55 protein-coding genes (2 of these 55 cut by a window edge) are annotated in these 57,671 nt (G+C 31.2%); 33 read left to right on the forward strand and 22 right to left on the reverse strand.

Annotated features, from left to right (window positions below):
- From DG508_RS07275 to DG508_RS07315, 9 genes are all read right to left on the reverse strand, one after another.
- Positions 1 to 105, reverse strand: the start of a protein-coding gene (locus DG508_RS07275; RefSeq protein WP_108867506.1) for a hypothetical protein. The gene continues 657 nt to the left of window position 1, outside the view; only the first 105 of its 762 coding nucleotides appear in the window; the start codon lies at positions 103 to 105; its stop codon lies beyond the left edge, outside the window.
- Positions 106 to 116: 11 nt separating this feature from the next.
- Positions 117 to 665 (reverse strand): conjugal transfer protein TraO, encoded by a 549-nt coding sequence (locus tag DG508_RS07280; RefSeq protein ID WP_159090737.1) that lies wholly within the window; start codon positions 663 to 665, stop codon positions 117 to 119.
- A gap of 4 nt (positions 666 to 669) precedes the next feature.
- Positions 670 to 960, reverse strand: coding sequence for a hypothetical protein (locus tag DG508_RS07285; protein ID WP_159090739.1), 291 nt, complete (start codon positions 958 to 960; stop codon positions 670 to 672).
- Between the two features lie 11 nt (positions 961 to 971).
- Positions 972 to 2,642 (reverse strand): type IV secretory system conjugative DNA transfer family protein, encoded by a 1,671-nt coding sequence (locus DG508_RS07290; RefSeq protein ID WP_108867509.1) that lies wholly within the window; start codon positions 2,640 to 2,642, stop codon positions 972 to 974.
- On the reverse strand, positions 2,639 to 3,481 hold the full coding sequence (locus DG508_RS07295; protein WP_108867510.1) for a DUF5712 family protein: 843 nt from the start codon (positions 3,479 to 3,481) through the stop codon (positions 2,639 to 2,641). Before DG508_RS07295 ends, DG508_RS07290 begins: the two co-directional genes overlap by 4 nt.
- A complete protein-coding gene (locus tag DG508_RS07300) occupies positions 3,481 to 3,882 on the reverse strand; it encodes a BfmA/BtgA family mobilization protein (protein ID WP_108867511.1) in 402 nt (133 codons plus the stop codon). The genes DG508_RS07295 and DG508_RS07300 overlap by 1 nt, the downstream gene beginning before the upstream one ends.
- 217 nt (positions 3,883 to 4,099) lie before the next feature.
- Positions 4,100 to 4,897, reverse strand: a complete 798-nt coding sequence (locus DG508_RS07305; protein WP_108867512.1) for a P-loop NTPase family protein — start codon at positions 4,895 to 4,897, stop codon at positions 4,100 to 4,102.
- The gene (locus tag DG508_RS07310) at positions 4,894 to 5,340 is read right to left on the reverse strand and encodes a helix-turn-helix domain-containing protein (RefSeq protein WP_108867513.1); all 447 of its coding nucleotides are present in this window, start codon (positions 5,338 to 5,340) and stop codon (positions 4,894 to 4,896) included. The genes DG508_RS07305 and DG508_RS07310 overlap by 4 nt, the downstream gene beginning before the upstream one ends.
- A complete protein-coding gene (locus DG508_RS07315; protein ID WP_108867514.1) occupies positions 5,340 to 5,639 on the reverse strand; it encodes a helix-turn-helix domain-containing protein in 300 nt (99 codons plus the stop codon). Before DG508_RS07315 ends, DG508_RS07310 begins: the two co-directional genes overlap by 1 nt.
- Positions 5,640 to 6,038: 399 nt before the next feature.
- Between DG508_RS07315 and DG508_RS07320 the strand changes: the two genes are divergently transcribed.
- Genes DG508_RS07320 through DG508_RS07335 form a run of 4 tightly spaced genes read left to right on the forward strand, consistent with a single transcriptional unit; the run spans position 6,039 to position 9,199 of the window.
- On the forward strand, positions 6,039 to 6,797 hold the full coding sequence (locus DG508_RS07320; RefSeq protein WP_108867515.1) for a CBS domain-containing protein: 759 nt from the start codon (positions 6,039 to 6,041) through the stop codon (positions 6,795 to 6,797).
- A 17-nt stretch (positions 6,798 to 6,814) separates the two neighbouring features.
- Entirely contained in the window at positions 6,815 to 8,239 is a 1,425-nt protein-coding gene (locus DG508_RS07325; protein WP_108867516.1) for a hypothetical protein, read from the forward strand.
- Between the two features lie 2 nt (positions 8,240 to 8,241).
- Positions 8,242 to 8,961: a hypothetical protein gene (locus DG508_RS07330; protein ID WP_108867517.1), complete on the forward strand. Its 720-nt coding sequence runs from the start codon at positions 8,242 to 8,244 to the stop codon at positions 8,959 to 8,961.
- A 4-nt stretch (positions 8,962 to 8,965) separates the two neighbouring features.
- Positions 8,966 to 9,199, forward strand: a complete 234-nt coding sequence (locus DG508_RS07335) for a hypothetical protein (RefSeq protein WP_108867518.1) — start codon at positions 8,966 to 8,968, stop codon at positions 9,197 to 9,199.
- 37 nt (positions 9,200 to 9,236) lie between these two features.
- Here the strand turns inward: DG508_RS07335 and DG508_RS07340 are convergent, their stop codons facing one another.
- Positions 9,237 to 11,015, reverse strand: a complete 1,779-nt coding sequence (locus tag DG508_RS07340) for a hypothetical protein (RefSeq protein WP_108867519.1) — start codon at positions 11,013 to 11,015, stop codon at positions 9,237 to 9,239.
- Positions 11,012 to 12,250, reverse strand: a complete 1,239-nt coding sequence (locus DG508_RS07345) for a site-specific integrase (protein ID WP_108867520.1) — start codon at positions 12,248 to 12,250, stop codon at positions 11,012 to 11,014. The genes DG508_RS07340 and DG508_RS07345 overlap by 4 nt, the downstream gene beginning before the upstream one ends.
- A gap of 597 nt (positions 12,251 to 12,847) precedes the next feature.
- On the opposite strand from DG508_RS07345, the gene DG508_RS07350 reads away from it, so the two are divergent.
- The 8 genes from DG508_RS07350 to DG508_RS07385 all read left to right on the forward strand — a co-directional run bounded on the left by DG508_RS07350 (position 12,848) and on the right by DG508_RS07385 (position 23,530).
- Positions 12,848 to 13,813 (forward strand): FHA domain-containing protein, encoded by a 966-nt coding sequence (locus DG508_RS07350; RefSeq protein WP_108867521.1) that lies wholly within the window; start codon positions 12,848 to 12,850, stop codon positions 13,811 to 13,813.
- A 36-nt stretch (positions 13,814 to 13,849) separates the two neighbouring features.
- Positions 13,850 to 17,860 carry a TOMM system kinase/cyclase fusion protein gene (locus DG508_RS07355; protein ID WP_108867522.1) on the forward strand — a complete coding sequence of 1,337 codons (4,011 nt, stop codon included), beginning with the start codon at positions 13,850 to 13,852 and terminating at the stop codon, positions 17,858 to 17,860.
- Between the two features lie 32 nt (positions 17,861 to 17,892).
- Complete coding sequence (locus DG508_RS07360; RefSeq protein ID WP_159090741.1) at positions 17,893 to 18,723, forward strand: arylamine N-acetyltransferase; 831 nt, start codon at positions 17,893 to 17,895, stop codon at positions 18,721 to 18,723.
- 24 nt (positions 18,724 to 18,747) lie between these two features.
- Positions 18,748 to 19,392, forward strand: a complete 645-nt coding sequence (locus DG508_RS07365; protein WP_108867524.1) for a hypothetical protein — start codon at positions 18,748 to 18,750, stop codon at positions 19,390 to 19,392.
- Positions 19,386 to 20,363, forward strand: a complete 978-nt coding sequence (locus DG508_RS07370) for a hypothetical protein (protein WP_108867525.1) — start codon at positions 19,386 to 19,388, stop codon at positions 20,361 to 20,363. The genes DG508_RS07365 and DG508_RS07370 overlap by 7 nt, the downstream gene beginning before the upstream one ends.
- A 387-nt stretch (positions 20,364 to 20,750) precedes the next feature.
- On the forward strand, positions 20,751 to 20,936 hold the full coding sequence (locus tag DG508_RS07375; RefSeq protein WP_108867526.1) for a hypothetical protein: 186 nt from the start codon (positions 20,751 to 20,753) through the stop codon (positions 20,934 to 20,936).
- 167 nt (positions 20,937 to 21,103) lie between these two features.
- Positions 21,104 to 23,128 (forward strand): FAD-dependent oxidoreductase, encoded by a 2,025-nt coding sequence (locus DG508_RS07380; protein ID WP_108867527.1) that lies wholly within the window; start codon positions 21,104 to 21,106, stop codon positions 23,126 to 23,128.
- 105 nt (positions 23,129 to 23,233) lie between these two features.
- Positions 23,234 to 23,530 (forward strand): hypothetical protein, encoded by a 297-nt coding sequence (locus DG508_RS07385; protein ID WP_108867528.1) that lies wholly within the window; start codon positions 23,234 to 23,236, stop codon positions 23,528 to 23,530.
- A gap of 143 nt (positions 23,531 to 23,673) precedes the next feature.
- Here the strand turns inward: DG508_RS07385 and DG508_RS07390 are convergent, their stop codons facing one another.
- The 5 genes from DG508_RS07390 to DG508_RS07405 all read right to left on the reverse strand — a co-directional run bounded on the left by DG508_RS07390 (position 23,674) and on the right by DG508_RS07405 (position 28,119).
- Positions 23,674 to 24,243, reverse strand: coding sequence for an RNA polymerase sigma factor (locus DG508_RS07390; protein ID WP_108867529.1), 570 nt, complete (start codon positions 24,241 to 24,243; stop codon positions 23,674 to 23,676).
- Between the two features lie 237 nt (positions 24,244 to 24,480).
- Positions 24,481 to 25,149 carry a response regulator gene (locus DG508_RS07395; protein WP_108867530.1) on the reverse strand — a complete coding sequence of 223 codons (669 nt, stop codon included), beginning with the start codon at positions 25,147 to 25,149 and terminating at the stop codon, positions 24,481 to 24,483.
- 12 nt (positions 25,150 to 25,161) lie between these two features.
- A complete protein-coding gene (locus DG508_RS07400) occupies positions 25,162 to 27,138 on the reverse strand; it encodes a tetratricopeptide repeat-containing sensor histidine kinase (RefSeq protein WP_108867531.1) in 1,977 nt (658 codons plus the stop codon).
- A gap of 32 nt (positions 27,139 to 27,170) precedes the next feature.
- Positions 27,171 to 27,329 (reverse strand): hypothetical protein, encoded by a 159-nt coding sequence (locus tag DG508_RS20975; protein WP_158250460.1) that lies wholly within the window; start codon positions 27,327 to 27,329, stop codon positions 27,171 to 27,173.
- Positions 27,330 to 27,882: 553 nt separating this feature from the next.
- A complete protein-coding gene (locus DG508_RS07405) occupies positions 27,883 to 28,119 on the reverse strand; it encodes a hypothetical protein (RefSeq protein ID WP_159090743.1) in 237 nt (78 codons plus the stop codon).
- Positions 28,120 to 29,494: 1,375 nt separating this feature from the next.
- On the opposite strand from DG508_RS07405, the gene DG508_RS07410 reads away from it, so the two are divergent.
- From DG508_RS07410 to DG508_RS07445, 7 genes are all read left to right on the forward strand, one after another.
- Entirely contained in the window at positions 29,495 to 30,079 is a 585-nt protein-coding gene (locus tag DG508_RS07410) for a Crp/Fnr family transcriptional regulator (protein ID WP_108867533.1), read from the forward strand.
- A gap of 494 nt (positions 30,080 to 30,573) precedes the next feature.
- The gene (locus DG508_RS07420) at positions 30,574 to 31,017 is read left to right on the forward strand and encodes a DoxX family protein (protein ID WP_108867535.1); all 444 of its coding nucleotides are present in this window, start codon (positions 30,574 to 30,576) and stop codon (positions 31,015 to 31,017) included.
- Between the two features lie 343 nt (positions 31,018 to 31,360).
- Positions 31,361 to 32,707, forward strand: a complete 1,347-nt coding sequence (locus tag DG508_RS07425) for a cytochrome P450 (protein ID WP_108867536.1) — start codon at positions 31,361 to 31,363, stop codon at positions 32,705 to 32,707.
- A gap of 30 nt (positions 32,708 to 32,737) precedes the next feature.
- Positions 32,738 to 33,379 carry an FMN-dependent NADH-azoreductase gene (locus DG508_RS07430; protein WP_108867537.1) on the forward strand — a complete coding sequence of 214 codons (642 nt, stop codon included), beginning with the start codon at positions 32,738 to 32,740 and terminating at the stop codon, positions 33,377 to 33,379.
- A gap of 5 nt (positions 33,380 to 33,384) precedes the next feature.
- Positions 33,385 to 36,264 (forward strand): FAD-dependent oxidoreductase, encoded by a 2,880-nt coding sequence (locus DG508_RS07435; protein WP_108867538.1) that lies wholly within the window; start codon positions 33,385 to 33,387, stop codon positions 36,262 to 36,264.
- A gap of 478 nt (positions 36,265 to 36,742) precedes the next feature.
- Complete coding sequence (locus tag DG508_RS07440) at positions 36,743 to 37,726, forward strand: helix-turn-helix domain-containing protein (RefSeq protein WP_108867539.1); 984 nt, start codon at positions 36,743 to 36,745, stop codon at positions 37,724 to 37,726.
- 198 nt (positions 37,727 to 37,924) lie between these two features.
- A complete protein-coding gene (locus tag DG508_RS07445; RefSeq protein WP_108867540.1) occupies positions 37,925 to 38,263 on the forward strand; it encodes a cupin domain-containing protein in 339 nt (112 codons plus the stop codon).
- A 52-nt stretch (positions 38,264 to 38,315) separates the two neighbouring features.
- Here the strand turns inward: DG508_RS07445 and DG508_RS07450 are convergent, their stop codons facing one another.
- Positions 38,316 to 38,762 (reverse strand): MerC domain-containing protein, encoded by a 447-nt coding sequence (locus tag DG508_RS07450; RefSeq protein WP_108867541.1) that lies wholly within the window; start codon positions 38,760 to 38,762, stop codon positions 38,316 to 38,318.
- A gap of 160 nt (positions 38,763 to 38,922) precedes the next feature.
- Between DG508_RS07450 and DG508_RS07455 the strand changes: the two genes are divergently transcribed.
- From DG508_RS07455 to DG508_RS07485, 7 genes are all read left to right on the forward strand, one after another.
- Positions 38,923 to 39,303: a Fur family transcriptional regulator gene (locus tag DG508_RS07455; protein WP_108867542.1), complete on the forward strand. Its 381-nt coding sequence runs from the start codon at positions 38,923 to 38,925 to the stop codon at positions 39,301 to 39,303.
- Between the two features lie 65 nt (positions 39,304 to 39,368).
- On the forward strand, positions 39,369 to 40,574 hold the full coding sequence (locus DG508_RS07460) for a hypothetical protein (RefSeq protein WP_108867543.1): 1,206 nt from the start codon (positions 39,369 to 39,371) through the stop codon (positions 40,572 to 40,574).
- A 254-nt stretch (positions 40,575 to 40,828) separates the two neighbouring features.
- On the forward strand, positions 40,829 to 42,079 hold the full coding sequence (locus DG508_RS07465) for an outer membrane beta-barrel protein (RefSeq protein WP_108867544.1): 1,251 nt from the start codon (positions 40,829 to 40,831) through the stop codon (positions 42,077 to 42,079).
- 236 nt (positions 42,080 to 42,315) lie between these two features.
- Positions 42,316 to 42,900, forward strand: coding sequence for a HupE/UreJ family protein (locus tag DG508_RS07470; protein WP_108867545.1), 585 nt, complete (start codon positions 42,316 to 42,318; stop codon positions 42,898 to 42,900).
- 86 nt (positions 42,901 to 42,986) lie between these two features.
- Positions 42,987 to 43,418 (forward strand): deoxycytidylate deaminase, encoded by a 432-nt coding sequence (locus tag DG508_RS07475; protein ID WP_108867546.1) that lies wholly within the window; start codon positions 42,987 to 42,989, stop codon positions 43,416 to 43,418.
- Positions 43,418 to 45,001 carry a S41 family peptidase gene (locus tag DG508_RS07480; protein ID WP_108867547.1) on the forward strand — a complete coding sequence of 528 codons (1,584 nt, stop codon included), beginning with the start codon at positions 43,418 to 43,420 and terminating at the stop codon, positions 44,999 to 45,001. The genes DG508_RS07475 and DG508_RS07480 overlap by 1 nt, the downstream gene beginning before the upstream one ends.
- A 14-nt stretch (positions 45,002 to 45,015) precedes the next feature.
- Complete coding sequence (locus DG508_RS07485) at positions 45,016 to 45,321, forward strand: hypothetical protein (protein WP_108867548.1); 306 nt, start codon at positions 45,016 to 45,018, stop codon at positions 45,319 to 45,321.
- 8 nt (positions 45,322 to 45,329) lie between these two features.
- On the opposite strand, the gene DG508_RS07490 is transcribed toward DG508_RS07485, so the two are convergent.
- Together DG508_RS07490 and DG508_RS07495 are read right to left on the reverse strand one after the other, a co-directional pair.
- A complete protein-coding gene (locus DG508_RS07490) occupies positions 45,330 to 45,533 on the reverse strand; it encodes a hypothetical protein (RefSeq protein ID WP_108867549.1) in 204 nt (67 codons plus the stop codon).
- Between the two features lie 4 nt (positions 45,534 to 45,537).
- Positions 45,538 to 46,119 (reverse strand): MarC family protein, encoded by a 582-nt coding sequence (locus DG508_RS07495; RefSeq protein WP_108867550.1) that lies wholly within the window; start codon positions 46,117 to 46,119, stop codon positions 45,538 to 45,540.
- 114 nt (positions 46,120 to 46,233) lie between these two features.
- On the opposite strand from DG508_RS07495, the gene DG508_RS07500 reads away from it, so the two are divergent.
- The 4 genes from DG508_RS07500 (at position 46,234) to dgt (ending at position 52,499) form a co-directional block, all read left to right on the forward strand.
- Positions 46,234 to 46,803 (forward strand): DUF3109 family protein, encoded by a 570-nt coding sequence (locus DG508_RS07500; RefSeq protein WP_108867551.1) that lies wholly within the window; start codon positions 46,234 to 46,236, stop codon positions 46,801 to 46,803.
- Positions 46,804 to 47,198: 395 nt separating this feature from the next.
- On the forward strand, positions 47,199 to 48,176 hold the full coding sequence (locus tag DG508_RS07505; protein ID WP_108867552.1) for a ribonucleotide-diphosphate reductase subunit beta: 978 nt from the start codon (positions 47,199 to 47,201) through the stop codon (positions 48,174 to 48,176).
- A 327-nt stretch (positions 48,177 to 48,503) separates the two neighbouring features.
- Positions 48,504 to 50,969, forward strand: coding sequence for a ribonucleoside-diphosphate reductase subunit alpha (locus DG508_RS07510; protein ID WP_108867553.1), 2,466 nt, complete (start codon positions 48,504 to 48,506; stop codon positions 50,967 to 50,969).
- Between the two features lie 186 nt (positions 50,970 to 51,155).
- Positions 51,156 to 52,499: a dGTP triphosphohydrolase gene (dgt, locus tag DG508_RS07515; RefSeq protein ID WP_108867554.1), complete on the forward strand. Its 1,344-nt coding sequence runs from the start codon at positions 51,156 to 51,158 to the stop codon at positions 52,497 to 52,499.
- Positions 52,500 to 52,555: 56 nt separating this feature from the next.
- On the opposite strand, the gene DG508_RS07520 is transcribed toward dgt, so the two are convergent.
- Positions 52,556 to 53,425, reverse strand: a complete 870-nt coding sequence (locus DG508_RS07520; RefSeq protein WP_108867555.1) for a lipocalin-like domain-containing protein — start codon at positions 53,423 to 53,425, stop codon at positions 52,556 to 52,558.
- Positions 53,426 to 53,602: 177 nt separating this feature from the next.
- Between DG508_RS07520 and DG508_RS07525 the strand changes: the two genes are divergently transcribed.
- From DG508_RS07525 to DG508_RS07535, 3 genes are all read left to right on the forward strand, one after another.
- Positions 53,603 to 54,436, forward strand: coding sequence for a helix-turn-helix domain-containing protein (locus DG508_RS07525; RefSeq protein ID WP_108867556.1), 834 nt, complete (start codon positions 53,603 to 53,605; stop codon positions 54,434 to 54,436).
- Positions 54,437 to 54,576: 140 nt separating this feature from the next.
- Positions 54,577 to 54,975, forward strand: coding sequence for a GlcG/HbpS family heme-binding protein (locus tag DG508_RS07530; RefSeq protein ID WP_108867557.1), 399 nt, complete (start codon positions 54,577 to 54,579; stop codon positions 54,973 to 54,975).
- 84 nt (positions 54,976 to 55,059) lie between these two features.
- Positions 55,060 to 55,704, forward strand: a complete 645-nt coding sequence (locus tag DG508_RS07535; RefSeq protein ID WP_108867558.1) for an MIP/aquaporin family protein — start codon at positions 55,060 to 55,062, stop codon at positions 55,702 to 55,704.
- 108 nt (positions 55,705 to 55,812) lie between these two features.
- Here DG508_RS07535 and DG508_RS07540 read toward each other — a convergent pair whose 3' ends face one another.
- Together DG508_RS07540 and DG508_RS07545 are read right to left on the reverse strand one after the other, a co-directional pair.
- Positions 55,813 to 57,039 (reverse strand): lipocalin-like domain-containing protein, encoded by a 1,227-nt coding sequence (locus DG508_RS07540; protein WP_108867559.1) that lies wholly within the window; start codon positions 57,037 to 57,039, stop codon positions 55,813 to 55,815.
- 154 nt (positions 57,040 to 57,193) lie between these two features.
- Positions 57,194 to 57,671: the 3' end of a 1-deoxy-D-xylulose-5-phosphate synthase gene (locus DG508_RS07545; RefSeq protein WP_108867560.1), read on the reverse strand. 1,289 nt of this gene lie beyond the right edge of the window; the window shows 478 of its 1,767 coding nt (coding positions 1,290-1,767); its start codon lies off the right edge, out of view; it ends in the stop codon at positions 57,194 to 57,196.

Here is a 57,671-nt window from a genome sequence, read left to right on the forward strand (position 1 = left end):
TGTTTGTTCGATGGTAGTTGATTCAGTTTCTTGTATTTCGATGTCCAACTCTTCACAGGATAGAATTGATACTATTGCACTAATAAAGATGATTATTTTTTTCATTGTTTTAATGTTTAGAATTTAAAAGCTAGACCTAGCCCTATCATGAATTTATTTTCTCCTATTTCGCTATTAATATGATAAAAGTGAGTGTACCTTCCTATGGCAGAAAAGTGATCGTTAATTCTTACATCAGCTTCTATAGCTCCATAACCTCCATAGATTATACCGTCTCGTGTTACTATAGATTCTCGATCGAACAATTGTATCTCTGAATTATCAATAGATTCATCTCCTACAACTCCGCCAATTCCTATTGAAAATAAACCTGACTTATTTCTATTATTAGAGATAAAAGGGATTTTGATAAAATATCCAACGTTCAAGGTGTATATTTTGATTGGAATTCTATATTCTGTTTTCTTTTCTTTTAAAAAACTGGCGTAACCACCAATCTCGAAATATTTACCAATATTTTTATCAGGGTAGTAATGAAAATTACCCATAGCAGAATAGCCATTTTTGGAATAGCCGATCAAACCGCTTACTCCATTTGAATATTGACTTTTTACAGTACAAAAAACCAATAACATGATGAGTAGAGTTATATGCTGTTTTTTCATATTCTTAATTTTGTTTGTTGCTTGTAATTTCATAATGTTTTAATAATAGATTGGTCTTAACCATTTGATTTTCCAGTAGCTTTATTTGAGTTTTTAAATGTTCGTTTTCTTGCTCAATAAGATTAACAACATTCTTGTCTTTAAAAATTAGCGTTCTTCCTCTTAGCTTCTCTATTGACAGGTATACTAGTACTATTGTCAGTAATACCATTATTGAGATAAATGATCGGTAGATCTTATCACTCAAAAACCAGTTTTCGGTTTTGTACCACAAATTGTTTGTACTTGTTTCCATAATATTGATTTTTAGAAATTAATTAGATTGTCGTTTCCTTTTTGTTTGTTACCAGTAATACTCAAAACTTCATTGATGATATTGTCATAATTACGTTTGAAATATTCTTCGGGAGTTTTGATGTTATAAGTATGTTTTATTTCAGGTTGTTCAGAAATCAAAAACTTAGTCTTTAAAAATTCTCGGGGTGTACCTTCTGCTACAATTCCATAGAATTCCCCTTTATCCAAATTCATAATATCAGTAACCTTAACACGATCTCTTTCCTGAATCGATTCGTTTTGTCCTTTGCTCTTACTTCTTCCTAATTGCCAAGCTAACCCTCCAGATTTCCCATCATTCTGTGAAGCGGTTACAAAAGTTCTATCTTGTTTGCTGAAAATAGATTTTATCATTTCTGCAGTTTTTACATTTGCGGTTCGCCCATAAATTTGCGTACCTAAATTTGAAAGAATAGATTGAGCAGCCTCTTTTCCATTTTGAGCTTCGATTTGACCATAATCCTGTGCAGCATAGATTGTAGAAATTTTATTGGATCTTGCTGTGGCTAAAAATTCTGTTAGTCTAGGAATGAAAATTGTAGGAGCTTCATCAATTATAATTGTACTCTTATATTTATCTTCTTGATTCATTAACCGCAGTGTAGAAGATAGAATAAGGGAAATGACTGGGGCATATGTAGCTGATAAAGTACTGTCATTACCAATGCACATAAACTTTGGGTCGCTGGGATCATTAAGGTCTAATGAAAAATCATTCCCAGATAGAATCCAAAATATTTCAGGGTTATTAAGTGTTGATAAAGCATTTTGAAGTGTTGACATTACACTGGCTACTAGTCTATTAGCTTTACGATCCATTGCTTGCCTCAAACTAGAAATCATTCCAGAAGCTTCGGTATCTGTTCCTACCATTTCTATAATTTTCTCTGTATCGACATGTAAAAACATGCTAATGATATGTGGTATGGTGCAATACTCTGGGTGATTATTTCTCATATACCACATCACACCTGTTAGAATACTTTGAGCTTCCCTATCAAAATACTCTCTCTGTTTTATAGTTTCTGGCAGAAGGTTTTGAATAAGGGTTTGGCTTAATTCAAAAGCATGGGCAGATTTGAGAAGGTATTTTGGGGAAATCGGATTAACTCTATTACTTCTAGAAGGATCTTTAAAATCTACAAAAAATGTACTTACCTTAGTTGAATCTTTATATTCGTATAATAGTTTTTCACTCATGGAAGGTGCTTTAAAATCGTAAAAAACACCAGCCATTTCATTTTTTGCGGATTGAATGATTGTTGGTTCGATTACGCTTTTCGATTTTCCTGCACCAGCTCCACCTTGTACATATATATTTCTATAGATGTTATCAATTGTTATGATTCCTTTTTCTGTCTTAAAACTTAAACTTTCTGAGCTATCACTATTTTGAGGATCAACAACTTCTATGGCATTAATTTTATCGAGACTCTTTTTAATAAACAACTTATTGATCCAGTAGTAAAAAGGAAAAACTGTGACCAATAAGTTAACTAATGGGAAAAAGTAGATCAGTACTCCAAAAGCATAATGAATCTTAAAATGCTTACAGAATAGATAACAGCCATATACTGTCCAGATTTTTATTATAAAAAATAAAGTGTGTCCTAATACTTCAATTAAATTAATGTCTTTCATAATTCTAGTTCTTTTGATTTATCTATATTCTTTTCTTGTATTAGGTTTTTATATTTTATATTTTCTTCAGGAGCTCCATTCTTTAAAGCATATTGCACTTCAAACTTCTCATTCAGGCTTCTTTTATATTTGAACTGTTCGTCAAAGGATTGTTCATTTTTGATAACCCATTGCATTCGGTCAAAACTTGCATTAGGTATATTCCTACCCCTCAGTTTATGATTATTAGTGTTTCTGGCACTTCTATGCGGACTTAATCGGATTCGTTTTTCTTTATGGGATCTACTAACTACAATATGCACATGACTTTGTAGCCCAGGTTTTAACTCTCCACTTTTAACTTTACCCGTGATAACTTCTTTTTCTGTGCCTTTATACTTTCGTTTGTGTTCAGTTTTACCGAAATACACAATGTTATTTTTGGATAGATTAATCCCGAAATTCGAAGCATAGTTTTCCATTGCATTTCTGGCATACTCACGGATGTTAGTATTGTATTTTTCAAACTCTTTTTTACTCATTTGGTTCACATCATCAATCCCTTTTCTACCAGTTGCTTTTTCTGCCAAATAGCTCAATTCCTTTTCACTAAAATTCAATGTTACAGTGAAGTATTTATCTTCTTTTTTGGTTAGTCCTTTTCCTTTTGTATTCTGATCAATCTTTTGCATTGCGGTTGCTGTTGATAATTTGTTTTGTTGCTGATCAAAAAAGAATTGTTGGCGATCATACTTTTTATCTGCTATCAATTCTTGATTTTCTTTATTTAGGTAAAAAGTATATTTGGAACAACTCCCTTTACTGTCAGCGGTAGTTTTATGTATAATACAAACTGGCATTATCTTAATTTTGAGTTCAATTGTTTTAATGATTCACTAATCTTTAATAGATCATTTTTTAACTCAGTATCTTTTTCTTTTACTCTCCCGAAAATGGAATTCAGATTCTGAATTAAATCTTTGAAAAAAGTGGTGTTCTGTTCAATAGATTCTGATAATGACACTTGCAACGGATAGAGAATTTCAGATTCTTGTGTTTTGAAAAAACCGACAATTCTACGATCAATAACCTTTATCATTTGAGAGGGAGTTTTGTCATTTATTAGAGCTGGGTCTTGTCCTGTTTTTTTGAAAAACAGTATCATACCTTCTGTGAATTTTCCGATAGGACGGTTAAATTCTTCTGAAAGATTCCTCAAATCCTTATGGGATTTTTCATTAATCACAATACTCTTTTTCATCTGTTTTATAATTTTTAATGTTGAAAATCAGATCATTACATAGATGTTATAAGAATCTTATAAACCGTTATAAATTTTAACTTGTTCTAATTGATTGATTTCCCTTTGGTTAGCCTCGCAGAGCAAGTTAAGTTCACTGCGTTAGCATGAGCTCAACTTGCTGTTCTTAAAATAAGAACACGCTCACCGTTTCTTAGAATTGGGTATCAAAGGGAAATTAAAATCTACGACTCTCGCCATTAAGAGGAATCACATTAAACATGTGGTAGATACGATCATCGATGCGTTTATGATTTTCTTTAGCATCCCCATCATATTTTTTTACGAGTTCTTTAATAGTAAGATTAGTAGAGCAAAAAGTCTTTGTACCGATAGCTTTAAAGCGATTATATCGCATTTCTAAAATCTCTCTCATGAGTTCCTTTCTAATACCAAAGTCGTTCACGATTCTTTCACTGCCCAGATCATCAAAGTATACTTTGCCTTTTGAGTAATTTTCAATTACACTTTCACCACCTCCGGAGGAATTATTTTTCTTATTTTCTTTATTGAATTTTGTTGTGATGGTAAGGCAAGAAACATTGGTAAACCATAGTTGCGGAATGTTATGTGCTTTTCCGATACTTTGCATGATTTCAAAAAATGAAGTTTTGCCAACTCCACAATTTCCAGCAAGCATGATACCTTTTTGTAATTGCCCATTTTCTACTATTTCTTCAAATGAGGGATCATTTGCAAAATAGCGACAAAGGATATCGAGTATGTGTCGATTTTCATCATCTACAATGAATGCTCTGCGTTCTTTCAAGTAATATGCTTTTGCAGCCTTATAGAACTCTTTTTTAAGCCACTCTAGGGGTAAGGTCATATTTTTAATTTTAATAGGTTCTGGTGTGTTATGAAGATTTTCGAAGTATTCTATAGTTTTTCTTTGTCGCGCAATTCTTTCTTTTTTTTCTTCGGGAGTTTCCAACCCAAACTTTTCTTTTACTCTTTGTCCTAATGAATTTTTCATTTTTTTCTTGGATTTGCGTTGATCATTTTTGATTTTTTCTTTTTAAAAGAAGATGTATTATTACTATGTATTATTATACTTCCAGTTTCCCCACTTCGGGAATCCTGTATCTGCGAAGTGCGGACTGCCAGACTATGGGAGTGCGCAATAGCTGCTTTCAGGTAGTGCGAAATTTTCAAATATCGTTTTGATCCATTTTGTGTTCTGATTACTTTTCTAGTGATCATTTTTTTATGCACTAGAGTTTTAATTATTTCAGATACTCTACTTTCTGATAATCCAAAAAAATCTGCGAAATACTTATTTCCTGCATAGCAGCAATCTTGTTCATCAGGGTTTTCAAGGCTTTCAATCTCAATTATGAAAACCTTTTCCTGTAAAGACAGCTCTTTGCTCAGCCATATTTCTTTAGGAATCCAGACTCCTTTGAACGCTCTATTCATTATCTTCTACTTGATTGTGCTAGTCCTGGATTTTTACGTGCAAGTTTCAATAACTCAGATTTCGAGAAGAAAATCGATCTGCCAATTTGGTAATATGGTACCTTTCCTTTTTTCTTCCAGCTTATCAAGCTTGTTACTGATATACCTAAGAAAGCTGCTGTTTCTTTTTGTGATAGTCGATCTTCTGTTAGGTTGATAGGAGTTTGTTGTATAAATTCTGTTTTACGTAATCTATTGATTACTAAATCTATCATTCTTTCGAGATCCTTTTCTGTGTGTGTAATTAACTTGAAACTCATATGGCTCTGTTTTAAATTAAACCACTTTTAATAGTTGTGGTGTTTGAACAGGTCAAATTTGGTTATAAGTTATACGTGGAGTATTTGCACCACCCCAAAAAAATATTTTAGTGCAATTGCAAAAATCATAAGAATTAGCTATTAATAACTATGTTTATTCTTAAAAAAGGATAAATTCTATAATTAGATAACATAAGAATATATTGATAATAATTTATTGTAAATCAATATTTTACGTATATTTATTGAATTAACTACCCTATATTTTCAACCCCACCTTTTAAGTGTGCATATTCTCCACCTTTGGAAAACCTATGCATATAAATTACCCTGTATTGGGTATTTTAATAGGTGTGATTAAGAATTAATTTTAAGCAACTTTTATAAAACTATTTAGTGATGAAGGAAAAAAAAGCAATTCTGGGAACTCTAATTTTTATGATAATTTCAATTGGAGTTTATTGGGTTCTAAAAAAAATTGGAGTAGAAGGAAATGTTTCATATGCAACAATTTTATTGTTACCCATACTAGTTTATGTTATTCTTGCAGATAAAATCACTTCATTTAAAGCGGGAAATATTGAAGCTACATTTAAGGAAGTAGCCAATCAAAAAATTTCTACAGGTGATGACTCCATAGAACAACTTTCTAATGATGATAACTTAGAAATTATTGCTAAAGGACCAACAAGTATCCTATCCGAAAGGGTTATTAATCTCAAAAAGAAAACTGATGGCAATAAGATTATATTAACTCTTAAAATGGGAATAGGCGGTTATTATACTCGAGAGGCAGTTGCTCGATATATAAAAGATTTATTTATGTTCACCAAATTCAGATTTATCGTTCTCTTAGATAGTAATCAAAAAGTCGTGGCATTCATAAGTAAAGAAAAACTTTCTGCAATACTTGAAAATAAAAACCTTGGACGTGAATTCATTAGAATTGTTAATGACGGTGTAACGCAAGAGTTAAATATTTTTCCAGGGATAATTTTAAATAAGATTATGGACTCAACAAGAAATATTGAAGCTTTGAAAGAAATGGATAGTAATGGGCTTGATGAACTAATTGTTGTTGATAAGAAAGGAAGATTAAAAGGTGTTATTCAACGTGAAGATATCTTGAGCAAACTAATGATTGCTCTTGCAAATTAAACTATAATACTCCACCAATGTATAAAAAACTATTTTCATCAATAATACTTTTTCCTTTTTTTGTTTTTTCTCAGGATAAACCAGAAGAAAAAAATATTCATTTAGATAATGTTGTTGTATTTGGAAAATATATTGAAAAAGAAATTATACTTCCGAATGAAAGGAATCTTATTCTTGATGTAATTCTTAAAAGACTCCCTAAAAAATATTCTAAAAGGTTTTATAACTCTAATGACAGTTCGAGATTTGATAAACTTTTCGATACTATCATTGATAAAAAAGTTACTTGGAAACAAAAGGAGAAGGATAAAAACAAACATGTTTTGATAATACCTCCTTTAAAGCCAAATTACTTTTATCAGGTTTGTGTTAAATATTCTGATGCTGATAATATTTATGGTGTTTTCACTATGATACATAATGAAGGCAAATATGTTATATCTAGTGACGAATCCGAGAAAAAAAAGTGGATGAAATTAGTAGATAGACTTAGTAAAAAGTATTACCCGTATAGTATAACTTATAATCCTACTTTGAATGAATTAAACTCATACAAAACATTAATAAAAGATATTTCTTTAGATACAATGTCATCAGAAGATTCCACAAATCTAGAAAACATTACTTTTAAGAGCTTCGAAATAATGAATTTTAGGCACCCGAGCTTTTCCAAAATACACACATTTAGCAAAGTAGTACAAGCTAAAAAATCAAATTTTGTAGAAAATGAACAAATAATATTCAGTCAATATTTTTCACCTTTTTATGATTATATCAAAATATATAATTTCTATGAAAACTACTTAATTTCTGTAATGCAGAACCGAAAATTAAACGGAAGTGAGATAATAAATTTAATTGAAGACGCAATTAAACAAAAAAGGTCGACATATAGAGATAATCAATTCGTTCCAAACTTTCTAAGTACTGCAGAATATTCTATATATTATGAAAAATCAATTGCATCTTCATATACGAGTTCATATTCGACTTCCTATAGACGAACTTTAGTTCCTGATTTTGGATATGTGGGTTATGTAAATGTTTCCTCATCTACTTCTTTAAAGGGAGGTAGCCCATTTGTAGGTGTAAATATTAGTCTTTCACCAGTTAATAAGAACATTCCATATAACTTATCTGATTTGACAATGGCTCAAAGATTTTCTATTCATACTGGGGTTGTTTTGGAATCTGTAAAAGAAACTAATGTTAGAGATGATTTTTTTAGTGACTTTTCATTAATGCTCGGTGGGAGTTACAAAATGATCACACAATCTACAAGGATAAATTTTGGAGGTATTCTTTATAATAAAATAGATCCTATTTCTGGTAGTAAAGAGTTAGCCATTCAACCTTATATAGGTTTATCAATTGATATTGAGATTAGAAAATGGCTTTCAGAATTTATACCATCGCTAACTGAAAATTTTAAAAAACCTTGAAAATGAAATTTTTGAAATATCTTTTTTTAATCTTCTTGATTACATCATGTGAAGATCAAGATGAATTTAACCCATCAAATTTAGGTAAAAATTTCACTCTTAATATTGAAAATAATGAAGCTCCGAGTGATGGAATATCGAAAATAAAAGTAATTGCAGAATTTCCTTCGGATTTCAGCACAGAAACTGACAACAAAGTTGATTTTACAGTTTTTAAACAAGAAAATGAAAACTCTACGGCTGAAATTATTCTAATTGAAGTTGGAGGAACCGATAAAAAAATTGCTGAGTTATTGGTTTCGTACAATATTGAGGACACTATTCAGGTAAAGGCTACTATTCAAATAAATAGTTCAAGTTTATCAAAAGAAGTGAATATCAATTTCAAAAAGGCTTTCTTAGACTCTATTAATGTATTTTCTTCGTCCTTAACAATAAAACCTAATTCTTTTGATGAAATAGACTTTACTACTGAGTTAATCCGGAACAAAGGCATTGTAAGTCTTAATTCTATTGCAGAAACCAGAGTAGAAGATACCTTAGGAGCTTCAAGAGGGATTTTTAACGATTATAAAAATAGATCTAATAAAGAAGGTAAGATTACAAATAAATTCACATTAGGAAATGATAATTACACCGGTAAATTATTTGTGATTTCTTCATCTAAAAATATTCTAAATCAGATTGAAACAGATTCATTAATTATATACTCTCAAAACTAAGATTATGAGCGACCGTAAGAAAGAATTTAAGAAAAAACTAAAAAATGTACCTCCAGAAATTTTCGATGAAATAAAACAACTATTTGCAAAATATGGAGTAGAAAACATTGATATTAAAGATTTGAAGATCATACCAAGGGATAATCCTACTCAAGAAGAATGTGAACAACAAGGAAAAATTCTTGAATGCACTTATAAAGGTGATGGTTCTAGTTATTGTTGGTGCAGGAAAAAATGAATCATATAAAGCCTATACTGTCGACAAGCAAATATTATTACTTGAGAAAATGACCATTTCTAATCCAAAAACCTTTTAACTGGGAAGACTCAAACTTTTTATCCTTAATTCTAACTAATGTGGATCTAGAAAAAGTATCTCCTTTTTTTGCTTGAAGAGATTGAGAGAGGACACGGATGATACTATTTTTACTATTCTTAAAAAAACCTTTTTCACTTGAAAGCTTCCATAAGAATCGGAAAAAATCTTGTGGATACGGCTTTTCTTTCTTTAAAAAAGAATACTCTTTAAGATTTTCAACTGGAGATAAGATCTTTGATGGATGAACATTATTACCTTCAACTACTGAGTAGTTGAAAATAAAAGACTCTATTTCCTTTTCTACTTCGTTTGTGAAAGATGATTGGGAAGATTTTAGATAATTCGTAATCAGTTTCTTCAATGTTGGTTGACTAAATTTTTGACTAATTATTAAAATATCCTTTTGCTTACTTCTATCAATATTATTCCTTGAGAGAATCGACTTAATTTTATTTTTGTTGATGTTTCTGACATACTGCTCTGTTATACCGTCTAGCCAATCAAGAATCTCAATTTTGTCAAAATCTTTGGAAGAATAAAAATACTTATCTGACGGCACAAGAATAGTTTCCTGAAGGTGCTCTGCGAATCTTGCTTTAGAATGTTCAAAAAATTCAATACTAACATATAAATCCGAAATGATATAATTCTTAACCTCTTCACCAAAGACAAGAGTAGCAACACCAATCAAGGTTGTGTCATCTAAAAGAAAAGTGTTTTTAAAAATACTTTGAGAAATATTATACTTTCTTTTTAAATCGTATTTTAATTCTATACAATTTTCAAAAAGATCATGTCTTAAATCTCTTAAAAGTTCAGGAATCGACATGGGTAGGTCGAATAAATGTTCTGGATTTTCAGTGTCTCTTGTGCCGAATTCTAGGATATGATCTTCAATCAGTACTTTTAAAAAATCACATCCAATCTTATCTTTTTTATTAGAATAATATTGGTAGCTCCTTAATCTATTAAATATTAACTTATAGAAATCATAAAATTTATCATAACTATCTTTCAAAAAGAGTAATCGATCGATTTCATTATTTATATCTTCTATGTCGTAAGTTTTTCTTGAATTCTTTACAAATGGCTCAAGTGCAATAGAAAAATCATTACCCAAACGAAAAAAATTACCTCCATCCGATATCCTGTAATTCATATAACCGAGAGTTGACACTACATATTCTGTTTCCGGGGCTTTGGGGTCAAAAAACTTAACATCAAAACCAGAATTTGTGCCATTTTCGATTAGCTTATTCTTATATTTCTCATCAATATTCGAAAAAGCGACATACACCTCATTCTCTTCATCAAGAAAATAAAAAGGTATTGTTTTATCAAAATATTCTGTTCCAATGTCAAGAAAAATTCGATATATGTTGTGCTTTTCCAAACATCTATACGAAACATCCTTTTCTATATAATACTTACATTCTTCTAATGAAGTATCATTTGACATAATCATTTCTATCACTTTAGGATGGAAAAGCACCGAATTACCTAAGTTCATTGCATATTCCCCATAGGCATAAAGAAACTTAGATAATCTACAATCTTTTTTAATGTTGTAAGACAACAATATTTCACTTAGAAAAAACAAAAATTGATATAATGTTAGATTACTGAGCTTATAAGAATAATCATAATAAAAATCACTATCATTCTCAAAACGCTCATAGTTATCTATTAAAAATGATAGTTCATATGTGTTGGTGTCAAAATCTTTTGAAATCATAGTTTGTCCCAAGTATTATCCATTTCACTACGTTTTAGATCCTCAGCAATCTTCACATAACGTCTAAACGATTCTTCTTTCTTATGACCCGTAATATTGCGTACTACCATTTCCTTCATTCCTAGCACCAGACTATTGGTTACAAAAGTCTTACGAGCCGTATGGCTCGTTATTAGATCATGCTTTGGAACTGTTTTGTCAATTCGTTTTTGTCCAATATATCTTGTGATAGTAATAGGGGTGTTGATTTCAGCCTCCTCACAACATTCTTTGATGTACTTATTGAATTTTTGTTGTGAAATAATAGGCAAGGGCTCGTAAATTGTATCTTTATATTTCTCAAGAATGGCTTTAGAAAACCGATTTAAAGGAATTCTAGTATTGTTAGCCCTTGTTTTTTGAATTGTTAGTGTAATTGCATCATCCGAAATATTAGAAGGTTTAAGTGAGCTAGTATCACTTATTCGTAATCCTGTAAAGCAATTAAAACAATATACGTCTCTTACCTGGCTTAATCTATTTGATTCGAACTCATGATTGTAGAGTGTCATTAGTTCATTCATCGTTAGGTAGATGATCTCTGTTTCATCAATCCTAACTTTAAACTTTTTGAACTTCAGGTTATCATGATATTCTTTATCATATGACCATCTCATAAAAGTGTTTAAGACTTTAATAATAAAAGCTAGGTAACTATTCTTGTTTTTTCGATCAAGAAAGGTGTAATCCTGTATTTTTTCAAAGAAATTATTGTCAATCGATTCAAAGGTTAATTTATAACCAGTGGATGTTTCAAAATCCTGTAAAAAATTGCGAGTAGTAACATAAGATTTAATAGTCCTGGGAACTTTTACTGATTTGTTTGTTTCTATAAATTCTTCAAAAGAAGGGAAGAAGAAATGTGCGAGTTCAACCTTCTCGATACCAGATGCAAGTTTTTCCAAAATGTATTCCTTTGTGGGAACTATATTATTCAGAAGGATATATCTGCCAAGCTTCTTTACATTAGCTTCTAGCTCATCAATAATTTTGTTGTATTCTATATAGTTATTGTATTCTTCTTTTTTCTTTTGAGCTTTAATTCTTTCTTTTCTAGTATCCCAATTACTTTCAGAACATTTTACTCCTTTTACCGCTTTGAAGATTTTAAATCCATTGGTGGCGATAATCATTCTTATAGGGGCAAGTCCTGCTTTACCGATTTTGTCTTTCCTTAAATGAAATGAAACTTGCATTCGTATTTAGTTTGATATAAATATACTAAATAGGGCAACAAAAAGGGCAACTTTTTTGAATAAAAATAGATTTAATTATATTTTGTTTTATTTAAAAAAAACCATATATGGTAGTATTTAAGAATTTAAATGGATTTAAGTTTGATTAAAAATAGTGGTACTCCCACCTCGAGTACAAGAAACCCTGATAAACATTTGTTTATCAGGGTTTCTTTTTTTTGTCCTTAAGTTATTTGTTGTTAAGGAAATAAAGGTATGGTCAATTGTTGTGTTTATGCAAAAATTGTGATTAATCTATAAAGGAAGGATTCTACATTTTCGACCTCTCTTAACGATACTCTAATAGGTTTTGGTTTTTACATTAGATATTTCTTGCGATATAACGGGTTTTAGTTAATTTATTAATGTGAAACCAATATTTTTTTTAATAATAATTTGATTACAAGATTGTTATATGTCTTTTTTTTTTGAAGTAAGACCTACTGCGTTTGTAGTGTAAAACAACAAAAAAACGGTAGAGAAACCCCCGCAAAAACACAAGTAAAAACTTTAACTTTACGTAAGTGTGATTCGCACTACACAAAAAAAAGAGGAAGAATGGCCATAATAAAGAACAATTTACTTGGGAAAAGTATTATGTTAAATGTGCAACATACGTTTGGCAGAAATAAATATAATGTGTGCACGTATATTCCAGATAATGACGTATCTAGTTCTCATGCAACTATATTTTGGAAAAATGATTGTTGGTTTATACATGACCACAGTAGAAATGGTACTTTGATCAATGGTAAACAGGTTGTACATACTACGATTCCGCTTAATGAGGGGGATACAATACAATACGGGCAAAATCAAACTACAAAATGGAAGTTTATAGATAGTGATATTCCTACAGGGTATTTGCAATCAGTTGCTGACAAAGATAAAACCTTAACCTTACCCTTTACTGATGATGTTTTTATAAGTAATGATACTGAGATGACCTTTTATTGTACCAAAGAAAGGCAATGGAAAGCAGAAAAAGGAGGTAAGACGATTGATCTAATTCATGGGGTAACGCTTTATCTTAATAATGAAAAGTGGGTGTTTATAGAAAATTCAAAAATTGATGAAACGTTGGATTATGGTTTTATTATAGATCAGGCGTATTTTTTAATAACTCTTAGTGCAGACGAAGAACATATTCAGATAAGTATTATTATAAATGAATTAGAGCTTAATCTTGGAGAACGAGTACATAATTACCTTGTACTTGCTTTAGTCAGAAAAAAAATAGAAGATATAACATTAGGGAGAAGTGATAAAGATAAAGGATGGTTTTCTATAGAGGAATTATGTGCAAATATTTCCAAAGAATTTAATAAGGAAGTAGATGAATATGCTTTAAATGTACAAGTTTGTAGATTACGGCAACAGTTGGTTAAGCTAGAACCATACGGGTATTTGTTTTCTGATATTATTGAGCGTAGGAGTAAGGAGATTCGTTTTGCACACCCATATTTTAGAATACAAAAGGAAGAGAAGCTAATCAGTGAGGTGTTAGCTAATACGGTACAGTGACTAAAATAAGAATAAATAAAACATCCCCCAATTATAATGAAAAACGTTTTAGTAGGGCATAAGTTTAATTCGATTCCAAGTTTAATTAACTATACACTTTTAGATAAAATTGGTGAAGGAGGTCATGGTTATGTTTATAAAGCAAAACAAAATAGTACAGGGCAAGTAGTGGCAATAAAAATGCTAAAGTTTAAGGAGAATATTGATGAACAAATCAGGAAGCGTCAGGTTGTGCGTTTTGAAAGAGAAACCCAGCTTTGTGCAGAAATTAATCATCCCAATATTGTTAAACTTATAGATAAGGGGTATACAGAGAACAAGGAAGTATATGCGGTGTATGAGTATATATGTGGAGAGACATTAGATGAGTTTATTTTTAAAAAAAAGGAACTAACACCAGTAGCAATTTCAGAATTAATGGGACAGATACTAGAAGGGTTAATCTGTGCACATACAAAAGGGATTGTACATCGGGATCTCAAACCACAAAATATTATGGTTAATACAAACGGATCTCGATATTATATAAAAATACTGGATTTTGGAATAGGAACATTTACTAGCGATTCTCAAGCACAAAACAGTGAAAAACTAACTCTTACTAGAGAGATTGTGGGTACACCTGCTTATAGTGCTCCCGAACAATTACGAGGGGAGCCAGTTACTGTAAAATCAGATTTATACGCTTGGGGGCTTATATTTCTGGAATGTCTTACTGGTCAACCTGTTGTCAAGGGAGGATCATTAGCAGAGTTGTTTCAGCAACAATTAAGCGCCTCTAATATTCTAGTGCCTGCTACCATAGCTGGGCACCCATTGGCTGATTTATTACGTAGGGTCTTAGAAAAAAAAGCTGAATATAGAATTTCAAGTGCAGAGGTTGTTTATGAGGAATATTCTAAGATTAATTTTTATAGTCTTGTAGGAGAGTTAAAGCAAGAAAATACCGATTCTCAATCGAGTGAGGATATTACCATAGCTAATCAATTTGAATGGACGAACCCCAGTAGTCACAAACGCCAGATTACAGTCGTATGTATTAAGTTAAGCTTAATACAATCTCAAAGCTCTGGAATTGATTTGGAAACATTAGATACACTACAAAAAGATCAATTGAATTTATGTGTAGATACTGCCACTCGATTTGGAGGGTATCTGGCAGGAAAGTTTACGGATCATTTGATGATTTATTTTGGATACCCAAAAGTTAGTGATACAGATGCAAGGAGAGCTGGAAGAACTGCTTTGGAATTAATTAATCAGGTGCAGAAAAGAAGTACTTTATTGGCAGAGCAACATGGAATCTCTATGAGTATTCGGGTCAGCATGAATTCTGGTACTGTAGTGTCTAGTAGAAATAGCTTTCCAGAAGGGGTAGTGCCGAATGTGGCTTTTAATTTGGTGTATATTGCCAAAGCGGGTACTATTTTAGTAAGTGAATCTACAAAAAAAATGCTAGACCCATATTTAGAATTTGAAGCCACTGAAGCTTGTTTCCTTCCAAATTTAGAAGCTCCTTTATCTTCTTATTACCTAACAGGGGAACGAAAATCAGAAGCCTTTTCTTTTTTAAGACCTTGGAGTGCCCACCGAAAAATGATCGGTAGAGACACCGAATTACAACAAATTCTAAAAGAATGGAAAATAGTAACACCCCAAAAAGGAAAGGCTATACTCATAGAAGGGCAGGCAGGTATTGGTAAATCCAAATTGCTGTATGAATGCAAAATCAATATCGAAAAAGAAGGATATATCGTTCAAGAGTGTCGTTGCTTGCCAGAGCATCAAAATAATGCCTTATATCCTTTTTTAGAATTATTAAAAAAACAACTAGGAATTCATACAGGTATGGAAGATGTAGTGACCGTAATTCCAGTACTAGAACAGCTTTTAAAAGACCTTAATTGTGATTGTGCTACAACGATGCCAGTTGTATGTTCTTGGCTATCTATTCCTTTGCCAGATACAAATCAGCCATCTCAGGAGACTCCAGAAAGACAAAAAGAAATTCTCTTGGTTACTTTAGAAAAGTTCCTTTTGCGTTCAAAGAAATATAAGAAGTTTGTTTTTGTTATCGAAGATTTACATTGGTTAGATCCAACAAGCCAAGTGTTTATAGAAAAGATGATTGGGGTAGCTAGTAATTGCTTGTTATTGATGAGCATCCGTCCGAGTAATTCAGTGAAATTGTTTTCTGAGAAAACCCATAAGATTTCTCTTCAACCTTTATCTGATGCTGTTACGAAAAGGTTTTTAGAGGAGATGCTACATACCACTTTTATAACAGAAGAAGCTATTGATTATATTAGTAATAGAGCTGATGGAGTTCCACTGTTTATAGAAGAATTAACTCAGATGTTATTGAGTAAGAATTGCTTACTTAAAAATGATGAAATGTATAAGTTAGCGGAGAAAGTGGATGAAAAATTTATTCCTGTAACCTTAAAAGGATTGTTACACGCCCGATTGGATGGCTTAGGACTTTCTAAAGAAACAGCTCAATTAGCTGCAACAATAGGTAGGGAGTTTGATTATCAGTTGTTGATAGCTTCTTCATTACAAGATGAAGCTAGAGTACAGACAGATTTGGAGGTTTTGATCAAAGCTAATCTGATTTATCAGCAACGAAAAGTAAAAGGAGAAAGTTATGTCTTTCGACATGCTTTAATACGCGATGCAGCCTATGATGGAATGTTAACCGTATATAGGAGAGAAATGCACGAGAGAGTGGCTAAGGCATTGGAGGAGGAATCAATAAAAAATAATGCGCAACTATTAGCATTTCATTTCCATCAAGCAAAGCAACCTATCAAAGCAATAAAATATTATCAAATAGCAGCAGATCAGGAATTGCAAAAAAAAATGGGGCATCAAGAATCTTTGGCTTTAACAAATAAAGCTTTGTTTTTAATTCAACAAATCAAGGAAGATGCCTCTCCAGATTATAGAGAAGAACAAGAAGCTTTTTTGTATATACATAAAGCAGCTGTTTTAACAAATAAATTCGGATGGAAACATCCTGAGATTATCATAAATTATAAAAAAGCTAGACAAGTTCTAAAACCTGATAAAAGTAATCCTGAGTTAGAATTTTTAATAGCAAAAGGATCCTGGATTTTTCATTGCACTAAAGGCAATGTGATAGAAATGTTTTCTTTAGCAAAAAAAATGCTGAATAATGCTAAGGAGCTTAATAGTAAAAATTTTATGGCTCAGGCGTATGATTGTCTAGGCCAAACACAATTTCTTCAAGGACGTTTTGAAGAATGCATTGTATCATGTAAAAACTGTTATAAGGTATATAATAAAAAAATAGGAAAAAAGACATTAGTTAGAGATGGTTTGGATCCATTTATTATTTCAAAAAGCTTTGAAGCATTATCCTTATTGTTTTTGGGAGAAAAAGACAAAGCTATCCAATTAATGAAAAAAAACCTGATCGAAGTAAGATCCTATAATTGGCTTAATTTAACAATTGGTCTTCATGTTCAAGCTTCGCGACTTAGCTTATATCTATGCTCTTTTTTTTCAATAAGTGATGGTCAAGAAATATTTTTAGATATAATTACTAAAAGTAACAAGATTCTCTCTTATAAAAATGGTTCATTCCCTTATTGGGAACATGCTTTTGATGTAAATAAAAATGCTATTTCTATATTAAACGGGGATGTAACTTCTATTAAGAAATACAATGAAAGTATAAAAAAATGGTTGCCTAAGACATCATCTGAGACGTATTACCCCCTTGTGAGTGCAGTTATCTATATCAAGAACAAAAATTATAAAAGAGCTTTGGAAATAGCAGATAAATCTATTGAATTTGCTGAAAAAACTAACATTACATATTCCTTGGCTTACGCTTATTGTTTTAAAGCACAAGCGTTGTCTGGTATGCAAAATGACAAAGAAGCTGCTAAGGCTTATGTTAAGGCATTTAAAATTTCAAAAAAACAAAAGGCAATATTAATTCAATCATATGTGGAGCATATATATGAAGCATATGTTGAACAAAAATTTTTGAGTAGAACTTCGAATTTTTACAATTAATAAATATAATGACACCAGAAACTCAGATTACATTGAACCCAGAAATAGGATTAAGAGTACTAAAAAAGCTTGAGTTATCAGAGAAAATAGAGCCTACTTTAGAGAATTTACAGATGATATATTTACAATGGTGTAGAAATGTTCCATTTGATAATTTTTGGAAACGTTTGCATTTGAATAATAATAGATTTTCAGAGCAAAAGCAAATAAACGCGAATGTTTTTTTTGACATATGGTTGACTCATGGTTTGGGAGGTACTTGCTGGGTGACATCAAATGCCCTTTTTCATTTGTTGAAATTTCTAGGATATAACATTCACTTTATAACTGGATCTATGGGAGACATTGAAGGGACGAATCATGGTAGTATTATTGTTTTATTAAATAAAAAACAATACATGGTAGATACATCAATGCTTAATGAAGAACCAATCTCTTTAAAAGAGAAAAAAAACAGTTCTCATAGTTTACATCCTATTAATATACTGTTGTCTGGAGGTGAAATGAGTTTATTGTTCGAACTCTGTAATAGTAAAAATAAAATGACTTGGACTATTACTAGTAATGAAGTGGGCTTTGATAAAATTGAACACTTGAACCAGATAAGCATGATTACTAGTCTTTTTAATGATTGTGTCTATATTAGAAAAAACAGTAAGGATGCGATTTATAGTATTATAGGAAACACCTTTTATATCAAAACGGCCGACAAAACAGCCCAAGAGGTTTTGGGAAATAAAGAAATTGAAAAAAAATTAAAGGAAGTGATGGGTTTTTCTGAAGAAATAGTGGAACATATTTCTAAAACATATTTGTTTGCTATTCCAGAACAATCCGCTTTATTAGAATTAACTAAATTATAAATAAATCTAAACTAAATATAAATTATGGAATCAGTAAATATAGTAGATCCTTCGGAGAAGATTAAAGAAGATGAAAAAATACGCAAAGAGTTGATTAATTTTTTACACCTAATATCTTTGAATAAATATGAAGTCAGAACTAAGATAAAGGGAATAGAGAGTAAGCTAATTATCGCAGTAGAAAAAGGCAACAACTATGCAATATTTTCTTGTCAGGATAAACTTATTAAATTGTTAGCAGATCCAAAGTTTAATTTGTCAGAAGAAGCGCGAGCACAGATGGGTCAAGCTATAATCTGTGATGTGAAAAATTTAAATCCAAATTGGTGGAGTGTTAAGTCTTTAATTGGTGTATCTACTTCAGGTCAATTATGGGGGTATTCTTGGTCTTATCAAGATCAACGTTCATTTATTGAATTTACACATTTGATCAATAATGATAAGTCTAATAAATTTACAGAATTGGCAAAAAAAATGAGATATTCTGAGGAAACAAGGGACAAGAATATGACAGAGTTTAGAAATGTGATTGATGGATATCAAAAAAAAATAGAACCTCAGATGAGTAAAGACTTGGTTAATGTGATCATTGAGAAATCGAGTTATCCAAATTCAAGACAAGAATTAGAAAACTTTTTAGTTAGTATGATGGAACCCCTATCATGGTAGTTAATGATCAAATCGAAAATATTGTAACATGTATTTTTCCTAAAAAGGAGAAATACATGTTTACTGATGATATGATTACACAACTAAACGAACAACTGGATTCGTTTTTTCCTTTACAGCATTCATCTTACGTTTTTGAGTTTAGAGTGAAGGAGGACAATGAACAGGTTGATCTAGCTATTGCAATCAATAAAAAAGAAGGCTTTGATTTTTTTAAACAATATTATCAGAGCAGATTTCCAAAGATTGCTTATTTGGTAACTCAGTTTTATCAAATAAGCAATTCAAGTTCTAATTATAAAGGACTTTGGTTTGAAATTGATCTGGACGGAGATAAAAATGACAAAACCCCTAGCATATTTGTAAGCTTAAAACAAGGGAATTGTACAAGTAATGAAATTGAAAGATATAGCACAATTTTAGATTTTGGAATAGAAAAAAAATCTCGTTCAAAATTTATTGCTCAATGTATAGATGCACTTAAAGGGGATGCGTATATAGCTCATATAGGGGTTATGCATTCTAGAAAAAAAGCTAAAACAACTCGCCTTTATATTAATGGACTCGAGTTAGGTGAGATACATGGTTTTTTAGATGAGTGTAATTGGCCAGGAAATAAACTACAAGCTGTTTCACTAGCAGAAGAGTTTTATGATAACATAAAATATTTAAGTATTGCAATTGAGTTTAATGATAAAATGAAGCCAACATTGGGAATAGAATTTCATTTTGACTCAAAAACAGTTGATTATCAGTTTTTTGTTGATAAGATGCTAAAGAAAAAAATGTGTTCGAGAAAAAGAATAGAAATGATTGAGGATATAATTAAGCCTGATAGAACTAGCTATAAAGGATATTCATACAAGAAAAGTTTAAGTCACTTTAAAATCAATATTACTACGAAAGGAGAAATTATACCAAAATTTTATGTGCATTTAATACCTGATTATTTAGGTGTTTTTGGATTTTAATTTTTTTGATAGAATATTCATTCTATACGATGAGTAAATAGAAAGGTGTAGGCAGTTTATTTGAGCTATTTAATATAGAAGAAATAAACCGCTGCATACTCCTCCTGATTTACAAATCAGAATATTCAATTTATAAAGCGATAACCTCAACTGGTTATCGCTTTTGTTGTTTATGGTTTTTCCAGTGCAATAGATTGTAATAGGTTTTTTCTTAACAAGGTGGTAAATTTAAGTAGCACATAATTATATAGAAATATTTAAAATTATAACATTATAGGGTATGCATAATGGACTGCTACTATAGTTAAAACTAAAAAAGTTAGTACCTGCTCTTATGTGAATCAAATTGTAGGGAATCCATATCTTAATTTGAATAAAAACCTAGATATGTCACTTCAGGAAGGAGTTGATTCGAATCTAGAGGCTCAGTATATCCAATGGAACATAGATACAAAAAATAAGGAAGCAGAAAATTCAGTTACTAATATTTCTTTTGAAAAACAAAAGGCGGATGTAATCGCTTATAAAGCTAATTATTGGCTGCAAAAATTCGGGAATTCCGATAGAATGTAAAATCGTAGAATTTCTACATATAACGGCTATTCGTATAGATGATATTTACAGACCATATTAATAGTAGTACAGATGGATGTATTTTGAAAAGCATAGGAATTAGATGCTTTTATTTTATCAAATAGTTTGTAAAAGTGTAGTAATAGAAAATAATAAATAAAATAATTATGGAAAAAGAAATTTCTAGTATAGAAAAGATCCTCATTATAGGGGGTGGAGTGTCAGGTTTGTATACAGCGTGGCGGTTATTAAATGAAAATTATAAAAATGTGAACTTATATGAAGCAACTCCAAATGTTGGAGGGCGATTGATGACAGTTATGCCAAGTGATTTATTAAATGGTAAGTATACTGGAGAATTAAGTGGAGGTACACATTGTGAATTGGGAGGAATGCGTCTTCCTAGCCCTGAATCATATGATACCTATGCTATACAATTGGTCGAAGAGCTTCAAAGAGAACTCAATAAAATTATAGGTGACCAGACTTATAGTACGAAGGTTAAGGGGGAAGCAAAAAATTTTTATGATAGTTTGAAACAAGTCGATTTTCCTACAGATAAACCAGATAATTGGCATTATTTAAGAGGGTATGTACAACAAACCAAAGATTTAAATAATGGAGAGAAATATGGTAAATATGAAAACGGGTATGTACCATATGGTCTTTCTGACGAAGAAAGAAAGTTAATTAACCCTAAAGGAAATGGAATGAGCGGTCCTATGGGATATGCTATTGAAGGAAATAATAATTCAAAGCAAAACCGTTCTTTAATAGAAAAAAACAAACTCCCTGATTCTTCATCAAGAAAAGATAAATTATTTGAATTTGTAGAAAGTACTTTAACCAATTCAATAAGCATTGATGGTGAAAAACAAGAGTTGTATAAATTTGGATTTTCTGACGTAATTAATGTAAGTGGTGAATTTAACTCCCCAGAAGAAGGCAACCTTTCTAATCAATATTGGAAACTTTTTTCTGAAGCTGGGGGCTATGATACTATTCCAGGAAGTTGGAATGCTGCAACAGCTGCATCAGTAATTGGTTTGGATTTTGCTGGAGAACCGAAATATAAGACTTTAAAAGGAGGACTTAGAGCCATTCCTGCTACTTTAGAATTTTTAATAAAACAAAAATCGCCTAATTGTATAAAAACAAAGACTGCCGTAACCAGTATAAAATATTCTTCTGATAATGAGGCTTTCGATGTCATAACTAATGATGATACACACACATCAGAAAAATCTATAATCTTGGCGATACCACCAGTTGCTGTTGAAAAACTAATCGGAGGCTATGCAGGAATTTATGATGAAGAAGAATTGGATACACCACTATTTTCAGACAAACAAAGAGAAGTAAGACAGCGATTAGCTCAGGTAACTCCTATACCTTTACTTAAAGTATACCTTATGTATAAAATAACAGGGAATGAAGCTTGGTGGGAAAGTGTAATTGGAGAAATTGAACAATATACTAGAATGACAACTGACTTGCCTCTGAGACAGGTTTATAATTTTGGCACCTATTGTAAAGATAATGATCCCAATGAAAAATACGCTGTACTACAAATATCATATGATGATGACCTGAATCCAGGATATTGGGCAGGGTTACTTTCAAAAGAATCTGGAGGTATAATTGATACAGGAATATTTGGGGATGGTTATACCTCAGTAGGACAAAGAAGCTATAAAGAAGTAATGCCTCTCATCAAAAATAATTTTGGTTCTGACCATAAGAAGTTCATGAAAAACCATCCATTGTTTGCTGCCGCACATGAGCAATTTGTAAAAATTGTTAAGCAAGTAGGAAAAAGCAAAGGAGAACAGTTAAAAAACATAGAATTGCCAACTGCTGGTGCTTGTATGGATTGGGGAGTGGCTCCTTACGGAGGAGGAGTGAATTTTTGGAATGTTGGTGTTGATGTTTCTAAAGAATATTGGAAGTCTATGCGTCCAAATAAAGATGAATCAACCCCTAGACATTCAGATAAAATATTTGTTGTAGGAGAAGGGTACTCTATATTTCAAGGGTGGATAGAAGGGGCGTTATGGACGGCAGAAGCCGTTCTCGAAGATTATTTTTCAGGATTAAAGAAAGAATCATGGATGCCATTTGATGTAAGTAATAAATCATTAATGAATAAAGAAAAAAAGGAATTTCATAAAACGAATCAAAGAGTGTATTAAAGATAATAAAACACAAGTTTTTAATTCAAAAAATAAGATATATCTGTCAAGGCACATCATTGTGAGCTTACAGTTATAGGTTATGGTGAAAGTGCAGTATTAGAGGTGAGAAAAATAAAAAACAAACACCGTGAAAGTAAAATTTATTTTAGAACACCTCATAGATATCCCTTAGCAGATGAAAACTGGTTTCATTTCATAGAAGGAAAAAACAATATCTATTTTGAGAATAATATTCATGTAAATCCTACGGGAGAAAAAGGTATAACAGAAAGTTTTATTTCATTTAATGAAGCGCCTAATAAAATAAATACTAATGGAGAAAATCCAATCTCAACAACATTTGAATTAGTGAATGAGAATGGCAGGATAGACGATCCAGTATTTAGGATTATTTGGTGATTTTTTTTAAGAATAACTAAATCTATGAGGCTGTAAACTGAACTCTGTCTGAATAAAATTAATGATTAAAATTTAACTCAGACAGAGTTCAGTTTACAGCCTCTAAAAAAAAGAAATAAACCTTATATTATTCAATGCATATATTACAATATACTTTTTAACTCCTTATATATAGGGTCTTGTTCGATCATTTTTAGGAGTTGTCTTTTTGCTTCGAATTTCTTTTTTCTAGCATATCCTTCTGAATATCCTGTGATTTTTGAAATTTCTTTCATTGACCTTCCTTCAAAAAAAAGAGATAATAGTTTTTTGTTGCCAGAACTTAGTTTTTGAAAGTATTTTCTATAGAGATGTTCTCGTTCTTGATTTTCAATATCGTTTATTAAAGAGTCATCGGTACCTTTTTCAAAACGATATTGTTCATTATCATAAGTTATTTTTTTCTTTTTTTTCAATCGATTTCTCCATAAATTTTTACAAATACCATAAAAATAGGTTTTTACAGGAACTTTTAATTCCAAAAGACCCGATCCTAGTTTTTGATATAATACAACCAAGGCATCCTGAAAAACATCTTCTACATCTTCAGGATTTCCGCAATTGTTAAGAATATATCCTTGTATGTATCGTATATTTTCTTTGTAAAAACTGGTTAATACTTTTTCGTCCCCTTCAATGATTCCAGTTATGATTACTTGATCTCTATTTGTCATCGTAGTTAAGTCGTTTGTGTCTTTTTCAGATTTGGGGTAAACTCGTCATCTGCTATCGCTCACTAGCTATTACGGTACAAACATAAAACGTCTACGGGAGATGGCCTTACAGATATCTGTAATTGGGCCTTTTTTTTTAGGAAAAATCAGAAATTTAACACTATTTATTTTAATTTTTCAAAGAAACAATGCTTAAATCTTATAAAAATTGTGATTAAAGGCACTGTGCCTTTGGCACTATAATAACCCTAAATCTTTTACAACCGCAACCAAATGAGTTGTGTTTTTGGCTTTGAAAATATCAAAAAGGTTGCTTACTCTTTTATCAATTGAGCTTTCACTATTTGGAGATATGTTTTGTTTTTTGAGTTTGATTCTGATTTCTTTTTTTGTGAATCCATTTGCTAATTCTTCCAAAAGCATCATATCCAAATCATCCAGGTGGATTATATTGTTTGTAGTAGCATTATCGGTTAGTTCTGGGGGGAGCATGATATTACCTTGATAGACGCCGTTTACACATGCTATTAATTCTGTTACTGCTTGTTGGCCTTTGCAAACATATCCATTGATATTGAATCTATCAAAGAGCAAATTGATTTTGTCAAGCCTATCTTCTTGAGAATACACAATCACTTTGATGTCAGGTTGTAAAGCTCTGATGTCTTTAATCAGATCGATACCCGATATTATTGTTTGAATAGTATCATCTTGCTTAAAAGAAAGGTCTGTGATTAATAACTCTATTGGTTTTTGAGAAGTATGTGCTTTTAGAAATTTCTTATACGCATCATCACAATATTTTGCTTCCTCTATATCATAGATTCCAACCTGTTCATTTAGTATTTTTATAATGCCTTGGTTGGCAATCTCATAGTCTTCTGCTACCAATACTCTAGTAAACATTTTACTGACTTTTTAATTAGGGATTTGCATTTCGGCTTTAAAACCTTTGTCTTTTTCTGAGTCAAAGGTAAGTGTTCCTTGTATAGCCTGAATACGTTTTTCTGTGTTCCTTAGTCCATTTTTGGATTTTGTATGTTTTTCTATGATGCCAATGCCATTATCAGAATATTTGATTGTCAGGTTTTTTTTAGTATTAGAAAACATCAGTTTAACCACAGAGGCTTGACTGTGTTTTTGCATATTGGTCATCAATTCTTGTAATACCCTGTATACTGTTATCTTAATAGTTTTATCTATTTGACCCCAATCTATTTTGTCAAAACCTATAACAAATAATTGAATACGATTTTGAGCATAGTTTTGTAGCATATTATTCAATTCTTCTGGGTAGGTTTCTTCTGTTTCGAATTCATTGTTCTCACGAGATATATCGCGTGCCCTGACATAAGTGCTATTTAGTTTATCTTTAATTTGAGCATCATGAGGGTCATTTTGATACTGCATCATGACTTGAAAAATATCGTTTCCTAGTTCGTCATGTAATTTTTTTGCAATACGAGTTTCTGTTTCATAACTGGCTTGAAACTGTCCTATTTTATTTTGATGATTCAGGTAACGCATTTGTTGTCTAAAAAAATAGACCACAAACCCAATACCCGTAATTAATAGTAAGATGCTGAGTAGGTATATGGTATTTTGGTTATGTACCTCAGAGATTTTTCTATTTTTCTCTTCATTATCTTTTAATAAACTTTCATTCTCAAATCTAGTAGGAGCATAGATTTCTCTGGTTTTTTTACGTAGTTGCATAAGCTTAAGACTAGCATCTTTAAACAGTTGATGATCATCTAGAGATTCAGGGCTCAATTCAGTAATTAGATTTAAAGTTTCAAAAATAGATTCTGGATTGTTTTTGATTATAGCATTTTGATACGCTTCCTTAGCATGATAAAGAGATTTTGTTAAGTCTTTAGTACGATAGTATTTTGATAGATGTACATTACTAGATATTAAGCTAGCTATTGAACCTTTCTTTTTTCTAATTTCTAGTGCTTTTAATAATGAAGATTCACTTTCTAAATTCTTTGGGTTTTGAAGAAATTTAATATGTCCCAGATTACTTAAAATTAGTGCAAATCGCGTTCTTTTTTGAATCACGTTTTTATCTTTTAGTAAGGATTGTAAAATATTAATACTTTCCTGATACTTTTTTTGCTTTGCTAAAATGTTTGCACGAGTAATTTTAATACTGGGTAGGTGATGAACTCCTATTTTTTTAAGAATTAATGAATCCTTGGTTAAATTAAGGACTTTATTGTTCCAAACTAAAGCTTCCTTATGATTGCCTAACTGATAAAAACAGATGGATATATTGTGATATAACCCTGCAATAGTTTTATGCTTAATTGAGTTTCCTTTATATTTTAAACCATCTGTTGCCGTAGTTTTACTAGCATTATAATCTCCTAACGTACTTTGAATATCAGACATACTCATTAGAGATTCACTGGCATTGGTACTGTCGTTAAGATTTCGATAGATCTTAAAAGCTTGATTATAATATCCAAATGCTTTTAGGTAATTACCGATTTTTTTGTTATAATATCCTAATCGATAAAATGCTTTTCCTGTATAAACACTATCCTTATTTTGTTGAGCAAGTTGTAGTAATACATAAGATTGATCAATTGCTTTTTCTGGGCCACTATATTTATTAAGGAGTTTTGCGTATAAAGCGAGGCCTTTATGATGTAAAGAATCAATGTCTAATCGTTGTGTTTCTTTTAGAAAAACATCAATAGCTTTTAGCCTTTTCTCTTTTGGATTAGAATTATGGAGAGCAGTATGATAGTAGGTATTTAAAGAATCAATTTTCTTGATGAGTTGAGAAGAAGTTGAGTCTTTTGTACTATTAAAGCTACAGGAATCAAAAAGGAAACTTATTGCTATACATAAAAAGAAGAGGGATGCAACTATATTATGTTTCATCCCTCAAAAGTACTAAATTAAATTAATTTTGGTTAATTTTCATCTTCACCTATTTTTTCATTATCCCCATCAGTACCTAATACTTCGGTATGTAGGGTTTCGTTTTCTGTAACGCTATCATCTGGTGAACAGGAGGTAAGGTTTATGCATAGTAATATAGTAAGAACGAGTAAGTATCTTAGAGTTTTCATGGTGTTAAATTTTTTGTATTCCAAAGTTTAGGGTACGCCCATAGGTGTCAACCCTAGATCAGTATGTTGTTACATACCCATTGCCTATGGGAACTCATCAATTAATTTTCGGGAAAGTGTCCTAACTACAGTCGCGATACCCTACTTTCCCTTTTTTGGGTAGTAGCGAGCTGTAATTTGGATTTTATGTTGCATCAGTTTTCTGATCTATTTTATTAGATATCTAGTCCAATACCACATGCATGATTTGGTAGGAATGTATCTAGACTGTTGTGGTATAGCGCTGTTCTGTTTTAAGAAGAAATTTTCTTAAAAATAGGGTAGCGAACTATATCATACTAGCCGATAAATAAAATTATACTGATTGATCATCGTATATGTTTATGTATGTAATCTTATTTATAAGAGATCGTTAAACAGTACTATTAGTTTGTTCTTCTTTTAGGTTTTAGACAGCATTTGCTGTTAACCCAAAGTTGGATTACTATTTGTTACTGTTTTGTTGTGTAGCTAGAGAGCTACACCTAATCACTTATGATTACTTTTATAAAGCTTACGATATAGATGCTTTATCAGAAGCGAAACTGAATTTGATTGTTGCTTCACTTTGCTTTTTATATAAACGAAATACTGTTTCCGTTTTTTTGAAGCAAATGATATCAGTTATCATTCCTGGAAGAAGGTTAACAATCGAAGTGTGTAAACCCATTCCAAGGATACTTCTGAAAGCATCAGACGACAGGGATATTCTTGTTTCCTGTTCCTTGTTATTAGATAGATTAGACTTCATTGTTTTTCTTTTTGTAGTTAGTTGTTTATTGTTGTACAAAGATACAGATATTCTTTGGATTGAGCAAATATTTTTTTATTTCAAATGATTGATTGTCAGTTATTTATATTGAAAATTAAGCAAAGAAAATCCTGTCCGTTTTTCAACAGATATTGGGTGTTTTAGCAATAGACTCTCTATCTGATGCTTACTTTCCAATTATTATTTTTTGTATGTTAATCAACCTTTATTCATTCATTTACTATTTTTTACTGTTTTCTTTTATGTTTTTTATTAATTATCAAAATCTCTATGTCTTATTCTGTCTTTTAATTCAATTTTTTGACTGGATTGGTGTTTTTTATATTCTTTCATTTTATTTTAAAAAAGTTCAATAAAAAAAGCGTCCAGTAGGTTGGACGCTTTAAATTCTATAATTGTTTTTATTTTAGATCACTTCAAAAAATGATTAAGATAATTATATAGTAGCATCCTATTTCGCATAGAAATTCTATTCACCCATCGAGTATCGCACTCACTGTGGTGTAATTTTGGTGTGGTATATGTTGTGGTTTCTTTCATTTTGCTATACAAATATTAATGATTTTAGTTCTGTTTTCCAAATGGTAGAATTTTGAAAAGCTATGTTTTTAATTTTAGGAAGAGTTTCTTTTATGATAGATTTTCTTTTTGTTTGCTGATAATTAAGGTGTTGCTTAGGTGTTTACTTGTTTTTTTTGTTTTGATAAATTAAAATGATTTTTTAAGTTGTATAGAGGTAACTTCAGTTTTTTGATAGATTACTATTGCACTTCTGTTTTAGAGTTGTTACCTTTACTATAGTATGTTTTTATTTTCAGAATGATTTTACTTATATAATTTCTTATAGAAAAGAGAGAAAAATGATTTTATAGAAAGAGTTAAATATAATTACTCTTATGTCGTTATAAGAGAAATATAAAACCAAAAATTGATTGTGATTTGTCTATTTAGTAGTCGAATTATAAAAAATGAAAAACCAAACTCAAACTTCATAGACGAAAGTCTACAACACGAATAAATAGAAAAGGGAATTGCTTGGATAATAAAAGAGCAATCATTTTTTAACACTAAAACACAATTTATTTGCTGTCACAATTTTCGAGTAAAACAAAAACTATATTTCAGCGTATAGCATATTATTATATGTAGAGAGGGGTGCCCTTTTGTTTATGGGAGACTTTTATCTGCGTTAAAATATGATAAGAAATTTAAAAAAAATATTATCCAAATTTTTATTGCACATCTAGTTTGAATAAGAAATTAGGTAGGGTATAGCTACAGTAATTATTGATGGCTTATCCAAGAGAAAAATAAATGAAGAATTAAGTCGATTTGACACTAATTAATTAAGGATATGTTTGATGTAATTTTAAAAAATATAGGAAAGCATATAACTCTTTCTAAAGAAGAAGAAGATTATTTTACTTCAAAATTGGTTTATGAGGTTTATAAGAAAAGAGATGTTGTTTTGGAGCCTGGTAAGGTAGCTTTGTATACTTATTTTGTTACTGATGGGTGTTTGAAACTGTATGAATATGATAACAATGGTTTTGAAAATATAATAACTTTTGTTCCAAAGGATTGGTGGAACTCTGATTTATATAGTTTTCTAACTCAACAACCAGCAACTCAATATTTACAAGCTATAGAAAAAACTGAGTTACTTAAGTTATCAAAAACAGACCTAGAAGATTTATATGTTAAGATCCCTAAGTTTGAACGTTTTTTTAGAATTCTTCATCAAAACTCTCATTTGGCTCTTACAAATTTGGTTCGTAATAATAGTTCTCTGACTGCAGAAGAGAAATACGATAAATTTGTAGAAAGATATCAAGGACTTGAGTTGAGGATCACTCAAAAAGATATAGCTGCTTATTTGGGGATTACTCCCGAATTTTTAAGTAGAATAAAAAGAAAGCGAAAAAAAATGGATTCTTAAACTAGTTCATTTTTTTTCGTTTTAAAGCTCCATAGTTTTGGAGTATGAATAAATTATGTATACCATTTTTTATTATTCTCAAAAGTGTAATAACTAATCAATTAATTCAAATTGAGATAATCTTACGATCAAGTGAATCAAAGATTATGAGGTTTTATTGCGCATTTACTGGTGTTATATTGGATATAAGCAACAATGTTCTTGTGTTTTTTCTAGATGATTATCTAGAAAAAGATAAATACTTAAATAGAATAGAACTACAAGTATCAGTACTAAAACAAATTAAAAAAAGATTCCTTCACAAACTAAGGCTCTATTGTGTTAGTTCTAGTGAATTTATGTTGAATTTGACCAAAGATAAAGTGATTATATGATTATAGTTTGAAGTTGATGTTGAGTTTAATTGGTTTAGAATTAATTAGACTCAACAAAAACGAATGGATATTATTTATCAAAAAAGTTAGAATTAATTTAATCATTACAAAAAAACAGAAATGAATATATATAGATTTTTATATTCTTCAGATACTAGTTGGGCTGGTTTTGTTGCCAGAGTATTTGCAGGAATTGTACTATTTCCTCATGGAGCTCAAAAACTTTTAGGAATGTTTGATGGGGCGGGAGCTTCAGAAACAATCAAATTCTTTGTTGAGGTAATGAATTTGCCTTGGTTATTAGCGTGGCTTGTTATCATTATTGAGTTTTTTGGAGCCCTAGCATTGATACTTGGTTTTTTTGCAAGAATCTGGGCTATCCTAATAACAGTTCTATTTTTAGGGATCATTATAACAGTACAAGGAGAACATGGTTTTTTCATGAATTGGATGGGAAATCAACAGGGAGAAGGAGTTGAATATTCTCTATTGTTAATTGGATTGTGTGTTGTTGTAATGATTACAGACGGAGGAAAATATAGAATACTAAAATTAATTAAATAATAAGGATGTTAAGTGGTTGATTGTTTCCAAAATAATTCCTTGATCAAAAAAGATATACATACCCCCTATTTTTTTTGAATATACCCACCAAGTGTATGGTTCTAATCATTACAATATCTTATAATCAATCATAGACGTAATGACAGGGATCGTTGCAACATGAAGTTTGTTAATCTAAGTAAAGGCGATAAATAGATGTTACATAGTGTGTAGAATACTCAGCACAGTTAATTAGGAAATAAAATTAAAACCTGATGCATTCTTGCCAATATTGGATTTTCTAAGTTCATCAATAGTTTAGTGTATTGTTTATTAAAATTAACCAATTGATAATTACATATAAATGAATAAACCTAAGAAACTACCTCCTGGATTTTCAGAAAGAAATAATAACGATTTACATCTATTTAATGAAGACCCATATAAGCTTGTAGAAGATTTAAAATCTCAGTATGGGAATATGTTTACATTAAAACTGAATAACCTAGATAATGAAAACCCTTTACCAGAGGGTGTTAATGGACGTTGGGTTTTCCTTACTCGACCAGAACATATCTCGTCTATGTATAAAGCAGAATTTAGTACATTAAGTGCTGCAGCTGCCAATCAAATATTTTTTGATACCAAAGAAGAATCTTTAGGATATATAGAAGGAGAGTTACACCGTACTAGACAATCTAATTTAACACGCTTGTTAAACGCAACAAAAGACTATGTTCCTATAATACAGAAAATCGTAAGAGAAACAACTAGTAGTTGGAAAAAAGGATCTGAATTTTCATTATTTCTTGCACTGCAAAAACTAACAACTCGAGTTATAAGTACAATTATTTGTGGAAATATGCCTGAAGAAGAGCGACAGTATATTTGTTCAGAATTGTTAAAAACAGAAAATTCTAATAGCTCTAGAGAAGATATATTAGCCGCAGATGCCAATATTAGATCATTTGTAGAGGAGAAACTTGACGGGTATCTACAAGATGCCAGAATTAATAATAAAGAAGATTTATTGACGGCTTTACTAGAGTTGGCCGATGATGGCGATACTTCTTTGACCAATGAGGTTATTCGAGATGAAGTATTTAGTTTGCTTTACACTGGATTTTCTACTACAGCAAACACCTTGTCATGGGTGTTTCTACACATATTTAATGATAAAAAAGTGTATGAAAACCTTATGCAGGAGATTAGTGAAATAGGAGATTTAGATTTGTTAACAAAAGATTCTCTAAATAATCTTCATTATTGTGATGCAGTTATCAAAGAAACATTGCGATTACACCCTGTAACAGCGCTTAATGGAGTAAGGCTTGTAAAAAAACCTATTGAAATAGGAGAGTATTATATTCCAGAAGGAACTATTATAGTGAATTGCACTTATTTATTACAAAGATCTACAGAGTTTTATGATAGTCCAGAAATATTCTCTCCTGAACGTTTCGTAGAAAATAAACCCAAAAGTAATACCTGGACTCCTTTTGGAGGAGGAAATCGTACTTGTGTAGGTAGAGTATTTTCTCTTAGAGAGATGAAAGTCATAATTGTTGAAGTGTTATCAAAATTTAATCTAAAATCTTTAGAAGGAATTCCAAAAGCAGCGCTTCAAGGGTTTTTTATGGCTCCAGAAAACAAAGCTCCTTTTGTTATAGAAAGTATAGTAGAAAAATATCAGTTACAGGATATAAAATAATAGTAACCATAATTATAATCACACAAAAATATGTCACGTTTATTATATATAGAATCATCACCAAGAAAAAACGACTCATCCTCAATAGCAATTTCAAAAGAATTTATAGAAACACTCTCTAAAGAAGATTCAGATATAGAGATAGATGTGCTAGATCTTTGGGATGAGGATTTACCATCATTCAATGGTAGCGTTATTGATGCAAAATATGCGTATTTACATGGGCAGAATCCTTCTGGACCTGGCATTGATGCTTGGCATAAAATTGAAAAAATTGTAGAGCGTTTTAAAACCGCAGATCACTATTTATTTAGCATTCCAATGTGGAATTTTGGGATTCCCTATGTCTTAAAACATTATATAGATATTCTTGTTCAGCCAGGGTTAACTTTTCAGTTTTCACCAGAATCTGGATATACAGGAATTGTAAAAGCAAATTCTGCAACAGTTATTTATGCTCGTGGCGGTGTATATAGTACTCCAGAAATGCAAGGACTAGACTTTCAAAAAAAGTACATGGATTTGCTTTTAGGCTTTATAGGGATAACAGATGTCAATACTATTATTTGCGAACCTACATTAGGGGAACCAGATAGTGTAGAAGAAGCTAAACAAAAAGCAGTTAAGCAAGCTAGAGAAATAGTAACAACTTTTTATAATAAAGTTAAATAAACCTTATGAGAGTTATTGTTATTGGAGCAGGCCCTATAGGTTGTTTTACAGCCTTAGAGTTTGCCAAACGCGGTATAGAAGTTACTGTCTATGAAAAATCAGTTGATAAAAGAAAAAAGACAACCCATTCAGGAAGATCTTTTAATCTAACACTATCTCATAGAGGGTTGATTAATTTAGAACCAGAGTTGGTAAGCTCACTTTATAAGAAAGGAATTCCTTTATCTCAAAGAGTAGTGCATCATGCAGATAAAACAATTTCATATCAACCTTATGGTTTAGATGAAAATCAGCATATTTTATCAATACCAAGAAAAGTAGTTACTGATTTATTTCAAGATAGAATTGAACAAAAAGGAGTCAAAATTAATTTTGCCCATGAATCAATCAAAGTAAACCCCTTAAAAGGTGAGGTAACAGTTTTGTCTGCTGATGGGATAAAAAACTTAAAAGCTGATCTTATTGTTGGATGTGATGGTTCAAATAGTATTGTACGCAATGAGATATCTAAAATGGGAAGCGGAACAATGTACATCAACCAAAAACCTGCATCTCATGGCTATGTTGAGTTAAATATGCCTATGACGCAAAATGATAATTATGCGTTGTTAGACACGGTGACCGATAAAGAGAATGAAGAGAGTAGATTGCATGGTTTACATATTTGGCCTCGTGATAATTTTATTCTTTTGGCACAACCTAATATCGATAAGACATATACAACAACATTGTTTATGCCTATGGAATCCAAAGATAAAAGTGAGCCTTCTTTTGAAAACCTTACTACAAAAAAAGAGGTAGAAGAATTGTTTGCTACATTTTTTCCAGACGCATTACAGTATTTGCCAGGGCTTTGTAATGATTTTTTTAGAAATAAGATTTCCAGATTAAAAACTATAAAATGTGCTCCTTATCATTATGGAAAAAGTATTTTGTTTGGAGACTCGGCGCATACTATGGTGCCTTTTTATGGTCAAGGGATAAATTGTGGTTTTGAGGATGTAGGGCAATTTTTTAAGTTGTTTGATATGCATTATACAATGCATGATTTTGAATCTATTTTACCTAATGTGCTTAAAAGTTATTCAAAAGACCGCCATCATAATTGTAATGCAATCAATAATTTATCAGAGTTAAATCTTCAAGAATTGTCGAAACATATTGAGGATAAAGATATCCTTATGAGACGTCAAATTGAACAGAAATTGCATAAATATCATCCTGATAAATTTATACCACTTTATCATTCTGTAGCTTTTACAGATATCCCTTACAAAGTTGTAGTAGAACGTTATAAGGTGCATAGCGAGTTATTAGATCAGGTATGCCAATCCTATGATGTTAATACGCAGCAAGAAAACATTGTGAGATCGTATATCAAAAAGTATGAAGCACAAAATGATAGTATTAATTTACCGCTAGAAGATTCACTTAGTTTGATACAAACCAGTATCGATCATCTATTTGATTATTTTAAAGAATTAGAACAAAAAGAACACCCTGCTTCGTATGTTTATGATTCTGATGATACCTCAAAATATATAAAAGGTAAACAAGCAAGTATTAATCTTAGAGAGTATTACCCTCCGGAAAAAGGGACAGATTTTCGTTTGGTATTAAACGAAATATTTAATAGTGTCATAAAGAATGGGACCGTACATACCCACCCGGGTTTTATGGCGCATGTACCTTCCGGAGGTTTATTTCAATCTGCAGTAGGCGAATTTATTACTCGTGCACTTAATCGTTTTATCGGAGTTTGGATAGCTTCTCCAGGGTTGGTGCAGATAGAGACCAATGTTATTCATTGGTTTTGTGATATTGTAGGATATGATTCAAAGGCTTTTGGATACCTTACTACAAGCGGTTCTTTGTCTAATTTTATGGGCTTATTATGTGCAAAAAATCAAATAGATAACGGTAGTGTAGATAAGTATATAGTATATACTTCATCGCAGAGTCATTTTTGTATAAAAAAGATGGCAAAAATGATGAGTCTAGTAGAGGGGCAAGTAAGAACTGTAAATGTAGATGATAATTTATCTATGGATGTAGATCATCTTATGGAGTTGATTGTAGCAGATAAAAAACAAGGGCTTATCCCGATGTGTGTTGTTGCAACAGCTGGTACTACCAACACTGGGGCAGTAGATGATATAAAAAAAATTCATAAATATTGCCAAGAACAAAACATTTGGTTACATGTTGATGCGTGCTTAGGAGGTTTTTTTGCAATTACAGAAAGAGGAAAACAATTATTAAAAGGAATAGAATTAGCAGATTCTATTGCCGTAGATGCTCATAAATCACTCTTCTTACCTCATGGTACTGCTGGACTATTAATTAAAGATAAACAGAAATTACGAGAGACTTTTGAGATACCTAATTCTAGTTATATGCCTGGATTCTCTCAAGAAGAAGAAATGGTTGATTTTTGTAATTATGGCCCAGAATTATCAAGAGAAACAAGAGGCTTGTCTGCTTGGTTGCCAATAAAAATGCATGGAATTGAAGGTTTTAGAAAATGCCTTGATGAAAAGCTAAATTTAGCGGCGATTCTTTCAAAAAGCTTAAAAAATATACCACAATTAGAAGTTGTGGAGTATAACACTTGCCTTCCTATTGTTATTTTTAAAATGAAACACTTTGAAGATGTAAATGAAGATGAGTTAAATCGTACTCTTTGTGAAAATATCTGTGCTCAAGGAAATATATATATAACACTAACAGAATTGCCTGCTATTGGTGTCGTCAACAGAATTTGTGTTTTACATAGCAAAACAGACAGATGTGTAGTAGAGCAATGTATAAAAGATATTGAAATAGCTGTAGATCTTTTATCTACTAAAATAGAAAACAATAGCCGTAGTTGTGCAGTTGTTTGATAATAGTATTAATTAAATTAGAGGGGACTGGGTTAGTTTTTTAATCCAATTGGAAGTAGAGATATTATTCTGTTATAAGAATATGTTTCTGCTTCCTTGTCATAATTGAATATATCTAAATAGATTGATGTTTTTTAGATGATTTTATATTTAACCTGTGAAGTTACTAGCTTTGCAGGCTTTTTTTATAAAATTAAATAATGATGCTTCAAGCGTAAGAGAAAACTTTTGCAGAAAATTTTAATTCTTTTTTTTAAATTAAGAGTTTTATTTTTTTCTCAAAAAAAAGAATTAAAGCTTCTTTTTTTGATGAATTGGATTGAATAATAATAAAAAGTATAGTTTTAAAAAGTATTTGTACAAGTAGTATAAAAATGATGGCAATGTACTTGTACGAATTTACTTTTAATAGGTATATTTGAAATAACTGAACCATGTATACACAAACCACAATCTTACGTATAAAACGCAATAATAGATGGGGTTAAAATTGTATTTAAAAGATGTAGAAGACATCATGTCTGAGTTTGGTGAAAATCAATATGATGTTGACAGTGTAGGAGTAGAAGAGTTTAGTGTGTCTTACTGTTATAATTCGATAAAAGGGTGGTTTAAAGAAATTTCATTAGATAGTTTTAAAATAAGTTATGGTAATAACCAGTTATTTGATAAAACAACCATTTTTTTTGAATATGATCAAGAAACAGTAGAAATGCATTTTACGCTTCAGGGAGAGTCATTTACATCTATTAATGCATTGCCGTACGATTATTCAGTTAATAGTAATATGCATAATATATTTTATTGCAATGATATAAAAGGAAAAGTAGATTGGAATTCAAAAAACATGCACTTTTTTGAGATAAATCTCTCTCCAGATTTTTTTAAAAAATACCTCCCAGACGACCATTTATTTTGTAAGTTCAAAAAAATAATAGAAAATAAAAGAATAGGTTTTTTAAACCAAAGCTGCTACCCCATTACACCTCAAATGTATTTTGTTATCAATGAGATTATTAATTGCCCATGGAAAAATGGGTATAGAAAAATGTTTCTTGAAGCAAAAGTATTAGAGTTGCTGTTATTTCAAATGGATCAAATACGAGAATATGATTTAAAATCTACTACAGGTAAGATTTCTAAAACAGTCATCGAAAAAATGCATCATGCCAAAGATATAATCTTGAGTAAATTGGGGTGTCCTATGAGTCTTTCGGATTTAGCTAGAGAAATAAACACAAATGAATGTACCTTAAAAAAAGAGTTTAAAAGTGTATTTGGAACAACCGTTTTTGGGTATATCCGAGATGTTAAAATGGAGGAAGCTAAAAATATATTGATTAGTCAGAAATTATCAGTTAACGAAGTATCAGATATAGTAGGGTATAAAAATCCACAACATTTCTCAACGGCTTTCAAACGTAAATTTGGGATTAATCCAAGTGGATTAATAAAAAAATAAAGATCTCTGATAAGTTTTTATCAAATTAATTTCTCTATACATAGTTTTAGAAAAATAAATTTTTGTTATACCTCCTTTTTTCAGAAACAATTAGTAAATCTATAGGTTCTGGATATATAGTTTCTATGATCTAAATCATAAAAAAAGAAGAAGATTCCTCTGTACTTTTGGATAGACTAATTTGGTAAAAATAAAATTATGAAAAAAGTATCTATACTGAAAGACCTAGAATACAAACTAGCCAAACCTAATGTGCAAATACTATTAGAAACAGAGAGTTCTAAGGAGATAAGAATAGCTATAAAAAAAGGGCAAATAATGAAGGAACATCAAACACCTTTCCCAATTATTGTTGAAATTTTTGAGGGAGAGATAGACTTTGGAGTACAAAGAACAGTCCATAATCTCACAAAAGGAGATCTGGTAGCATTAGAAGGGGGAGTTCCTCATGATTTAGAGGCAAAAGAAAATAGCATTATACGATTAACAATTTCAAAATCTGATACACTTAAAAGAGTAAAAGAAGTAGCTAGCTGATAATCTTTGAAAAGGTCTAAAATAAAAAAAATGATGTGTAGTTCTATTTTAGCTATAGTAAAGATTTGATAGTGCAATTTTTAAACCTTTTTATAAATCTCCAGTTGTAATAGTGACTAGTAATTAATAATCCTGTTGCTGAAAAGTGCATTATTTTTTCTACTAGATGGTTTTCTATAATAAAGCCTATAGCAAAAAAAGCTAATACTAATAGATAAATATAAAAAGGTAAAGATTTGTGATGATATTTTTTGTACCCGTTGTAAATCGCAACAAAAGCAATTAATAGACTAGCTCCAACTAGAATTAGTTCATGTAATTCATTAGAAAGAAAAGGTAGTCCTATTACAGGAAAAAGGGTTATTAGTACAGGTAAAAGTATGCAGTGTAATATGCATAAGAAAGATGCTGAGATCCCTATAATATCCCAGTTTATGCGTATGGTTTTGTAAGTCATAAATATATGATATTGATCTGTGATATTCTGTTTTTTTATCATAGTTGTTTGGTGTAAATGATTGTACTTTAATAATGTCAGGACGCTATAGATATAAAAGAAGAGTGGCTGGCAATTTTTTTGTACATTTCATTAGTGTAATATATTATTGCAACTATATTGCAATAATACAAAAAAATGTAATTTTATTACTTGCTGAACGATGAAAAAAACAAGAAATACACAAAAACAAGATTTTGTACTTGATATTTTAGCAAAATCAGAACACACAATGTCGGCTGATGCCATATTAGAAGCAATGCCAATAAAGATCAATAAAACGACAGTGTATAGGATATTGGATCGTTTTGCAGAAAAAGGCAAGGTGCATTATGTAACAGGTGAAAATGGTAAGGCGTATTATGCATTATGTAGTGATTGCGATGTAGAACATGATTTTCATAATCATATTCATTTCCAATGTAAAACCTGTGAGAAGGTTACCTGTCTATCTTATGAAATCAAGGTTCCAGAGTTAAAAAACTTTGAAGTTCAGGAAACTCAATTTCTTATGATTGGAGTCTGTGATAAATGTAAATCTTAATTTTTTTTATCAAAAATGATAAAACTGTAAAGGAGATGCAGATCTTCTAAGTTAATCTTATAGAAATGATAAACCTAAAACGGGACACTAATATATCGATAGCTTTTTTTTTATTGGCAGCAATGTTAGGAGTTTTTTTAAGGTTTTTGTATGTGTTTGATATTTCAGTAAATTATAAATACATTGTGCATGCACATTCTCATATAGCACTATTAGGGTGGGTGTATGTTGCAATAATAACAATATTTTATAGGTTATATTTAGATCAATGTGGTGCTGAGAAATATTATCGAATTATTTTTTGGTGTACACAAGTCACTTTGGTAGGAATGTTACTTAGTTTTCCGTTTCAAGGATATGCATTGTTCTCAATAATTTTTTCTACACTCTTTCTTTTTACTTCTTACTGGTATGTCTGGTTTTTTATCAAAAATATCCCTAGTAGTTATAAAACCACAAAATCATATAAGTGTATAAAAACTGCATTATGGTATATGGTTGTTTCAAGTGTTGGCCCATGGGCATTAGGAGCTATAATGAATACATTGGGGGCAGGTTCTGTATGGTATAAATTGGCGATATATTTTTACTTGCATTTTCAATATAATGGGTGGATGATTCTTGCTCTTTTTGGGGCGATGTTTTATGTTTTAGAAAAACAAAATCTAAAAATTTCTAATAAGAACTTTAATAGGTTTTTTATAGGAATCAATATAAGTATTGTTTTAACCTTTTTTCTTTCGATATTATGGACAGAACCGTCAGGTTTTTATTATTTCTTGGCAGGTATAGGTTGTCTTTTTCAAGTGTTGGCCTTTATCCTATTTATTAAAATTATGTTAGATTCAGGTTTAATTGCCAACAAAATTCTTTCAAAATTACAATTACAAATTATTCAGACAGTGGTAGTATTGATGACAGTTAAGATTGTCTTGCAATTACTTTCTTCCATTCCATATTTTGCAAATTTAGCGACTACCATTTTAGATTTTACAATAGGCTATTTGCATTGGACATTTTTGGGAGTAATAAGTGTTGGCTTATTTTTCTTTTTAGAATACTTTAGTTTGATTAAGATTCCCAAAAAAGGATATTATATCTATATGCTGGGATTTGTGCTTACAGAACTTTTTATTTTTTATAAAGGAATGATAGTTTGGCTGGATTTATCTTTCTTTTTAGAATATTTTCTTCTTCTTTCGATTGCTAGTGTAATAATCTTCATAGGAATTTTATATTGTTTTTTGTTTAATATAAAATGGTGTAAGTAGTTATTCTAAACGTATAGTTTAATACGCACTTAAAAATTGCATGCTATGTAATAATAAGGCATTAGAAGATTTATCTTTTTTAATGCCATTTTTTTCATGACAAAATAAACTTATTTTTTTATTTCAGTTTCAAAAAAGAAAACTCTTATGTGGTAATATTGCAATGTAAAAAGAGCTGATGTTTTTTGTTTTATAGAAAAGATGTCATCTGTTTTTTTGTTAATCATGTAAAAATCAACTTTAAAATTATTTAAATGAAAAAATTATCGTTTATAATTCTATCTATACTATTAAGCAATATTACAAATGCACAAATTAGATTTGAATCAGGGTATTTTATTGATAATAATGGAGAAAAAACAGAGTGTTTGATTAAAAATATTGATTGGAATGATAACCCCAATAAATTTGAATATAAATTAACAGATAATGCGCAATCAAAAATAGGTAGAATAGGCAATATTCGAGAATTTGCTGTTGCTGATCTTAAATATATACGAAGTGAAGTAGATATAGACAGGTCAAGTAAAGACCTAAACTTATTAAGTACCAGTAAAAATCCAATATTTCAAAAAGAAGTATTGTTCTTAAAGTATTTGATAGAAGGCGACGCAACATTATACCTATATGAGCAAGGCAATCTAAGAAGATATTTTTATAGTGTAGGGAGTGATGGTAATATTCAGCAATTGATTCATAAAAAATACATGCTTACAAAGCAAGTTGTAAATGGAGTAGAAAAAGAAGGGTATAATAAAATAGCAGAAAATAATAGATACCGACAACAGTTATGGATTGACATGAGGTGTGGTGATATCACAGAAAAAAGTGTTCTGAGAACTGATTATAATGAGAGTAGCCTAGTTAAGTATTTTACCAAGTATAATATGTGTGTAGATCCAACCTCTATAAAAATCAAGAAAAAAGAAGAGAGAGACTTATTTAATCTTAATTTAAGACCTGGAGTTAATTTCTCATCACTTTCGTTACGGGATTCGTATACTAATTATTACCAAAAGAGTGGTTTTGATGATAAAACAGATATTAGATTAGGTATAGAAGCAGAGTATATTTTGCCATTCAATAAAAACAAATGGTCAATATTTGTAGAGCCAACATATCAATCATATACATCTAGTATATCAGATGAGAGAACTACTTTTCTTGGACGAACAACAAGAGTAATCGATGTAGATTATGAGTCTATAGAATTTCCAATCGGTTTAAGACACTATATGTTTTTGAGTGATAAATCTAAGTTGTTTATTAATGCTGCCTTTGTATTAGATTTTGAATTGAATATTGAATATACTTTGAATATTAGTGATGATCCGACGCCAGAAAATGTTGATGATATAAAAACAGGAACAAATGTAGCCCTAGGTTTCGGGTATAAATACAATGATCGATTTAGTGTTGAGGCACGTTATGGAACAAATCGTAAAATAGGACAAATTTTTGATTACCAGTCTTATTCTCTGATTTTAGGATATTCTTTATTTTAATAAAAACATGTTTTAAACACAGTTAAGTAGCGGTTTTATTGTTGTAAGTTCTTTATGTAGAGATTCTTGTGTGTTTATTAAAGAATAAACCTCAGTAAGTTATTGTTTGCTGAGGTTTGTTGTTTTACAGTTTTTCGCTTTTTTAATCTCTTAAATTTTTGATAAGAATTTTTTGAGTATTTCTTCGTTGTTGTATTTAATTGTACATTAGTCGCAATACCTCAAAATGTAAAATTATGTCAGAATTTTGGCTTTATACAAAGCTAGGTTTTGGTCATGTGCTGGATTGGAGCGCTTATGATCACATCCTTTTTTTAATTGTTCTCACAGTTGGATATACCTTTGATAATTGGAAACGAATATTGGTATTAGTAACCTTATTTACAGTAGGACATACCATGTCCTTAGTTTTAGCTGTATATGGTGTAGTGTCAGTAAATTCTAGATTGGTGGAGTTTTTGATTCCTGTAACTATTTTTATTGCTGGATTATATAATGTGTTTACAGCAAAAAAGACAGGGAAAAATGATAAAATAGCCATATTGTATGGAGTAACTATCTTTTTTGGATTGATTCACGGCTTAGGATTTTCTAGTTATTTTAAAGTAATTAGTAGTAATGTAAGTTCGAAGATTCTTCCATTAATAGAATTTGCTCTAGGAGTAGAAGCTGCACAAATAGTAGTGGTGTTATTACTACTTATAATTAGCTTTATATTTCAAACTCTTTTTAGATTTTCAAAACAAGATTGGGTACTTGTTATTTCTTCAGTAGTGATAGGAATGGTAATACCAATGCTTATTGCAAATAAAATTTGGTGAATAAGTCTTAATTAAGGTTGTATTTGCCACATCGTAATAATATATTCGTACTTTGATTATTGTCAATACGCTAGTCATTTTATTTTATGTCAAAAAAAAAACAGCTTAAGTACGATAAAGCTTACCTCAGGATAGCAAATGAATGGGGGAAATTATCTCATTGTGAGAGGAAAAAAGTTGGTGCGGTTATTGTGAAAGATAGAATGATTATTTCTGATGGTTTCAATGGTACGCCTACAGGATTTGAGAACCCTTGTGAAGATGAAGAAGGGTATACAAAATGGTATGTGTTGCATGCAGAGGCAAATGCGATTTCTAAAGTCGCTTCATCTACACAATCGTGTAAAGGAGCAACACTATATATCACATTATCCCCATGTAAAGAATGTAGTAAGTTGATTCATCAGGCAGGAATAAAGCGTATAGTATATCAAGTAGGGTATAAAGATGACTCTGGATTACAATTTCTTGCAAAAGCAGGAGTAGAAATAGAACAGATTACGGATTTAGAAGAATAATGGGATATTCAAAAAAATATTTGCCTTTTTTTTTAGGGCTGGCTTTAGGAGCTGGAGTGTTTTTAGGGAGTAAATTGAACTTTAGTAATCCTTCTGCAAAGCTATTCTCGTATAACCCAAAAAAAGAAAAGCTGAATAGGCTTATTGATTATATTGATTATGAATATGTAGACGAAATCAATACCGATAGTATAGTTGAGGTTACAGTAAATAGAATCTTAGAAAATCTAGATCCTCATTCTATATATATACCATCAGAGGAACTTGAGGGGATTACAGAAAGTATGCAAGGAGATTTTATTGGTATTGGAGTAAGTTATTATCCATATCGAGATACAATATCTGTAATAAATACCATAAAAGGAGGGCCTAGTGAAAAATCAGGAATCAAAGCAGGCGATAGAATCCTGATGGCGAATAAAGATACACTGTATGGAGAACGTTTAGTGAGAGATGGTCTGGCAAATAAGTTAAAAGGAGAATTAAATAGTCAAGTTCAACTTAGGGTATATAGAAAAGGAACAGGAGTATTTGATGTAATGGTAAAAAGAGGGCGTGTGCCTTTACAAAGTGTGGATGCTGCCTATGTGTTGGATGATAAATTAGGATATATCAAAATTAATCGTTTTGCAGAAACTACTTATAAAGAATTTAAGACAGCAATAGATAAATTGCTGGATAAAGGTGTTCAAAGTGTAGTAATAGACCTCAGAGATAACGGAGGAGGATTCATTGCGCCAGCTTTAAAAATGGCAGATGAATTTCTTAAAGATGATGTGTTGATAATGTTTACCAAAAACAAAAAAGGAGCAATAGAGAATAATTATGCAACCGATAAAGGGAGTTTTGAAAAAGGAAAAGTTTATGTCCTAATTAATGAGAATTCGGCATCTGCCAGTGAGATTTTTGCAGGAGCAATTCAAGATAATGATAGAGGAATTATTGTAGGTCGACGCTCTTATGGAAAAGGCCTTGTGCAAAGAGAAATGGCATTAGGAGATGGGAGTGCAGTTCGATTAACAATTTCAAGATACTATACTCCAACAGGACGTTCGATTCAAAAACCATATGGCAATGGTAACAAAGAATATTTCAATGAATATTTAGAAAGATATAAAAATGGAGAGCTACAAAATGCAGATAGTATTCAGGTGGCAGATTCATTGAAATTTAAGACTCCAGGAGGTAAAATTCTTTATGGAGGAGGGGGGATTATTCCTGATATTTTTGTAAGTAAGGACACTACACGAGTTGGTGAAACATTGAATTATATGTTGCGATCAGGTCGCATGGGAGGATATGTGTTTGAAGAGTTAGATAAAAATAGAGTGTTTTATAATGACCTGTCAGAAGAAGAATTTGATGAAAAAGTAATTGTAGATGATACTTTTGCAGAAGGATTTTTAAACTACTTGCGTGAAAGAGGCGTAGAAATCGAACTAGAAAACTATAAAGATCAATTAAAAAAATACCTAAAAGCTACTATGGCACAACAGTTATTTGGGACAGGAATATTTGAGCGAATTATAAACAGAGATGATATAATGATTAATAAAGTGGTGTCACTTTCTAAAGAAGAATAAATTAGACTTTTAATATGTCAGAATTTGAAGAATACTTATTGGCAATAGCTATTTGTTCCCCGCTTTTTTTCTTTATCATAGCAGTTGCTTTTAGGCTGTTGGATAATAGTGCTTCTATTTTTTTAAAACATGATATCCTTGTTGATACCTCATATGTTTCGGGAGATATAATACGGGAGCATATAGATAACTCTAAAGATATAGAGCTCAGGAAATCCTTAAGAACCGCTCTTATATTTAGGAAGTTACATAATTTGTTTATGATCCTGATGGTGATTTCGATTCCACCAGTAATTATCGCTTGTTTTTTCGTTTTTTAATTAAAATTCTATTTACGGCGTTTACTTTTTTCTTGAATATTTTTAGAAACAAGTAGAATAGACATTAGCAAAACTGCACAAGCAGAAGAAAAAATCCCAATAAGAGCAGTTTTGTTATCATCACTCCATAGATTGTCAAAATCTAGATGTGTACTGTTGTAAATTAATAAACCTATTGCAATGGTAATTAATGTGTAGATAAAATATTTCATTGATTTAAATAGTTGTTAAAAGCTCTTTTATATTAGCTGTAAATAATTTGACAGCAATAGCAAGCAAAATTACTCCAAAAATCTTTCGTATCACATTAATTCCTTGCTTACCTAGAACTTTTTCTATTTTACCAGAAGATTTTAAAACAATGTATACAAAGATAATATTGATAATTATGGCAATTATTATATTAACAGTGTGGTACTCTGCTCGTAAAGAAAGAATAGATGTCATTGTACCAGCACCAGCAATAAGAGGAAATGCAAGAGGGACTACTGCAGCAGTTTCTGGAGCATCATCTTTATATAGTTGAATACCCAATATCATTTCGATTGCCAGAAAGAAAATAATAAAAGCACCAGCTACAGCAAAAGAATTGACATCGATCCCGATAAGATTTAAAATTTCTTTCCCAACAAATAAGAAAAGAATCATCAGAATACCCGCAACAATCGAAGCTTTTTCACTTTGTACGTGTCCTACTTTTTTACGAAGATCTAAAATAATAGGAATACTGCCTACGATATCTATTACTGCAAATAGTACCATACTAGCGGTCAATATCTCCTTAATGTCAAAGTTCATAATAAAATAATTTCAAAAATTTGCACAAATATAAATAGACTTTATCAGATAAAGATATTATAAAAAGGTGAATAAATTGTAAAAAAGATGTTGTATAAAAAGTATCTTAGCCCCATGTTTCAATTAGGAAAAACCATAGTATCAGAAGATATCATAGAGAAAGATTTTTTATGTAACCTCTCTGCGTGCAAAGGAGCATGCTGTATAGATGGAGAAGCAGGAGCGCCTCTAGAAGAATCAGAAACGCAAAAACTTAAAGAAATATATCCGATAATTAAACCTTATTTAAGAAAAGAAGGAATAGATGTTATTGAGAAGTATGGAACATATATAGAGACAAGCGACGGGGAGTTAGAAACCCCTCTTATTGATGATGCAGATTGTGCATATGTAATTTTTGATGAAAAAGGAACTGCTATTTGTGCTATAGAAGAAGCATATAACCAAGGAGATGTCGATTGGAAAAAACCTGTTTCTTGTCACTTATATCCAATAAGGGTTCAAGAATATACTGAGTTTGCTGCCGTAAACTACCATAAATGGGAAATTTGTGATGATGCCTGTGCATTGGGAAAAGAATTGCAAGTACCAATCTATAAATTTGTAAAAGAAGCGCTGGTTAGAAAATTTGGAGAAGATTGGTATATGGAATTAGAAAATGTAGCAGGAAAATTGCAAAAATAACTCGTATTATATCCTTCAAAACTCAAAACATTAAATTTTTCACACCCTTTTTCTGTTAAAAAAACAAGGTTTTTTAGCTACGGTTTAACCGTAAAAACCCGAATTTTCATCACTTTGTTTTTTTAACAAAAAAACGCGGTTAACAAGTGAAAAATAAGTGGTTTCGGGATAAGTTCTTCATATTATTTGTGTTTTTTTAAAAACATATAACTTTTTGATAATGAGTAGTTTGAGTTCTTTTTTGTAAAAAATCATTTTTGTTTCAAAATAACTCCGTGTTGAAAACTTTGTTGAAAACGTTTATTAACTTTTGGTAGAAGTTTTGAGTGATTTCTTGATCTTTGTAATACCCTATTAGAAATAAAAATTCTCAAGAAAACAGCAAAAAAAATAAGATGAGTGTCGTAGAGCCAATTTTGCAAGAAAATAAAGAACGATTTGTAATTTTTCCAATCCAACATCATGATATTTGGGAGTGGTATAAAAAATCTGAAGCTAGTTTTTGGACAGCAGAAGAAATTGATTTACACCAAGACATTACAGATTGGGCTACTAAGCTTAATGATGATGAGAGGTATTTTATAAAACATATTTTAGCATTTTTTGCAGCGTCTGATGGAATCGTAAATGAAAACCTAGCAGAGAATTTTGTGAATGAAGTACAATATAGTGAAGCCAAGTTTTTCTATGGTTTTCAAATTATGATGGAAAACATTCACTCAGAGACGTATTCGTTATTGATAGATACGTATGTAAAAGATGAAAAAGAAAAAGGTCTATTGTTTAATGCGATAGATAATTTTCCTGCAATCAAGAAAAAGGCAGACTGGGCATTGAAATGGATTGAATCTGATTCTTTTGCTGAGCGCCTAATAGCTTTTGCTGCAGTAGAAGGAATCTTTTTCTCAGGGGCATTTTGTTCTATATTCTGGTTAAAGAAACGTGGATTGATGCCTGGGCTTACATTTTCTAATGAGTTAATATCTAGAGATGAAGGAGTACATTGTGATTTTGCTGTTCATATCCATAATAAGCATTTGGTAAACAAAGTATCAAAAGATAGAATTCGTGAGATTATTGTAGATGCGTTGAATATTGAGAGAGAATTTATTACAGAATCACTGCCAGTAAGTTTGATAGGAATGAATGCAAACCTAATGACACAATATCTTGAATTTGTTACAGATAGATTATTGATGGAATTAGAATGTGAAAAAGAATATGGAACTGCTAATCCGTTTGATTTTATGGATATGATCTCATTGCAAGGAAAAACAAACTTCTTTGAAAAGAGAGTTTCAGAATACCAAAAAGCAGGAGTGCTTAATAAAGATACCGAAGAAAATAAAATAAGTTTTGATGCTGATTTTTAATTATTGTAAAATTCTCTAAATGCTTTTGAGAATACGATAAATAAAAAAAACAGGCCAAACAATAATATATTCATTCTGAGCTAGTCAAGAACAATTCTTCTGTTTTATACAGGTTAGCTCAGTTTGATATAGCTTTACAAAAGGGGCGAGTCATAGTTATATTTACTTGTAGAATTACTCTCATTTTTAAAATGCAGAGTTGTTTAACAACATCTTATTTTAACTAAATAAGAAGTATACTGTTGGCTCCAAAAAATAAAAAAAAGAAGAACACAAATTTAACATCAACTTCTTCGGGAGAAGAAAATTTAAAAACCAAAAAGACATATGTATGTAGTAAAAAGAGATGGTCGTAAAGAGCCGATTATGTTTGACAAGATTACCGCTAGGGTAAGAAAATTATGTTATGGACTTAACTCACTAGTTGACCCAGTAAAAGTGGCAATGCGAGTGATAGAGGGGTTGTATGATGGAGTAACCACAAGTGAGTTAGATAATCTGGCTGCAGAAATAGCTGCAACTATGACGATAACACATCCCGATTATGCAAAGCTTGCGGCTCGTATCTCTGTTTCTAACTTGCATAAAAATACCAAGAAAAGTTTTTCTGAGGTAGTCACAGATCTCTATGAGTATGTGAATCCAAGAACAGGTAAAAAAGCACCCCTTATAGCAGATGATGTTTATGAGGTGATTGTGGCAAATAAAGAAAAATTAGACTCAACAATCATTTATAATCGTGATTTTGGATATGATTATTTTGGCTTTAAAACATTAGAACGCTCTTACTTATTGAAAATTAATGGTAAGATAGCAGAACGCCCACAGCATATGTTAATGAGAGTATCTATAGGAATCCACCTTAATGATTTGGATGCTGCTATAGAGACTTATGAATTAATGTCTAAAAAGTACTTTACACACGCTACACCAACATTATTCAATTCAGGAACTCCAAAACCGCAAATGTCATCTTGTTTCTTATTGACAATGCAAGATGATAGTATTGATGGGATATATGATACGTTAAAACAAACTGCCAAAATATCACAATCTGCAGGAGGAATAGGGTTGTCTGTTCATAATATACGAGCTACAGGATCCTATATAGCAGGAACTAATGGGACTTCTAATGGGATTGTGCCAATGCTTAGAGTGTATAACGATACCGCGCGTTATGTAGATCAAGGAGGAGGAAAACGAAAAGGATCATTTGCTGTTTATATAGAGCCATGGCATGCAGATATTTTTGACTTTTTGGATCTAAAAAAGAACCATGGTAAAGAAGAAATGCGAGCACGTGATTTGTTCTATGCAATGTGGATTCCAGATTTATTCATGAAGCGTGTGCAAGATAATGCTGAGTGGACATTGATGTGCCCAAATGAGTGCCCAGGATTATTTGATATACATAGTGAAGAATTTGAGGAAGCCTATCTTCGTTTTGAAGCAGAAGGAAAAGGAAGAAGAACAATCAAAGCAAGAGAACTTTGGGAAAAAATTCTTGAATCTCAAATAGAAACAGGAACCCCATATATGTTGTATAAAGATGCGGCAAACCGTAAATCTAATCAACAAAACCTAGGGACAATCAGATCGTCTAATCTGTGTACAGAAATATTAGAATATACGAGTCCTGATGAGATTGCAGTATGTAACCTTGCTTCTATTGCATTGCCAATGTTTGTAAAGGATGGAGAGTTTGATCATAAGGAACTTTATAAAATTACTAAACAAGTTACCAAGAACCTAAATAGGGTAATTGATCGTAATTATTATCCTGTAAAAGAAGCAGAAAATTCAAATGTACGTCACAGACCAATAGGGCTAGGAGTGCAGGGATTAGCAGATGCGTTTATTCAATTGCGTTTACCGTTTACCAGTGATGAAGCCAAAAAATTAAATCAGGAAATATTTGAAACCTTATACTTTGCCGCAGTAACAGCATCTATGGAAGAGGCTGAAAAAGATGGTCCATACCAAAGCTATCAAGGGTCTCCAATATCTAAAGGAGAGTTTCAGTATAACTTATGGGGTATAAAAGATGAAGAGTTAAGCGGTCGTTGGGATTGGGATAAGTTGCGTAAACAAGTACTTAAAAATGGAGTGCGTAACTCGTTATTAGTAGCACCTATGCCTACAGCATCTACTTCTCAGATATTAGGAAATAATGAAGCATTTGAGCCATACACAAGTAATATTTATACAAGAAGAGTATTATCTGGAGAGTTTATTGTAGTAAATAAGCACTTACTAGAAGATCTTGTGAAATTAGGATTGTGGAATGAAGAGCTTAAGAATGCGATCATGCGTGCAAATGGATCTATACAAAATATAGATATCATACCACAAGATTTAAAAGAACTGTATAGAACCGTGTGGGAAATGAGTATGAAAGACATTATTGATATGTCTCGCCATAGAGGATACTTTATTGATCAGTCGCAGTCGCTTAACCTGTTTATGGAAGGGGCAACAATGGCAAAATTAACATCAATGCACTTCTATGCATGGAAAAGCGGATTAAAAACAGGAATGTATTACCTGAGAACAAAATCTGCAGTAGATGCAATTAAGTTTACATTGAAGAAAGAGCAAAATGAATCTCCGCAACCAGAAAAAGTTGCAGTAGCTGCAGCACAGGTGATGGAGGCGCAAGCAGCAAAAGTAGAACCAAAACAAGAAGTTGTTCCTTCTACAGAAGAAGAAGCGCTTACTCCAGAAGAGCTTCGTGCAATTATAGCACAATCAAAAGAAGCAGAAGGAGATGATTGTTTGATGTGTGGGTCATAAATGATCCTATTAATATAGAGTAAAAGGGGAGTTTTCTAAAAAGATGCTCCCCTTTTTTGTTATTTTTGACAAAACTTATTAGGGCAATGTACGTATTGAATTACTGATGATAGTTTTTGTTTACGTATACTAGCGCTTGTCAAGAAATTTGTATAAAAAACAGCAGTATTTTTTAGTAAAACTATGATGAATTGGGAACAACTTCTGTCGTTAAAAAGACAAGGAGATAAGAATAAAAGATTACGTAAAGAACAAGACGAAACGAGGTTAGGTTTTGAGGTAGATTATGATCGAATTATTTTCTCTTCGGCTTTTAGAAGTTTGCAAGATAAAACGCAAGTAATACCACTATCAAAGACCAGCTTTGTGCATACACGTTTAACTCATAGTTTAGAAGTATCCGTGGTAGGGCGATCTCTGGGAAGGGTAGTAGGTAAAAAAATACTAGAGAAACATCCCCATTTAAATGCTGTTCACGGGTATCAGTTTAATGATTTTGGTGCTATAGTCGCCGCCGCCGCATTGTCTCATGATATTGGTAATCCTCCTTTTGGGCATTCGGGAGAAAAAGCAATAGGAGAGTATTTCAAAACAGGAAGCGGACGTAGGTACAAAGAAGTTCTTGCGCCAAAACAATATCAGGACTTGATTGATTTTGAAGGGAATGCTAATGGGTTTAAAATCCTTACAGAATCTCGTGAAGGAATACAAGGAGGGCTTCGGCTATCGTATGCTACTTTAGGAGCTTTTATGAAATATCCCAAAGAATCATTACCCAAAAAACCAACATCACATATAGCTCATAAGAAATTTGGATACTTTCAGAATGAAACCTCTTTTTTTAATGAAGTAGCACAAGATGTTGGATTGTTAAAACAAGAAATAGAAGGAGAAATTACCTACAGCCGTCATCCTTTGACATTTTTGGTAGAAGCTGCAGATGATATCTGTTATACCATTATAGACTTCGAAGATGGAATTAATCTAGGGCTCATAGAAGAAGAGTATGCTTTAGAATATCTAATCAAATTAGTAAAAGATACAATCAATACTTCAAAATACAATAATTTGGTAACCACTGCAGATAGGTTGAGTTACCTTAGGTCGTTAGCAATTAACACCCTGATACAAGAAGCAGCAGCCGTATTTTTAGCTAACGAAGAAGAAATATTAGCAGGAGAATTTGATATTGCCTTGATAGATAAGAGCAAATACGAGGCTCAGATCAATGATATTATCAAGATAAGTGTTGATAAGATATATCAAAGCCAAGAGGTGACAGAAAAAGAGATAGCAGGGTATGAAATTCTTGCAACACTGTTAGATCGATATTGTGTAGCGACCGATAATTTTAATCAAGGGCAAAGTTCAAATTATGACAAACTTATTTTAAGAGCAGAAGGAAACAATTTTGATTATAAAAATGAAGATATTTATACTAGGCTTATAGGGATTAGTAATTATGTAGCTAGTTTGACTGATGGTAATGCATTGCTGAAATATCAGAAAATTCGTGGATTACGAGTGTAAAAAAGTACTTGAAAACGACTTCAAGTACTTTTTTATACCAGTTTAAAGAGAATGATTTATATCTTTTTATAAGTTTCTATGGTTTCATGGAATGTATTTGGCGTCGATTCATGAGTGTATGAAGTTTTTAATACAGTTTCTGTAAGTTCCAATATTTTTTCGGGATCTTCATTTGCATCAGTAGAAGTTTCTTTAAAGTAAATGTTGTTGTCTACCAATTCCCAAAAAAGACTTCCTGTAGATTCGATACAACCTTTAGGTTGATCAGGTTGTGTGAGATAAGGATCAGACCAGTTAACAACACCATTACTTAAATATACTCTTGAATATTTAAGTTCGCATTCGTTAAGTGAATTTTCTTTTCCATCGGTAATAGATTTGGTTAATTGCCATTTTCCTATAAGGTTAGATTCTTTTGGGTTTACAACAGTACTGGGTTCAATATCAGGTTTTCCAATATAGGTGAAGGTTTCAATGTAAACTGATGTTTTCTCATTGCCTTGATCATCTTTATATGTTTCTCTAGACTCAGTTTTTAATACTGTTTTTGTTAGCTCTATTATTGTATATAAATCTTCAGCATTTCTTCTATCACCTGTTAAGATAAAAGTCGAGAATTTGTTGTTTGATAACTCCCAAGTGTAATCTGTACTTTGATGAGGAGTGCATTCTCCGTTGATTTCAGAATTTCCAATAAATATAGCTAGCTTACTTCCATCTTCTTTAATTGAGAATTGTGAAATATCTTTTTTGTCACATGGATTTAAGGTTATTTGTTTCCCGTCCTCTTCGATTTTGGTTAGTTGCCATTTTCCGATAAGATTTTTTTCTGTAATTTCTATTGTTTCAGGTGTTTGATCATCATCTTTTGAGCAAGAAATAAAAATTGTTGCGATAAGTAGGATAAATAGGTTTAGTTTTTTCATAATATAATCTGTAATTGTTTTTTAATGTATTCTTGTTAGATGATGTATGTCATAACAAGGTGAAATGTTACCTAACAATTTTAGAAATTTTTATGAATTAGATTCTTGTTGTTTTGTAGTAAGAAGTATAAAAGATTTACTAGTTTAGATTCAGAATTTTTGTAAGTACACAGTTATATGTCAATAGATACTATACCAGAGTTGTATATAGGTGATCATCTACTTAAACCAGATCTCTTTGTGTATGATTTTAAAATGACTGAAGATGTTATTAAGACCAAGGTCAATTTAAATATGCATATGTTTAGTTTTTTGCAAAAAGGAAAGAAGCAAGTGCATTTTGCAAACACTTCTATTCTGGTGGATAACAAACAATCCTTACTTATAAAAAAAGGAAATTGTCTATGGACAGAATTATTGGATACAGAAGATGTTTATTATTGTAGACTGCTTTTCTTTTCAGAATATCGATTAAAAGAATTTGTAAGTAATCACATAGAGAATAAAGAGAGACAAGAAGAAAGGCCTTCTTGTTTTGTAATAGAAAATGATACCTACCTAAATTCGTATTTAAATTCCCTCTCTACTATAATGGATGCGCCTCCTGAGTTTATGAATAATCTATTGTCTGTAAAGTTTGAGGAGTTGATGTTGTATTTAATTCACAAATATGGTAGTGCTTTTGAAGCATATCTATTGTCTTTGACAACACAAGAAATATCATCATTTAGAAAGATAGTAGAAAAACATACATATTCTCAGCTTACATTAGAAGAAATTGCCTTTCTGTGTAATATGAGTCTTTCTACATTTAAACGTCATTTTACGAAGGAGTACAGCACAAGTCCAGGAAAATGGTTTAGAGATAAACGATTATCAAAAGCCAAAGAATTGTTAGAAAATAGTAATTTAAAATCCTCAGACATTTATTTAGATGTAGGATATCATAATCTCTCTAACTTTAGTAGTGCATTTAAAGCTAAATTTGGAATTAGCCCTTCTGAGGTATAGCCTTTTCTGTTGTATGTGAAATTTTGCGTACTTGTAAAATGAGCTTTTTTCATAACCTATTGAGCTTTTTGGGTAAGTATTTCATTTAGAAACCATCCTATATTTGTACCATAATTATAAATAACAATTAAATATATAGTATGAATATTATATTAGAACAAGCAGAAAAAATTATAGAAGCAGCAAAAATTAAGTCTGTAGAATTAGATACCAAAATGAATATCGCAATCGTTGATGCAGGAGCAAACTTAGTAGCTTTTGCCCGTATGGATGGTGCTTGGTTAGGTTCTTTAGATATTGCTATCAAGAAAGCAAAAACAGCACGTTTTTTTGATATGAATACAGGAATAATAGGGGAGTTGTCTCAACCAGGAGGTTCACTTTATAATATAGAACATTCTAATGGAGGGTTGATTACTTTTCCTGGAGGTGTTCCAATAAAAGATGACCAAGGAAATGTTATTGGAGCAATTGGAGTGAGTGGAAGTACTGTAGAGAATGATCATGCTGTAGCCGAAGCGGGTGCGAATGCAGTATAATATGAGTTTAAGTACTCATTTGTAATTTATTAGTAAGGGTAGCTTTTTGGTTACCCTTTTTTTAATCTCAAAAATTATTTATAAATGAAAAAATATATAGCTGAATGTATTGGAGTGTTTGGATTGGTGTTTTGTGGAACAGGTGCTGTAATTGTAAATGAGCAAAGTCAAGGAATGCTTGGGTTATTAGGGGTTTCAATTACTTTTGGAGTTATAGTCATGGGGATGATTTATGTGTTTGGTAAGATATCGGGAGCGCATATTAACCCAGCTGTAACAATAGCTTTGCTTGTAGGAAGGTTAATGCCAAAAAAACAAGCTGTAGGGTATATTGTAGCACAGTTATTAGGGGCTTTTTTGGCAAGCGGATTGTTACTGCTGATATTTCCTGAAAGTATAACTTTGGGAGAAACCTTGCCAGTAGGTGGTGTTGCGTCTAGTTTTGTATTGGAGTTAGTGTTAACGTTTTTTTTAATGCTCATTATTTTAGGAGTTACTTCTCAAAGAGAACAATCATCTTTAGCAGGAATTGTAATTGGAGTAACTGTTACAGGAATAATATTACTTGCAGGACCTATATCAGGTGGTTCTTTTAATCCAGCGAGAAGTATAGCGCCAGCAATTTTATCAGGTAGTATAAGTTTATTGTGGATTTATATAATAGGACCTGTTGTTGGAGCAATAGTAGCTGTTTTAGCATGGGGAATAGTACGGATCAAAATTGATTGAATTATTTAACTGTTTAAACTGTGTATACATTATTTTTTTTAAAAAAAATATCAAAAAAAAGCTACCTGACTTTAGGTAGCTTTTGTGTGATTTACAAAACAAAAAACGTTATTTTGTGTACATCCATATTTCAGTTAATGAAGTGCCATCTCCATTGTCGTGTTCAAATTTAAGCCTTAGAGTAGTTTCGCTAAGCTCAAGAATCGTATTGGTAAATGTTGTGCCATTTAGAACTTGGTTGAATGTTTTCCCATTTAGAGACCAGCTTCCAGAATCCAATGCATCAGGAGAACATGATCCTACAGTTCCCCCGTATGTTTGATCTTCGTATATACCATTAGACTTTATGTCTAATGTACTTAATAGTTCGCAATCATTATATGGGAGGTCATTAATATGTACAACATTCCATTTTCCTGTAATTAAGTCTTGATCGCTCTCTAGTCTTTTGTAGGTATATGTGTCAGTAATTCCAGTGTCTTCAAATTCTAGGGTAAGAGTAGTTTCATTAAGCTCAAGTACTGTAACGGTATAGGTTCCCATATCATCTGTAAAAGTGATTTCATTGTTTTCTATAACCCATTTTTCTAAGACATTTTCTATATCACTACATGTAGAACTTACTACTTCTCCACTTTGGTTAACTACGGTAGAAAGATAATGATATATATATTCTACATCTCCATTTTCTTTAAACTCTATAGTGTCCATTAGTTCACATTCAGTAATATTAGTACTTCCCTCTTCAAATTGAGAAACTAATTGCCATTTTCCTACTATAGAAGCTTCAGAAGGAGTTATGATTTCTTCAGAATTTCTTATAGCTCCAGAATAGTTGCCTTCAAAAGTTCCTTCTGTAAAAACAAGAGAGTAAGTGATGGTATAAGTGTTATTTTCTTTTTCAATGGTGATAGTTCCAGAAGTTATGTTTTCAAAATATCCAGAAGAAAGATCGGCTTCTCCATTAGTTATTTTTAAATCTATCCCTGATTCTGCATCAAAAAAGTTTTTAGAAGCATCATAATTTTGATCTGTATCAGATAGAAATGTATATGTGCCAGGAATTATTTCTCCATTAGCAGACTGAAACAAAATTCCGACAAAATTTACAGAACCATTATATCCATCTATTAAGAAATCATCACTAGTAAATGTTAATTGGTAATGATTGTCAAAAAGGGTTTTAGTGACAAAAGAAGTAGCGTGTTTTTCATTATTAAATAAAAAGCCATTTGTGATTGTATTACCTTCTTCTGGTGTTTGATTGTCATCACTAGAACAAGAGGTAAGTAATAATAAGGCGCTTGCTATAAACAAGCATATTTTTTTAATCATAACAAAGGGGTAATTAAGGATTAATTTTCTGCGAATTAATAAATAAGAGATTGAAAAAACAAATGGTGTAACAATAAATTTGTTCTGATTATTTAAATTTAACAATAAAAAACGTTTTGTTTATCAGTTGATTATGGTAAGAAGGTATGCGGGATTATAGAAGTGATTGGATCGTTTTTTCTATTTTTTTGGCAGAAATACCACAAATATCATGTAACTCATTGACAGTACCGTGATGAATAAATTGATCAGGGACACCTAAAGTGATAATATTGGAGTTACTATCAGATTGATTGGCATAATCCACGATCGAGCTCCCAAAACCACCTTTTATAATACCGTCCTCAACAGTGATAATAGTGGTGTATTTATTGAGTATTTGTTTTACTAATGTAGTATCTATAGGTTTTATAAAACAAAAATGATAATGACTTATCTTTTCTTCTATAGCTGCAATAGCTTGAGTAACATTATGTGCAATAGTTCCTGTAGAAATGATAGCAATCTTTAGGCCATTAGAGATTTGATATGCTTTGCCTATTTCTAGTTTTTGCATTGGGATTTTCCAGTTGGTGATATGTCCTCGTCCTCTAGGGTATCTGATAGCTATAGGATTGTTTACCCCTAGAGAA

This window comes from Aquimarina aquimarini, assembly GCF_900299535.1.
GTDB classification, from domain to species: domain Bacteria; phylum Bacteroidota; class Bacteroidia; order Flavobacteriales; family Flavobacteriaceae; genus Aquimarina; species Aquimarina aquimarini.

Coding starts and splice junctions, on each gene's coding strand:
- DG508_RS07280 (WP_159090737.1), bottom strand. CDS start 665: ATGAAAAAACAGCATATAACTCTACTCATCATGTTATTGGTTTTTTGT.
- DG508_RS07285 (WP_159090739.1), bottom strand. CDS start 960: ATGGAAACAAGTACAAACAATTTGTGGTACAAAACCGAAAACTGGTTT.
- DG508_RS07290 (WP_108867509.1), bottom strand. CDS start 2,642: ATGAAAGACATTAATTTAATTGAAGTATTAGGACACACTTTATTTTTT.
- DG508_RS07295 (WP_108867510.1), bottom strand. CDS start 3,481: ATGCCAGTTTGTATTATACATAAAACTACCGCTGACAGTAAAGGGAGT.
- DG508_RS07300 (WP_108867511.1), bottom strand. CDS start 3,882: ATGAAAAAGAGTATTGTGATTAATGAAAAATCCCATAAGGATTTGAGG.
- DG508_RS07305 (WP_108867512.1), bottom strand. CDS start 4,897: ATGAAAAATTCATTAGGACAAAGAGTAAAAGAAAAGTTTGGGTTGGAA.
- DG508_RS07310 (WP_108867513.1), bottom strand. CDS start 5,340: ATGAATAGAGCGTTCAAAGGAGTCTGGATTCCTAAAGAAATATGGCTG.
- DG508_RS07315 (WP_108867514.1), bottom strand. CDS start 5,639: ATGAGTTTCAAGTTAATTACACACACAGAAAAGGATCTCGAAAGAATG.
- DG508_RS07320 (WP_108867515.1), top strand. CDS start 6,039: ATGAAGGAAAAAAAAGCAATTCTGGGAACTCTAATTTTTATGATAATT.
- DG508_RS07325 (WP_108867516.1), top strand. CDS start 6,815: ATGTATAAAAAACTATTTTCATCAATAATACTTTTTCCTTTTTTTGTT.
- DG508_RS07330 (WP_108867517.1), top strand. CDS start 8,242: ATGAAATTTTTGAAATATCTTTTTTTAATCTTCTTGATTACATCATGT.
- DG508_RS07335 (WP_108867518.1), top strand. CDS start 8,966: ATGAGCGACCGTAAGAAAGAATTTAAGAAAAAACTAAAAAATGTACCT.
- DG508_RS07340 (WP_108867519.1), bottom strand. CDS start 11,015: ATGATTTCAAAAGATTTTGACACCAACACATATGAACTATCATTTTTA.
- DG508_RS07345 (WP_108867520.1), bottom strand. CDS start 12,250: ATGCAAGTTTCATTTCATTTAAGGAAAGACAAAATCGGTAAAGCAGGA.
- DG508_RS07350 (WP_108867521.1), top strand. CDS start 12,848: ATGGCCATAATAAAGAACAATTTACTTGGGAAAAGTATTATGTTAAAT.
- DG508_RS07355 (WP_108867522.1), top strand. CDS start 13,850: ATGAAAAACGTTTTAGTAGGGCATAAGTTTAATTCGATTCCAAGTTTA.
- DG508_RS07365 (WP_108867524.1), top strand. CDS start 18,748: ATGGAATCAGTAAATATAGTAGATCCTTCGGAGAAGATTAAAGAAGAT.
- DG508_RS07370 (WP_108867525.1), top strand. CDS start 19,386: ATGGTAGTTAATGATCAAATCGAAAATATTGTAACATGTATTTTTCCT.
- DG508_RS07375 (WP_108867526.1), top strand. CDS start 20,751: ATGTCACTTCAGGAAGGAGTTGATTCGAATCTAGAGGCTCAGTATATC.
- DG508_RS07380 (WP_108867527.1), top strand. CDS start 21,104: ATGGAAAAAGAAATTTCTAGTATAGAAAAGATCCTCATTATAGGGGGT.
- DG508_RS07390 (WP_108867529.1), bottom strand. CDS start 24,243: ATGACAAATAGAGATCAAGTAATCATAACTGGAATCATTGAAGGGGAC.
- DG508_RS07395 (WP_108867530.1), bottom strand. CDS start 25,149: ATGTTTACTAGAGTATTGGTAGCAGAAGACTATGAGATTGCCAACCAA.
- DG508_RS07400 (WP_108867531.1), bottom strand. CDS start 27,138: ATGAAACATAATATAGTTGCATCCCTCTTCTTTTTATGTATAGCAATA.
- DG508_RS20975 (WP_158250460.1), bottom strand. CDS start 27,329: ATGAAAACTCTAAGATACTTACTCGTTCTTACTATATTACTATGCATA.
- DG508_RS07405 (WP_159090743.1), bottom strand. CDS start 28,119: ATGAAGTCTAATCTATCTAATAACAAGGAACAGGAAACAAGAATATCC.
- DG508_RS07410 (WP_108867533.1), top strand. CDS start 29,495: ATGTTTGATGTAATTTTAAAAAATATAGGAAAGCATATAACTCTTTCT.
- DG508_RS07420 (WP_108867535.1), top strand. CDS start 30,574: ATGAATATATATAGATTTTTATATTCTTCAGATACTAGTTGGGCTGGT.
- DG508_RS07425 (WP_108867536.1), top strand. CDS start 31,361: ATGAATAAACCTAAGAAACTACCTCCTGGATTTTCAGAAAGAAATAAT.
- DG508_RS07430 (WP_108867537.1), top strand. CDS start 32,738: ATGTCACGTTTATTATATATAGAATCATCACCAAGAAAAAACGACTCA.
- DG508_RS07435 (WP_108867538.1), top strand. CDS start 33,385: ATGAGAGTTATTGTTATTGGAGCAGGCCCTATAGGTTGTTTTACAGCC.
- DG508_RS07440 (WP_108867539.1), top strand. CDS start 36,743: ATGGGGTTAAAATTGTATTTAAAAGATGTAGAAGACATCATGTCTGAG.
- DG508_RS07445 (WP_108867540.1), top strand. CDS start 37,925: ATGAAAAAAGTATCTATACTGAAAGACCTAGAATACAAACTAGCCAAA.
- DG508_RS07450 (WP_108867541.1), bottom strand. CDS start 38,762: ATGATAAAAAAACAGAATATCACAGATCAATATCATATATTTATGACT.
- DG508_RS07455 (WP_108867542.1), top strand. CDS start 38,923: ATGAAAAAAACAAGAAATACACAAAAACAAGATTTTGTACTTGATATT.
- DG508_RS07460 (WP_108867543.1), top strand. CDS start 39,369: ATGATAAACCTAAAACGGGACACTAATATATCGATAGCTTTTTTTTTA.
- DG508_RS07465 (WP_108867544.1), top strand. CDS start 40,829: ATGAAAAAATTATCGTTTATAATTCTATCTATACTATTAAGCAATATT.
- DG508_RS07470 (WP_108867545.1), top strand. CDS start 42,316: ATGTCAGAATTTTGGCTTTATACAAAGCTAGGTTTTGGTCATGTGCTG.
- DG508_RS07475 (WP_108867546.1), top strand. CDS start 42,987: ATGTCAAAAAAAAAACAGCTTAAGTACGATAAAGCTTACCTCAGGATA.
- DG508_RS07480 (WP_108867547.1), top strand. CDS start 43,418: ATGGGATATTCAAAAAAATATTTGCCTTTTTTTTTAGGGCTGGCTTTA.
- DG508_RS07485 (WP_108867548.1), top strand. CDS start 45,016: ATGTCAGAATTTGAAGAATACTTATTGGCAATAGCTATTTGTTCCCCG.
- DG508_RS07490 (WP_108867549.1), bottom strand. CDS start 45,533: ATGAAATATTTTATCTACACATTAATTACCATTGCAATAGGTTTATTA.
- DG508_RS07495 (WP_108867550.1), bottom strand. CDS start 46,119: ATGAACTTTGACATTAAGGAGATATTGACCGCTAGTATGGTACTATTT.
- DG508_RS07500 (WP_108867551.1), top strand. CDS start 46,234: ATGTTTCAATTAGGAAAAACCATAGTATCAGAAGATATCATAGAGAAA.
- DG508_RS07505 (WP_108867552.1), top strand. CDS start 47,199: ATGAGTGTCGTAGAGCCAATTTTGCAAGAAAATAAAGAACGATTTGTA.
- DG508_RS07510 (WP_108867553.1), top strand. CDS start 48,504: ATGTATGTAGTAAAAAGAGATGGTCGTAAAGAGCCGATTATGTTTGAC.
- dgt (WP_108867554.1), top strand. CDS start 51,156: ATGAATTGGGAACAACTTCTGTCGTTAAAAAGACAAGGAGATAAGAAT.
- DG508_RS07520 (WP_108867555.1), bottom strand. CDS start 53,425: ATGAAAAAACTAAACCTATTTATCCTACTTATCGCAACAATTTTTATT.
- DG508_RS07525 (WP_108867556.1), top strand. CDS start 53,603: ATGTCAATAGATACTATACCAGAGTTGTATATAGGTGATCATCTACTT.
- DG508_RS07530 (WP_108867557.1), top strand. CDS start 54,577: ATGAATATTATATTAGAACAAGCAGAAAAAATTATAGAAGCAGCAAAA.
- DG508_RS07535 (WP_108867558.1), top strand. CDS start 55,060: ATGAAAAAATATATAGCTGAATGTATTGGAGTGTTTGGATTGGTGTTT.
- DG508_RS07540 (WP_108867559.1), bottom strand. CDS start 57,039: ATGATTAAAAAAATATGCTTGTTTATAGCAAGCGCCTTATTATTACTT.